Origin of the sequence: Acidithiobacillus sp. (genome assembly GCF_049965315.1) — a bacterium.
In the GTDB taxonomy this organism is placed as follows: Bacteria; Pseudomonadota; Gammaproteobacteria; order Acidithiobacillales; family Acidithiobacillaceae; genus Acidithiobacillus_B.
This window is the reverse complement of sequence record NZ_JBMFWL010000002.1, coordinates 56,671-111,366: the sequence shown is the minus strand read 5'-3', so window position 1 is coordinate 111,366 and position 54,696 is coordinate 56,671. Positions and strand designations below refer to the sequence as shown.

Genomic DNA, 54,696 nt, shown 5'->3' with positions numbered 1-54,696 from the left:
GGCACAGGCGCTGCGTGGGGCGGACAACCCCGTGATCCTGGTGGGCAGCGGCGTCCTGCGTCACCCCCGGGCAGCCGAACTTTTGTACTGGATCGGGCAAGTCGCAGCCCTTGCCGGCGGACGGCTCAGTTGGCTGGGAGAAGGCGCCAACAGTGCCGGAGCCTGGATTGCCGGATGCGTTCCCCATCGTCTTCCGGGCGGCGCTGCGAGTCCCCAGCAGGGGCTGCCGGCGGGGTCCATGTGGACACCGGGGCTGAAGGGCTACGTCCTCATGGACTGCGAGCCCACCCTGGATTGCTGGGATGGCGCCGCAGCGGAACACGCCTTGGGCGCAGCGGAGCTGGTGATCAGCATCGGCTGTTTTTCCCGGGAGGCGCAGCGCTACGCCCATGTCATTCTGCCGGCGGTCGCCTTTGGCGAAGGGGCGGGGCGTTACATCAACAATGAGGGGCGTGAACAGCCTTTTCGCGCGGCGGTGCGGGCAGCGGGCGAGGCGCGCCCGGGCTGGAAGATCCTGCGGGTGCTGGGGCATAGCCTGGGGGTGGAGGGTTTCGCCTTCACGGAGTTGGAGGAGGTGACCCGGGCATGGCAACGGGCGGTGGGCGAATTCCCCCTCGATGTAACGCCCCTCGCCCCTTTCCCCCATTGTGAGGCCGGGGCGCACAGCGCGGCGCCGCTGTTGCGCATGGGAGAATGGCCCTTGTATCGGAGCGATCCGCTGGTCCGGCGCTCGGCACCCTTGGCCCAGCAGGCCGTCGCGCGCCTGCACCCGGAGCAGGCGGCGGCCCTGCGCCTGCATCCCGGGGTCGTGGAAATCACCACGACTGCCGGCAAGGCCCTGCTGCCGCTGGTCCTGGACCGCAAGATCCCCATGGGCGCCGTATGGGTGCCCATGGGCTTCCCGGAGACCCGGGACCTTGGTCCGGCCGTGGGTCCTTGTGCCATCGCCTCGGCCCCGGCGGTTGCGGCCGCCGCTGCCTTGGCGACGGGTTAGGGGGCGCCGTGAATATCCCAACCCTACAAGACCATTTCTGGTGGCCGGTGCTCTGGTCGGTACTCAAGATTCTGGTGGTCGTGGTGCCTCTCCTGCTGGCCGTCGCCTACCTGACCCTCGCCGAACGCAAGGTCATCGGCTATATCCAGGTGCGCCTCGGCCCTAACCGGGTGGGCATCAAGGGTTCCTTGCAACCCATTGCCGATGCCATCAAGCTCCTTTTCAAGGAAATCATCATTCCCAGCAGCGCCAACCGCTTTCTGTTCCTGGCGGCCCCGGTGCTGGCCTTTGTCCCCGCCATGCTGGTGTGGGCGGCCATTCCTTTTGGACCGGGCATGGCCATCTCCAATATGAATGCCGGCTTGCTCTATGTGTTGGCCATTGCCGGCCTGGGGGTGTATGGGATCATCGTCGCGGGGTGGGCATCCAATTCCAAATATGCCTTCCTCGGGGCCATGCGTGCTGCTGCCCAGTTGGTCGCTTACGAAATCGCCATGGGTTTTGCCCTGGTTGGGGTGTTGATGGCGGCGCAGACCCTGGACCTCAGCAAGATTGTGGAGGCCCAGGCCGGGGGGGGATTCTGGTCCTGGTACTGGCTGCCGCTATTTCCCTTTTTTCTGGTGTACTTCATCTCGGGCGTGGCGGAAACCAATCGCGCTCCTTTCGATGTGGCCGAAGGCGAGTCGGAAATCGTGGCGGGATTCCATGTGGAATATTCGGGCATGGCCTTTGCGCTTTTTTTCCTGGCCGAATATGCGAACATGATCTTCGTTTCCATACTGACGGCCATCCTGTTCCTGGGCGGGTGGTATCCCCCCGTCAATCTGCCGCCCTTCACTTGGGTCCCAGGCACGGTGTGGCTGATCGCCAAAACGGCTTTTCTCCTCTTTGTCTTCTTATGGATCCGCGCCACGTTCCCGCGTTACCGTTATGATCAGATCATGCGGTTGGGATGGAAGGTATTCATTCCCGTGACCATTGCCTGGATCGTGGTCATTGGAATCGCCCTAGAGACGCCCTTGCGCGCAGTCTTGCGCTGAAGAGAGGAAAGCGAATGCAATTCAAGCCAAGGCAGTGGTTCCAGACCTTTTTTCTCACCGAAATGCTGCGCGGCATGGGGCTCACGGGGCGCTATCTTTTCGCCCGCAAGATCACCGTGCAGTACCCGGAGGAGCGTACGCCGCAGTCACCCCGTTTTCGCGGGCTACACGCCCTGCGCCGCTATCCCAATGGCGAGGAACGGTGCATCGCCTGCAAGCTTTGCGAGGCCGTTTGTCCGGCCCTCGCCATCACCATTGAAAGTGAACAGCGTGCGGACGGGACGCGGCGGACGACGCGCTATGACATTGACTTGAGCAAGTGCATTTTTTGCGGGCTGTGTGAAGAGTCCTGTCCCGTGGACTCCATCGTCGAAAGCCGGGTTTTTGATTATCATGGGGAAATCCGGGCCGACCTGATTTATACCAAAGACATGCTCCTGGCCAACGGTGATCGGCTGGAGGCGGAACTCGCCAGCGACCGTGAGTCCGATAGCCGTTATCGATGATAGGGGGAAAGACGGGAACATGCTGAATATAACCTCCATACTGTTTTACGCCTTTTCCATCGTCCTCCTGGGGGCGGCGACCATGGTGGTCATCGCGCGCAATCCGGTATATGCCACCCTCTATCTGGTGCTGACATTCTTTAGTGCCGCAGCGATTTTTCTCCTGCTCGGGGCGGAATTCCTCGGCCTGATCCTGATCCTGGTGTATGTCGGGGCGGTCATGGTGCTCTTTCTTTTCGTCGTGATGATGCTGGACATCAATCTGGCCAGACTCAAGGAGGGCTTTCTCAGTTACCTGCCCCTCGGATTGGCCATCGCCGCCCTCGGCGTCCTCGAACTGGCCATGGTGTATTGGACGGCACCCCTGGGTCACATCCCGGCGCCAGTGCCCTTCCCGGGGAATTACGACAATACCCGGGCGCTGGGCTACCTCTTGTACACCCAATATCTCTATCCCTTCGAAATAGCCGCGGCCATACTCCTGGTGGCCATCATCGCGGCCATTGCCCTGACCCTGCGGCGGCGCAGCGGGACCAAAAGCCAGCGCACGGAGGAGCAACTGCGGGTCCGGGCCAAAGACCGGGTACACCTCGTTGATTTGCGCGCCAACAAACATTGAGGTGATCCATGCCAACCTTATCGTCCTACCTCATCCTTGCAGCGCTCCTTTTTTCCATCGGGGTGATCGGCATTTTCCTCAACCGGAAAAACGTGATCATCCTGCTGATGGCCATCGAATTGATGCTGTTGGCCGTCAATATCAACCTGGTCGCCTTTTCCTATTATCTCGGCAATCTTGCCGGACAGGTCTTCGTTTTTTTCATTCTCACGGTGGCGGCAGCCGAGGCGGCTATCGGATTGGCGATCCTGGTGGTGTATTTCCGCAATCGGCACAGCATCAATGTGGACGATATTGACGAGCTGAGGGGGTGAGATGTTCGTTTTTGACTGGCTGAGGCTGTTCCCGGCCCTCCCGATCTACCTGGCCATTCCCCTGGCACCCCTGCTCGGGTCGCTGATCGCCGGTCTGGGGAGCCGCCAACTGAAGGAAAAGGCCCACTGGGCACCCATTGTCGGTGTGGCCATTGCTTTTTATCTGGCGCTGTTCGTGCTCTGGCAAGTCACCCAGGGTGTGACATTCTATGGGAATGTCTACACCTGGGGCGTCATGGGCAATCTCCCCCTGCACATCGGCTTTGATATCGATGCGTTGACGGCAGTGATGCTGGTGGTGGTGACTTTCGTGTCTCTGTGCGTGCATGTGTATACCGTTGGCTATATGCATGGAGATCCGGGGTATGCGCGATTCTTCAGTTACATCGCGCTGTTCACCTTTGCCATGATCATGCTGGTGATGAGCAATAATTTTCTGCAACTGTTTTTCGGCTGGGAAGCCGTAGGCCTGGTGTCCTATCTGTTGATCGGTTTCTGGTTCCAGCGGGAGAGCGCCAATGCGGCGGCCATCAAGGCGTTTATCGTCAACCGGGTGGGGGACTTTGGCTTCCTGCTCGGCATTGCCGCCATTTACAGTTATTGTGGAAGCCTGGATTACCGCACGGTTTTCGCGCAATTGCCCAATCTGGTTGGCCAGACCGTCGCAATCATTCCGGGACATCCCTGGAGCGTGATCACCTGGATCGCCATCCTGCTCTTCATCGGGGCCATGGGAAAGTCGGCCCAGGTGCCCTTGCACGTCTGGCTGCCGGAGTCCATGGAAGGCCCGACCCCCATCTCGGCGCTGATTCACGCTGCCACCATGGTGACGGCGGGCATCTTCATGGTCGCCCGGATGTCGCCCATCTATGAGCTGTCGGCGACGGCGCTGGCGGTGGTCCTCATGGTCGGTGCCATCACGGCGCTGTTCATGGGTCTGATTGGCCTCGTGCAAAATGATATCAAGCGCATCATTGCCTATTCCACCTTGTCCCAGCTCGGGTACATGACGGCAGCCCTGGGGGCATCGGCCTTTTCGGCGGCCATCTTCCACCTCATGACCCATGCCTTCTTCAAGGCCCTGCTCTTTCTCGCGGCGGGTTCGGTAATTCACGCCATGAACAATGAGCAGGATATTCGCAAGATGGGCGGGTTGCGGCGGTACATGCCCGTTACCTATGTGACGTTTCTCATCGGCAGCCTGGCCCTTGCGGGCATCCCGCCCTTTGCCGGATTTTTCAGCAAGGATCTGATCATCGAAGCCGTGGGTCTGGCGCAGGTACCCGGAGCGGGGCTGGCGGAGTTTTTCCTGGTTGCGGGCGTGCTGGTCACGGCATTGTATACATTTCGCCTGTTCTTTCTGGTCTTTCATGGCCAGCCGCGGATGGATGCCCATACCCGCGCTCACCTCCACGAGTCGCCCCGGGTAATCACCGTTCCTTTGCTGGCCCTGAGTATTCCGTCCATTTATGCCGGTTGGGCCTATATCCAACCCATCGGCCTGGGTTCGTTTTTCCAGGGCGCCATATCCGTGGCGCCGCAATGGAATACCATTGGCGAGATCGCTGCCCACTGGCACGGCTCTCTCGCTTTCATGATGCATGGGCTGATCAGCCTGCCCTTTTGGCTCGCCGTCACCGGCATCATGACGGCGGCCTATCTTTATCTCATCCTTCCGGGGCTGCCCGTGGTGCTGGCTCGGGCGCTGCGGCCATTCACCTGGATTCTGGAGCACAAGTATGGCTTTGACGCCCTGAACCGCGTGCTTCTGGTCAATGGCGTATTGTTCTTCGGGCGCCTCTTTTGGCGGGTAGGCGATGTCCGCATCATCGATGGGATCATGGTGAATGGCACGGCGCGGGAAGTGGGGAAGGCCGCCCTTTCCTGGCGGCGGGTTCAGAGCGGCTATATCTATCACTATGCCTTTGCGATGATTATAGGATTGATCATGCTAATGACGTATTTTGTCGTGATGAGGGGCTAAGTCCATGGCGTATTTTCCGCTCCTCAGTCTGGCCATCTGGACACCGGTGATCGGTGGGATCCTCACCCTGGCCGTCGGCGACCGGCGGCCCCGGGCCGCGCGCTGGGCCGCGCTGCTTTTTTCCATTGTGGCCTTTGCGCTGACGATTCCTCTCTATACGGGTTTCAACGATCACACGGCGGCGATGCAGTTCAATGAGTATGCGGCCTGGATACCATCCCTGAACATTCATTATCACCTTGGCGTGGACGGCATTTCCCTGTGGTTCATATTGCTGACCAGTTTTTTGACGATACTGGTTGTGATCAGTTCATGGACCAATATCCAACAGCGTGTGGCGCAATACATGGGCGCCTTTCTCATCATGGAAGGATTGATGATCGGCGTGTTTTGCGCGCTGGATGCCATCCTTTTCTATGTCTTTTGGGAGGCCATGCTGATACCCATGTTTCTGATCATCGGCATTTGGGGCGGCCCCAATCGCGTCTATGCGACGATCAAGTTTTTCCTGTATACCTTTCTCGGTTCGGTATTGATGCTGGTGGCATTGCTTTACCTCTATTTTCACGCGGACCACAGCTTCAACCTGCTGACCTTTCAACAGATCCCCATCGGATCTACGGCACAGATCCTGATTTTTATTGCCTTCTTCCTAGCCTTTGCCGTGAAGATTCCCATGTGGCCCGTACATACCTGGTTGCCGGATGCGCATGTCGAAGCGCCGACGGGGGGATCGGTCATCCTTGCGGCGGTGATGCTGAAGATGGGCGCCTACGGCTTCCTTCGCCTCAGCCTGCCCATCGTGCCCGATGCCAGCCGGGAGCTGGCGTGGATCATGATCGGATTGTCGCTGATCGCCATCATTTATGTCGCTTTGGTCGCCGTCGTCCAGGAAGACATGAAGAAGCTCATCGCCTATTCCTCCATTGCGCACATGGGTTTTGTCACCCTGGGGTTTTTCGTCTTCACCGCCGTAGCCATGGAGGGCAGCATTATCCAGATGCTCTCCCACGGCTTCGTCAGTGCCGCCATGTTCCTGTGCGTGGGGGTGCTGTATGATCGCATGCATACCCGCCAGATCAAGGCTTATGGCGGCGTGGTGAATACCATGCCCATATTCGCCTCCCTGATGATGCTTTTTGCCATGGCCAACGTGGGGTTGCCGGGCACCTCCGGTTTCGTCGGCGAATTCATGGTCGTCCTGGGCACCTATCAGGTGTATCCATGGCCCGCGATTCTTGCCGCAACCAGCCTGGTCACGGGTGCAGCCTATACCTTGTGGCTCTTCAAACGGGTGATTTTCGGTGCCGTAACGCAGCCGGCGGTGGCGGCGTTGAAGGATGCCAACGGGCGGGAAGTATTGGTCCTGGGCGCGCTGGCTTTTTTCACCCTGTTGCTGGGCGTCTGGCCGGCCCCCTTTCTCGATATTCTCCATAGTTCCGTTCACCACCTGGTTGAACAGGTGGCCATTAACAAGATTCCGGCGTAAAGGACTTCCCCATGACCGACATCACCGCGCACTGGACGTTGGCTCTCCCCGAAATCTGGGTATTGAGCATGGCCTGCGTGACTCTCCTGGCGGATCTCTTTTTCGCGGAGAAACTGCGCGACATCGCCGCCGTGCTGACCGGGCTGACCCTGCTGGGTGCCGCCGCCCTGACTTTCATGCTCATGGACCAGCGGGGCACGGCATTCGCCGGGATGTTCATTGCGGATCCTTTTGCCAACGTAATCAACCTGTTTAGTTATCTGGCAGTATTTTTGGTCGTGATCTATTCCGGTCGCTATCTTCGTGAGCGGGGGCTGTATCGAGGGGAGGTCTTCGTGCTCCTCCTCTTCGCGCTGCTGGGAGTCATGATCATGGCATCCGGCGGGAACCTCCTGACCATTTATCTGGGGCTGGAATTGCTGGCCCTCAGTCAATATGCGCTGGTGGCCATGTACCGGGATAGCCTGATGGCGACGGAAGCGGGCCTCAAATACTTTGTCCTCGGCGCGCTGGCTTCCGGCCTGCTTCTGTATGGCATGTCCCTGCTTTATGGGTTGACCGGAAGCCTCGACGTGCGGGATATCGCCGCTGGTCTGGTCAACGTGACCGGTGCCAATCTGGTCCTGGTTTTTGCCATGGTATTCATCACGGCCGGCATTGCCTTCAAGCTGGGGGCGGCTCCTTTTCATATGTGGCTGCCGGATGTTTATCAGGGCGCGCCGACGGCGGTTACCCTGTTTCTGGCGTCGGCCCCCAAACTGGGCGCATTCGCCCTGATTATCCGTCTGCTGGTGGATGGGAGTTATGGAGTGATGGCGGTCTGGCAGCAGATCTTCATCGTCCTCGCCATCGCTTCGCTGGTGGTGGGCAATGTGATTGCCATCGCCCAAGGCAATATCAAGCGGATGCTGGCGTATTCCACCGTGGGGCATGTGGGATTCCTGTCCCTGGGGGTTCTGGCCGGGACCTTGAACGGCCTTGCCAGCGCGCTATTTTATACGGTGGTGTACGTGCTGATGTCCCTCGCAGGTTTTGGCATGATCCTGCTTTTGACCAGGGCGGGTTTCGAGGCCGAGCGGATTGACGACTTCAAAGGGCTGGCGCAACGGAAACCCTGGTATGCGGCGATGATGCTCATTATCATGTTTTCCATGGCCGGCGTTCCGCCCACGGTCGGTTTCTATGCGAAACTTGCGGTATTCCAGGCCGTCATCGCGGCGGGATATGTCTGGATTGCGGTTATTGGTGTGCTGCTGGCGGTCATTGGCGCATTTTATTATCTCCGGGTGATCAAGGTGATGTATTTTGATGCGCCCGAGGATGCCGCTCCGGAGATCGCGCGCGATGATGTGGCGGCGGCCTTTATGAGCGTTAACAGCGTGGCCTTGCTGATCCTCGGTATCCTGCCGGGGCCGTTGATGGCCTTTTGCATTTATGCCCTGCAGGGAGCGATATGATGAACGTACATCAGCTTGTTATCGGCTATATTGCCCTGGCCTTTGTCGCCGCCAATTTGCCCTGGTTGAGTGGTCGGATATTCTTGTGGTTCTCCACCGGGCAGGGTAAGGCGTTTTTCTGGTATCTGGCCGAATGGCTGGTTTTATACCTGGTGGTGGGTAGCATCGGCTTTGGCCTGGAGCGGGTCGCGGATGGCCAGGTGCAAGGGCAGGGATGGGAGTTTTATGTGATTGCCTTGTGCATGTTCGCGGTGTTTGCCATACCGGGATTTATCTGGCGATTTAACGTCTTGCCATTGCTGCGCGGCTCTTGACGCGCCATCTTGGACTTGGTACTTTTGCACCTCGCAGGCGCGTAGCTCAGGGGGAGAGCGCTACCTTGACACGGTAGAGGTCGGCGGTTCGAAACCGCCCGTGCCTACCATAACCCGCACCGGGGGGCCATGCTCGCTGGTGCTTTTTCTTTGGGGGGTTCATGCCGGACCTACAGTTGCCGGATGGCAGTCTTCGTCACTTTGATGCGCCCGTTAGCGGCCTGCAGCTCGCTCAATCCATTGGGGCGGGCCTGGCCAAGGCGGCGCTGGCGGTCAAGGTGGATGGCGTGCTGCAGGACCTTTCCGTGCCCATTGCCCATGATGCCGCAGTAGCGATCATCACCCGGGATGCTCCGGAGGGGCTGGAGGTTCTGCGCCACTCCACGGCCCATTTGCTGGCGCAGGCGGTCAAATCCCTCTATCCCGAAGCGCAGGTCACCATCGGCCCCAGCATCGATAACGGATTCTATTACGATTTTGCCTTTCCGCGCGGATTCACTCCGGAAGACCTGGCGGCCATCGAAGGGCGCATGCAGGATCTGGTGCGGGCCAACCTTCCGGTACGGCGGGAGGAGCTGGACCGGGATGCGGCCATCGCCCTGTTCGAGGGGATGGGGGAGCATTACAAGGTCGAAATTATCCGCGCCATCCCGGCCGGCGAAACCCTGAGCCTGTATCGGCAGGGCGATTTTGTGGATCTCTGCCGTGGACCGCATGTTCCGGCGACGGGCTTGCTGGGGGCTTTCAAATTGACGCGGGTGGCGGGGGCCTACTGGCGGGGAGATGCCCGCAATCCCATGCTGCAGCGGATTTACGGGACGGCGTGGCCGGATCAGAAGGCACTTGATGCCTATTTGCGGCAGTTGGCCGAGGCGGAAAGGCGCGATCACCGGCGCATCGGCACGGAGCTGGAGCTGTTCTCCATCCAGGAGGACGCCGGTGGCGGACTGGTGTTCTGGCACCCCATGGGGGCGCGGGTGCGGCGGGTGGTGGAGGACTTCTGGCGGGCGGCCCATGTCGATGCCGGCTATGAACTCCTCTATACGCCCCACATCGCCCACGAGCAGCTTTGGTTTACTTCGGGGCATAAGGACTTTTATAGCGATTCCATGTTCCAGGCCATGGAGGACGAGGGGCAGCCCTACCAGCTCAAGCCCATGAACTGCCCATTCCATATTCTGATTTACAAGGACCGGATGCACTCCTACCGGGATCTGCCCATACGTTGGGCGGAGCTGGGTACGGTGTACCGCCATGAAATGTCCGGCGCCTTGCATGGCCTGATGCGCGTGCGTGGCTTTACGCAGGATGATGCCCATGTTTTTTGCCGGCCCGATCAGATCGAGGCGGAGATCGTGGGAGTCCTGGAGCTGATTCAGGAGATCCTCGGGGCTTTCGGCTTTGATCGCTATGAAATCAATCTCTCCACCCGCCCCGAGCACTCGGTGGGGAGCGATGACATCTGGGAGGCGGCCACCGGCGCCCTGCGCAACGCCCTCGACAAGAAGGGCATGGCCTATGGGGTGGATGCGGGCGGCGGCGCTTTTTACGGGCCCAAAATCGATCTGAAGATCGAGGATGCCATCGGGCGGAAGTGGCAGTGCAGCACGGTGCAACTGGACTTCAACCTCCCGGACCGCTTTGCCATGGAATATGTGGCCGAAGATGGTTCGCGGCAGGCGCCGATCATGATTCATCGGGCGATCTTTGGCTCGCTGGAGCGCTTTTTTGGTGTCCTGATCGAGCATTATGAGGGGAAGTTTCCCTTGTGGCTGGCTCCGGTGCAGGCCGTGGTTCTGCCCATCAGCGAGCATCAGGCCGATTATGCGGAGAAGGTGCACAGGCATTTTCTCGACGCGGGACTGCGTTGCGATCTGGACTTGAGAAACGAGAAGATCGGCTATAAAATACGCGCCCACACTTTACGCCGCATTCCCTACCTCCTGGTGGTCGGGGAGCGCGAGAAAGAGGCGGGCACCGTCGCCGTGCGTACCCGCGACGGCCTGGATTTGGGTAGCGTGGCCGTGGCTTCGGCAGTTGAGGCATTGCGGTTGATGAATCAGCGGCGTGTCAACGTCCTGGAGTGGCAAGGCGAGCGAGGGGGATAAAGCGATCGCGACGGAAAAAGAGATTAATATCAATCGGGAAATCACGGCGCCGCGGGTGCGGCTGATCGACGCGGAAGGGCAGCAGATGGGCGTCGTTTCCTTGGCGGAGGCCCTGGCGGCTGCCGAGGCGGCAGAGTTGGATCTGGTAGAGATAGCCCCTCAGGCGGAGCCGCCGGTTTGCCGGGTCATGGATTTTGGCAAATTCAAATTCCAGGAAAGCAAGCGTCTCCACGATGCCCGGCGCAAGCAGAAGCAGACGCAGGTCAAGGAAATCAAGTTCCGGCCGCGTACGGATGATGCAGACTATCAAATCAAATTGCGTAACATCCTCCGTTTTTTGGAGGATGGGGACCGGGCCAAGATTACCCTGCGGTTTCGGGGGCGGGAGATGTCCCATCCGGAATTGGGGATGGAGTTGCTCAGCCGGGTGGAAAATGATCTGACGGAAGTGGGTGTGGTGGAGCAGCGACCACGATTGGAAGGGCGACAAATGGTGATGATCATCGCGCCGCGTAAAAAATAGGAGGCTATCATGCCAAAAATGAAGACCAACCGCGGGGCGGCCAAGCGTTTCAAGCGCACCGGCTCCGGCAAGTTCAAGCATCGTCAGGCGTTTTTGAATCATATCCTGACGAAGAAATCGACCAAGCGGAAGCGTCATTTGCGCCATGCCATCGTTACCGCCGGTAGCGACCAGGCCAATTTGCGACGTTTGCTGCCGTACGGCTAAGGTGAAAGGAGTAGGACAATGGCGAGAGTAAAGCGCGGCGTTACAGCCCACGCCCGGCACAAGAAGGTTCTCGAACGGGCCAAAGGGTTTCGGGGACAGCGCAAGAGCAATTATCGCATCGCCCACCAGGCGGTGATGAAGGCGCTGATGTATGAGTATCGCGATCGGCGGACCAAAAAGCGGGATTTCCGCAGTTTGTGGATCGTGCGTATCAATGCCGCGGCGCGGGTTGAAGGTTTGACCTATAGCCGTTTTGTCAGCGGTTTGTACCATGCCGGCATTCAGTTGGATCGCAAGGTCCTGGCGGATCTCGCGGTTCACGACAAGGCCGCGTTCAGCCGCCTCGTGGAGGTAGTGAAGGGTCAGTTGGCCGCCTGAGTGGCTGCGGGGAACGAGATGGATGCAGGAAGGTTGCTTCCTCTGGAGGAGGCGGCACGGGCTATACGTGCCGCCTTTGATTTGTCCGCCCTGGAGCAGTTGCGGGTGCAGTACCTGGGGAAAAAAGGCACGCTGACGACCGCCTTGCAGAATCTATCCCAACTGCAAGGCGAGGAACGGCGGGCGGCCGGATTGGCCCTCAATCAGGTGAAGTCTGAAATCCAGGCGCTCTTGCAATCGCGCAAGGAGGAACTTCAGGCGCTCGCTCTGGAGGAACGGCTGCGCGCGGAAAGGCTGGATGTGACCCTGCCGGGCCGGGGGCTGGCAGGGGGGACCACGCATCCCATCGTGCAGACCCTGGAGTGGATCAAGACCTACTTCCTGGGCTTGGGTTTTCTGCCCAGTGACGGGCCGGAGATCGAGGACGATTATCACAACTTCGAGGCCCTCAACATCCCCGCCGATCACCCGGCGCGGGCCATGCACGATACCTTTTACCTGGATGCGAACCGGGTTCTGCGCACCCATACCTCGCCGGTTCAGATCCGCTTTCTCGAAAACCACGAACCGCCCGTGCGGATGATTGCCACCGGGCGGGTGTACCGCCGCGATTCGGACTTGACCCATACGCCCATGTTTCATCAGGTGGAGGGCCTGCTCTTGGATGAGCAGGCCAGCTTTGCCGATCTGCGCGGGCTGCTGCAGGATTTTTTGCAGGCCTTTTTCGATCGTGCGGATCTGCCGGTCCGTTTTCGTCCATCCTACTTTCCCTTCACCGAACCCTCCGCCGAGGTGGACGTGGGCTGCGTGATCTGCGCCGGTCAGGGATGCCGGGTCTGCAAACAAAGCGGCTGGCTGGAGGTGCTGGGTTGCGGAATGGTGCATCCGGCCGTCCTGGAGAAGGCGGGAGTGGACGGCGAGCGCTTTACCGGCTTCGCCTTCGGCTTGGGGGTGGAGCGCTTGAGCATGCTGCGTTATGGTGTGAATGATCTGCGCCTCTTTTTTGAGAATGACCTGCGTTTTTTGAAACAGTTTTCCTGAGGACCCGGCATGCGCGTCAGCATCCAGTGGTTACGAGAGATGCTCGATACTCCATGGGAGTTCGAGGAAATCGCCCGCCGCCTGACCATGGGCGGCATCGAGGTGGAGGGCAGCGAAGAAGCGGCGCCGCCCTTCGAGCAGGTGGTGGTGGGGCGGGTGCTCGCCGTGGAGGCGCATCCCCAGGCGGATAAATTGCAGGTGGCCGCCGTGGATGCGGGCGGCGGGCAGATACGGCAGGTGGTGTGCGGTGCGGCGAATCTCGTCCCGGAACTGCGCGTGCCCCTGGCGCTGCCGGGAGCGGTCCTGCCGGGTGACCGGGCCATCGCGGCCAACGCCCTGCGCGGGGTGATGTCCGAGGGGATGCTGTGCTCGGCCGGGGAATTAGGCCTGGAAGATGGCAGCAGCGGCCTGCTGGTCCTGGACCAGGACGCCCCTGTCGGCATGGATTTGCGGCGCTATCTGGGGCTCGACGACCGGATTCTGACCCTGGGTATCACCCCCAACCGCGGCGACGCCTTGTCCATGCTGGGGGTGGCGCGGGACCTGGCAGCCCTGGGGGCGGGTACCCTGCGGCCCTTGCCCGACCATGACGACGGGGAGTGGCCGCAGGTCTTGGGTGGCCGAACCGCCTTTACGGCGGCGCAGACGGGGCTGGATTTCGCCATAGAGGTCCTCGATCCGGCCGCCTGTCCACGCTATTGCGCCCTCGTCCTGGAGGGCTTCGGAGCCGGGCAGCGGGTGCCCGATTGGCTGCGGGAGCGTTTGCGGCGGGCGGGGCAACGGAGCGTGCATCCCATCGTGGATGTGATGAATTATGTGATGTTGGAGTTGGGGCAACCCTTGCATAGCTTTGATGCCGGGCAGGTGCAGGAAGGGATTGCGGTGCGCCCGGCCGCCGCCGGCGAACGGCTGGACGCCCTGGATGGCCAGTCCTTGGCCCTGGAGCCGGACATGCTGGTCGTCGCCGACGCCGCCGGGCCGGTGGCCTTGGCCGGCATCATGGGCGGGCAGCGCACGGCCGTTGGCCAACAAACCCGGCGCATACTGCTGGAGTCGGCGTTCTTCGCCCCCCAGGCGGTGCAGGGGCGGGCGCGGCGTCTGGGCCTGCAGACCGAGGCGGCGCTGCGCTATGAGCGGGGGGTGGATTTTGCCCTGCCCATGCTGGCCGCCGGGCGGGCGTCGCGCCTGCTGCGCGCCCTTCTCGGGGCGCAATTGCGGGATGGCCGCTGCCTGGTGGAACCCGCGGCCTTGCCGCAGCGTGCGCCCATCCTGCTGCGGCGGGCGCGACTGTCGCGGATCCTCGGTCTGCCCATTGCCGATGCGGAGGTAGAATCGGGGCTTGTGCATCTGGGCATGGCGCCGGAAGAGACCGAGGCGGGCTGGCAGGCCGTGCCCCCGGCCCATCGCTTCGATGTGCGGATCGAGGCGGACCTTATCGAGGAAGTGGGGCGGATCTATGGCTATGAGCGCCTGCCCACCCATCGCCCGCGCGGTATCCTGGCGCCCTTGCCCATGCCCCATGCGCCGCTGGAGGGCACCTTGCGCCAAGGCATGTTGGGGCGGGACTACCATGAGGTCATTACTTATAGTTTCATCAGTGCGCAATGGCAGGAGCGCTGCAGCCCGGGGGCGGCGGCGCTGGGATTGCGCAATCCCCTTTCCATGGATATGGCGGTCATGCGCAGCAGCCTCTGGCCTGGCCTCTTGCAGGTTTTGCAATTTAATCTAAAAAGGCAACAGGAGCGGGTGCGCATCTTTGAGTTTGGCCGCGTATTCGAGGGGGATACGCAACGTCAGGTGCTGGCCGCATGCGCAATGGGTCCGGTGACCCGGCAGGGTTGGGCGGATCCCAGGCGGATGCTCGATTTTTATGATCTCAAGGGCGATGTGGAATCATTGCTGGGCCAATGGCATGGCGTTGATTTTACCTTTGCACAGGCGGATCATCCTGCCCTCCATCCGGGCCAGAGCGCCCAAGTCCTGGCCAACGGGAAGGCGCTGGGTTTCCTCGGGGCATTGCACCCGCGGCTGGTGGCGGAGCTGGATCTGGATGGCGCCCCTTTTCTTTTTCACCTGGAATGGGCGCAACTGGCGGGGCTGGCCCGGGAACCGCGCTTTCAGGCGATTTCGCCGTTTCCGGCATTGCGTCGGGATCTCGCGCTGCTTGTCCCCGTTAGCCTGACGGCGGGCAGCGTGGCCCAAGCCCTGCGTGGGGCGGCCTCGCCCATCGTCCGGGAGATCACGCTCTTTGATCGCTACCAGGGGGAAGGGGTTGCCCCCGGCAGCTATAGTCTGGCCTTTGCGGTGGTGTTGCAGCATGCGGAACGCACGCTCACCGAAACGGACGTGCAGGCGGAACTGGACCGCTTGATAACGGCTGTCCAACGCCTGGGTCCCATACAGTTACGTGCTTGAGGGAGGAAAGATGGCGATAACCAAGGCAGAGATTGTGGACATGCTTTTTGAGAAAATGGGCTTGAACAAGCGCGAAGCGAAAAGTGTTGTCGAGGCGTTTTTCGATGAGATTCGCAGCAACCTGGCCAAGGGTGAAGAAGTCAAGCTGTCCGGTTTTGGTAATTTTACCCTCCGCCAGAAAAATCCGCGGCCCGGGCGCAACCCGAAGACGGGTGTGGAAATCACCATTACGGCGCGCCGGGTTGTGACTTTTCATGCGAGCCAGAAATTGAAGGCGCATGTGAATGGCAGTGACGCGCCCACCTAAAGGCAGGCTTTCGGCCTTGCCGGAAATCCCGGACAAGCGCTATTTTTCCATTAGCGAGGCGGCTGTTTTGTGTGGGGTCAAGGCGCATGTCCTGCGTTATTGGGAGCAGGAGTTCCCCCAGCTTGACCCCCTGAAGCGGCGCGGCAATCGGCGTTATTACCAGCAACACGACATTCTTCTGGCGCGGCGTATTCGCGCGTTGCTCTACGCCGACGGGTATACCATTCAGGGTGCCCGTGAGCAGCTGCATCGGGGTGTTGCGGAAACGGAAGGGGGGGGCGAGCCGGCCCAGGCACCGTCGGGTACGGCCAGCAGCGACAGGCGCTTGCGCTATTTGCGTCAGGAATTGGAGGCCATGCTGGATTTGTGCCGTCAAGGCCATTGACCGCAGCGGCGGTTTAGCGTTTAATGGGCGCTGTTTCGCGGGGCGTAGCGCAGCCTGGTAGCGCACCTGAATGGGGTTCAGGTGGTCGGAGGTTCAAATCCTCTCGCCCCGACCAATCAAATCAGCAAGTAGACCTTTCGATCCGCCATCCCCAGAACGGATCATCCGTCATTCCGGATGACGCTTTGCGTCGCATATTTTATGTAATCCTAATTGTTTTTCAATGGCTTGCGGCCGCGTAACGGCATGGATACCTGGGGCATGCACGAGATAGCCAGCATGATCCATCAACTGGACGCGCTTCCCAACCTGCCAGCGGGGTTATTCGCCCGCTGTGGCGTCCATGGGCATGGCATTGCCGCGCTGCGGCCCTCCGGGGAAGGATACGCAGCGATTACGGCGGCGCGACTGGAGGAGGACGTCCGGTTGCGGGCGCGCGGCCTGTTGCGGCTGGGAGTGAAGCCCGGCCAGCGGGTTCTCCTGATGGCGCCGAATTCCGTCGACTGGGCCATCATGGATTTTGCCATCCTCGCCGTCGGCGCGGTTACGGTTCCCGTGTATCCGAGCTATGGCCCGGCGGATATCCGCCATGTCCTCCGCGATAGCGGCAGCGACTTCTGCCTGCTGGAAAGCCCCGCGGAACTGGCGCGCCTGGGCTCCCGGGAAGGGTGGGGGGTGGCGGCCGAGCATGTTTTCCTCCGCGAGGCAGGCGCCGATCTGCGCCCCTGGTCGGCATTGGCCGAATTCGGCCGGGGTGTGGCCGATGCCGACCTGGACCGGCGCGTGGCGCAGATCCGGCGGCAGGACATGGCCACTCTCGTGTATACCTCGGGCACCACCGGGGAACCCAAGGGGGTGGTGCTCAGCCACGGCAACATCCTCAGCGATATCGCCGGCTTCCTTCCCTGCGTACCTTCCCTGGAATCCGGGCAGCGCGTCCTCTCGTTTCTCCCCCTTTCCCATGTCTTCGAGCGCGTGGTCGACCATTTCGGGCCCTATCTTCTGGGTTTGGAGGTCGCTTATGGGGAGCGGCCGGACACGGTTCTGCGCGACCTTCGCCGGGCTCGGCCGCACCTCCTCATCGCCGTTCCGCGGGTCTTCCAACTCCTCTATCATCGGCTCCAACGGGAGATCGAAAGCCGCCCTGGTCTGCTCGCCACACTCCTGCGCCGCGAACTCGATTTTCGCGCCGGCGATCCGCCCACCTGGCGCAATCGCCTCGCATCCCGCCTCGTCGCTAGCCGCCTCCGTCGGCAACTGGGTGGGCGTCTGCAATTTTTCGTATCCGGCGGGGCGCCGCTGCCCCAAGAGATTTCCCGTTTCTTCCTGGGACTGGGGCTGCCCATCCTGGAAGGATACGGCATGACCGAGGCTACCGCGGTGATTGCCGCCAATCCCCTGACCGCCATTCGCCCGGGCAGCGTGGGGAAAATCCTGCCCAAGCTCCAGTGCCGCATCGCCCCCGATGGCGAGATCCTCGTCCAGGGACCCGCCGTCATGGAGCGCTACTGGAACAACGAAAGGGCCAGCCGGGAGGTGCTTGCCGATGGCTGGCTGCACACCGGCGATAGCGGCTTCCTGGATGCCGACGGTTACCTGACCATTGTCGATCGCAAGAAGGATCTCATCGTCAACGCGGCCGGCGAGAACATCTCACCCCAAAAGATCGAGACGCGGCTGACCATGCACCCGCTGATTGGGCAGGCGGTGGTTTTCGGCGACCGTCTTCCCTATCTGGTCGCGCTGATTTATGCCAATCCGGAGTATGCGCAGAAGCTGCTGGGGGGCAGTTATGGCCGGGATGCCTTGGTCAAGGCTACCCATACGGCCATTCAGGAGGCCCTGGACGGGCTGCCTTCCTATGAACAGGTGCGCCGTTTTTCCCTCCTGGAGCAGCCCCTTGGGCAGGAAAGCGGCGAACTGACGCCTACCTTCAAGGTGAAACGCAGGGTGGTGCGGGAACGTTATGCCAAGATCCTGGAGGGCCTCAGCCAGTGAGGCGTTTTGTCCTCCCTTGGAGGACGCGCAGGCCATTGATCTTCTCCGGCCGGGGCATGGCTGGCAAGCCATCGCCGGCAAGCGCGGGGAAGATCCGGGCTGGATATGCACATTGGATGCTGTCGGCGGTCTTTTTCCGGGGGGAGGAATCATGATGGATAACGTATTGCCCGCAGGTCTTTTTCATTGGCGCTCGCCTTATGGCGTAGCCGAAACGGCGCGACGACTGGAAGATGCCCTCAAGGCCCAGGGTTTTACCATCTTCGCCCACTTCGATCATGGCCACGCGGCGCAGGAGGCCGGGCGCCAGATGCCGCCGACGGAAGTCCTGGTTTTCGGCAACCCCAAAGGCGGCACGCCGCTGATGCTCGCCGCCCCCACGCTGGCCATCGACCTTCCCAGCAAGATCCTCGTCCGCCAGGATGAGGACGGTGCCGCTGAGGTCTTTTTCAACACCATGGCCTATCTCAAGGAACGGCACCGCTTGATGGATATGGATAAAGAGGTGATTGCCTTCGATCGGAAGGTAACGGATATCATCAGGTCATCCCTGACATGACCTCAGGCGGATCCGGCCCTTGGCCAGAGGGCAATCCGGGCGGATCAGCCGGATTTCCCCTGTCCGCAGGTATTGATGCCAAGCACCGCCCATAATGGGCAAAAGCGGACGATTCCGGTAATCAGCGCGATTGCCGCGAGGATCAGCACCACTACCTGCCAGATGAACCCCAAGGGCGCCAGGAATCCCACCAGCAGCAAGACAACGCCGATGATAATGCGAATCGCCTGGTCTATACGGCCAACATTGCATTGCATAGCTGCACCTCCAAGAAGGGTTTCAGTCAAATCATTCCCATTGCATGGGCTTTTTGCTGCGACACCATTATGAACATAGTTGAATGACGGGAAGATGCAAGGGCCGCTGTGGCAAACGCCGGCAGCCTTCGCAGCGGTGGCTGGCGGGCCGTGTATTTCCGAAGTCCATGGCAATGGGCCGCCCGGGGAATGTCCGGGCGGGAAATCCCGGCGGCAAGTGATCCTGGGGATCCAGGAATCGCGCCTAGGCCAGGAAGGCTGACGGATTTAAGAAAACTTCCATGGCCGGACCCGGGTCCCTTCCCAGCGCGGACCCAGGGTGCTCCTGGAGCAAGCGGAGATAGGCGGGTGATATTTTCTGATCCGGGAAAAAGGCGGCGGGCAGCAGGTTGATAGGGGGTGGGGCAAAAAGGAAATCCTGCTTCTGCGCCACCATGTGGCACTGGATGCAGGATCTCGCTTTGCCAAAAGCCAAGAGTTTGCCCTGGTCTGAGTAGGCGGCCATGACCCAGTTACGGTCGGCTCCATCATAATGGGGGAGCTTGAGCATGGCCGTCACTCCCGCCAGCTTTTTCCGGGCATTGAAATTTTCCTTGATCAGGAGGCTCCCGGCCGGGTAGCGCGTCACCCGAACTACTCCGCCTGCGGCGGTTACGGCGCCATGGGCGGTTTCGTTCACTTTGTCGGCGGGGTAATAATCCACCATTCTGATCCCGGCTGGTATGCAGTGCTGCCCCCGGCAGGAGATGCCCTTCATCCACGATGGCGCGGATGCTGCGCCACAGTTGGACAGGGCTTGGGATAGTCTCGGGGAGATTCCCCGCCCACGCCGGGCTGATGTTGGTCACGGCCACGGCCACGGCCACGGCCAGGCGTAATTGCTGGTGGATCTGCTTGGTAAGCATGTCATTCATCGGCAAATGGCGTAACATGAAAACAAGAGCGATAAAAACCCATCATCCCGGATCGGCGGCCGGCACGGCGTTTTCAGGGCATGATGGTCTAATAGTCATTGGATGCCATGGCCTGGGGAGGCTGTTATGGTGAAGCGGAAAATTGGCACCATCGCCCTTGCGGCGCTGCTTCTGGTTGGGGGGACCGGTTGCGTTTCTTATCCCTATGCGACGGAAGGCTATTATAGCAACGGCCCCATGGCCGGCGTTTATCCCGGCTATTCCTGGTATCCTTCTGCCGCTTACCTCAACTACTACACGCCTGATCTGTATCTGCAGACGGAACTGTGGGATTACTACCCGCAGGTCTATTACCAGTATTTTTCCGCTCCGCCCCCGCCGCCTCCGCCGGGAGCGCCACCCCCGCCCCCGCCGCCGCAGGGGATGCCACCGCCCCCGCCGGCGGTGATCTACGGTGCGGTGCCGCCTTCACCTCCGCGGCCGGGCATGGTCCCAGGCCCAGGCCCCGGCGCGCCGCTGCCACCGGCAGGGCCCGGCGTCATGGCGCCTCCTCCTCCGGGGCCTGCCCGTCCGCCCCAGAGGGCTTTCTTTGCCCCACCTTCTGCCCCGCCGCCCGGGTCGCCCGGGGGAGTTTCTCCTCGCCCTGGCTTCGTTGTACCGCCATCGCCTTCCGCGCCGCTGCCGCCACCTGGTGCTGCGCCGCTCCCCGGGCCGGCTCTTCGTCCCCCTTCCGGACCGCCGAGCCCGGAGCCCGTGGCGCCGGCACCGTATCACCGCCGCCGCCGGCAGGGACCTCCTCCAGGGCCGGCTTTCGCGCCGTCCCCCGAGCGCCCGCCCAATCCCGGCTTCGCCGCGCCGCCGCCGCCCCCACCCTCGGGCGGACCCCATCAGGGACCGGGAACTCCGCCGCCGCCTCCTTTCTGAGGGCATGCGCAGGGGGCGATCAGGAACTCTTGGCGGCCCTCCGATAAAAGCGGTGGGAGGGGCCGTTTGTTCGGGGTTGGGGATGTTGGCGAAGACCGGGCATCCGGACTATGCTGTGAAAATAGGCTTTGCCCAAGATTTTTGGTGGAGATGGAAACCCGGCAAGTCCCGACAAGGGGGCTTCAGCTTGGTGGCGGCTTCGCTAGGGCAAAGGATATTCACGTTGGTTTTCCAGCAAAGGAGTCTGCTCATGCATTTGCACAAGCGCAAGGCCTTGGGGGGCGCGGTGGCCCTGACCTTGGCACTCGGATCCCCCCTGGCGTCAGCGGAAACGATGGCCCACCCTTGTGCTCCCAGCCAAAAGACGGCTACCGGTGTCCAGCCCACGCCCTTGGCCAAGGCACAGCCCGGCTCCACCGCTGCAACGGCCAGTCGGCATCCTTGTCAAAGCGCGAGCTGTGGGGCAGCCAAGACCAAGAAATGACGGGGCGGGAGTCGAATCCTGGCCCATCCGGGTAGCGGCACCGGACCTGAGCCGCCTTGGCCCTTGCCAGCAGCGGCGCATGCGCAAGGCGGGCATGCAGGTGGAGCGAATCATGGCCGATTTGGCGGGTTGTGGGCTCAATGTGGTCGCCGACCTCCTGCGCGGACAGGAACCCTTCACCGAGGGCCTCCACTACCCTCCCGATGATGCGACGGACGCCAGGACCGGTGCCCGTTTTTATTACCATGCCCACGCCGGTCCCCTGGACGAACATGGCCACTTTCACCTCTTCGCACCGGTTTCTCCCCAGCGGCGGGAGGTGGGAGAGCGTGGCAAAGACCTGGTGCATCTGGTCGCCATCTCCATGGATGTTTGGGGCATGCCGCAGGCTTTGTTCAGCATCAATCACTGGGTCAGTGGCGGGCGCTGGCGGGATGCCGGAAAAACCCTGGATCTGCTGGGACGTTATCGCGTCGAACATGCCTATCCGTCCTGGCTGGTGAACCGCTGGATCACGGCCATGCTCCGCCTGTTCCATCCTCATATCACCGCGTTGTTGGCGGCGCGGGATAAGGCCATCGGCGAGGTGGCAACGGGCATATCGGTCGCAGCCGTCCGGGCCGATCGGCGGCGGCCGGTGGTCGCCATCATGCCCATCGACGTGGGGGAATTGCTGGCCGGGCTCCAGCAGCTTGAATTGCGGGCCGGGGGAGGCCAAGAGGTGGAGTCTTCGCCATTGGAACGTCTGGGCAAAGGGGCGGTGCAGGGCCGGGATGGCCTGTCGCCGGCAGGAAAGTAGGAATACACCCCCTGCCGGAAAAGGTGAGGGGGCGTTGCCACTGACTATTTAGCGAGGATGATCACGCCCCTTTGGCGGCGTAGAGCATGCACCAGCCGTCGGGGCTGACGTTTCCGGAAATCACCGCGCAGGTGCCCATCGCGGTGGGCGATGCGCCCGCCGTGAAAAAGGTGCAATTGGAGCAGTGCGCCTTCCCGTTGGGATGATCTTGATACTTGGCGGACGCTTTGGACATGCCCCCGGCCAAGGCCGTGCCAGGCGTGATTGCCGCTCCGAGCGCTGCTGCACCCATGAACACCACCACCCCTTTGAGCATCTCCCGGCGCGAGAGCTTGCCATCCTTTGCAATTGCTTTTTCGGTATTCATTGTTACCTCCTGGTTGTTGCGGATATAAGCGAATGATTGAATGGATCGTGGTGCTTCAAGGCATGGGCTATTTCACTGGTCCGTGTTCACCCCCTTTTCAGTACGTCATTCATCTTTCTCTATCTGGACAAGGGTGGATGATCCGCCTCCGTCCGGCGGCCATCTCGCGCTTGCGTCACGAGACCCAAGCTCCGGTGGGGATGGATTGCCGAAAGATAATAGACCACATCTAATATAAGATCAAGGCCAATATAAGGGCCAAGGCAAAGCGCTTGCTCATCCGTTCACGCCCCGGTGCGGGTCTGTCCAATCCGGTTTTCCGGTCATTCCGTCATGGTCTGCCTTGCTTGCGGCCATGGGACGCGCTGCTGGATGGGCTTGGGTTTGACAGGGGGGATAGGGAATGTCTAATATCCGCATCATCAAATATAGGCCGGATATGGGGAGCGCAAGCAATGGTCATGGAGCCGGTCACCGGTTTTTTCCAACTCCTGTCAGACAAGACCCGACTGAGTGTATTGCAGTTGCTCTGGGCGAAGGGGGAGCTCTGTGTCTGTGAGATCACCGGCGCGCTGGAGGAATCCCAGCCGAAGATCTCCCGGCATCTCGCGCTGTTGCGCGAGGGACGCCTCATTCTCGACCAGCGCCGCGGGACCTGGGTGCATTATCGCCTCCATCCGGATATGCCGCAGTGGCAGCGCCTGACCCTGGCGGAATGCTTTGCGCAGCCGTTGATGGGGGCGGTGCTGGAGGCGCATCTGGCGCGCTTGGGCGGGCCGGCCGATGGCGTTCGCCATTGCGCGGCCTGATCTTGCCGCGCCACGGCATTTTCCGGTGCGGGTCAGGCGGACCTTTTCTCCGATACGGAACGGCAGCGAAGGGCGATCGCGCATCTTCCATCCAGCCTGCCGGCTTTCCTTCGGGACGGATGGCGGTTTCCCTTTTTTTGCCCTTAATAATATGGAAAACCATATATTATAACCTTGGGGATTTTCGGCCATTCCGTGGTGCCCTTCAGATCGCTCCGTATTGGGTGTCGAGCCACTGCTGGTAGCTGCCGTCCATGACCCCTTGCCACCAGGCGGGATGGTCGAGGTACCAGCGGATGGTGCGCGCGATGCCCGCGGCGAAATCGGTCCGGGGGGTGAAGCCGAGGGTGCGCGCGATCTTGTCGGCGTTGATGGCGTAGCGGCGGTCATGGCCGGGACGATCCTGGACATGGTGGATGAGGGAGGCGGAGGGCTGGCCCCGGGCGGGAGTGGCGGCGGGGAAGCGTTGGGCCAGCCCGGGATCTTGGGCAAAGGCTGCGTCCATGTGGGTGCAAATGAGCTGAACGATGTCGATATTGGCCCATTCGTTGCGCCCGCCAATATTATAGCTTTCGCCTTCTCGCCCGTGCCGGAGTATCGAATCAATGCCGCGGCAGTGGTCCTCGACATAGAGCCAGTCGCGGATCTGCCGGCCATCACCGTAAATGGGCAAGGGCCGGCCATGGAGGATATTGACGATCACCAGCGGGATGAGTTTTTCGGGAAAATGGAAGGGACCGTAGTTGTTGGAACAGTTGCTGGTGCTCGTGCGCAGGCCGTAGGTGTGCTGATAGCTGCGCACCAGGTGGTCCGCGGCGGCCTTGCTGGCGGCATAGGGTGAATTGGGGGCGTAGGGGGTGTCCTCGGTGAAGGGCGGATCGGCAGGGCCCAGGGTCCCATACACCTCATCGGTGGAGATGTGATGGAAACGGTGGGGAACGGGGCCTTGGGGGCCCTCCAGCCAGACGGCCCGGGCGGCGCGCAGGAGGCTGTGGGTGCCGAGGATGTTGGCGCGGATGAAGGCGTCGGGATCGTGGATGGAACGATCCACATGGCTCTCGGCGGCGAAATGGACCAGGGTATCGATGGCGTGTTCGCGCAGGAGCGCCATGACCAGATCCGTATCGTTGATGTCCCCCTGCACAAAGCGGAAGCCGGCTAGCGCATCAAGGTCAGCGAGGCTGTGGCGGTTGCCGGCATAGCTGAGGGCGTCGAGGACGACGAGGGGTTGTTGGGGATGCTGCTGCAGCCAGTAGTGGCAGAAGTTGGCGCCGATGAAGCCGGCACCACCGGTGACCAGGAGTCGCTGGGGGCTATGGCGGCTTGCGGGATCTGTAGGCTTAAGGGGCATGGTGCGGGCTCGCTGCGGGGAGGAGTTCTTGCAGCATGGCCCGTAGGGCCACGCGCCAGTGGGGGGCGGTGCCGAGTTGCGCGTAGCTGCCGCTCTTGTCGAGGACCGCGCAAGCGGGGCGCCGGGCCGGGGTAGGGTAGTCCATGCTGCGAATGGGGAGGATGGGGATGGTGCGGGAAAGCAGTCCGCAGGCCAAGGCTTCCTCCTGTATGGCGACGGCAAAATCATACCAGGAGGCGATGCCGGCATCGGTCCAGTGTTGGGTTCCGCGAAAATCTTTCGTCTCGATGGCCCGCCAGATGGCCTGGGCGAGCCCTGCCGCCCAGGTGGGGCTGCCGATCTGATCCGCCACGATGCGCAGTTCTGCGCGTTCGGCCATCAGTTTCAACATGGTTTTGACGAAATTGTGACCGTGACTGCTGTAGACCCAGGCGGTGCGGAGGATCAGGGCGTCATCGCCGAGGATCCGCCGCACCGCCTCTTCGCCGGCGGCCTTGCTGGCGCCGTACACCCCGAGGGGATGGACGCTGGCGTCGGGGGCGTAGGGGCTGGGACTTTGCCCGTCAAAAACGAAATCCGTAGAGATGTGCAGAACCTGGCAATGGATTTCCAGCGCCGCCTGGGCGACGTGGGCGGCGCCGTCGCCGTTGATGGCGTAGGCGTCGGCGGCTTCGCTCTCGGCGCGGTCCACGGCGGTATAGGCGGCGGCATTGATGATCCAGTGGGGCTGCCAGTGCTGCACGGCGGCGCGGACGGCGTCAATTTGGGTGATATCGGCATCTTGCCGGGCCAGGGCCCGGACGCTCATCCCGGCGGGCGAGCTGCGTTGCAGTTCCCAGCCTGCCTGCCCCGCGGCACCAAAGATCAGGACGCGCATCATTCCACCTTGGGGGGAGGGGGTGGATAGAGGGCTTCGTAAATGTTGTCCATGGCATAACCCTGGGTATCGTAGGCGCGGACCAGGAGATGGTTGCCCTGGACGCCGACGCTGACCAGGCAGGCGTGTTGGGCCGGAAGGTCCTGGGCCAGCACGTAGGCTGGCCCGGGACCGCAGGGATTGTGCGGATGGATCCGGTTCCAGTGGGCGACCAGGAGCCGGGCGCTGCGTTGGGCGGCAGCGGCATCGGCCGTGGCGTCAGGGGGGAGCTGGCGGAGGGTTTCCAGTGCCAGCCACAAATGCCTGCGCACCGGTGCCTGTTGGACGATGGTATGGATGCTCAGGAAAATGGCCCAGAGACCATAGATGGCGATGGCGGTAAAGAGAAAAGCGGCAAAACGCCGGGTGGCCCGGGCGGTCGGTGCAGTCATCAGGATGAGCGTCGTTTGTCGGGGGAGGTGGGAGCCGCGTTGTGCGCAGGCCGGGAGGTCATGCTGCCTGCTTCCTGGCGTATCTGGAGCTTGTTTTCCTGGGCAAAGCGCATGATCTCGGCGAAGGCTTCGGGATGGGCGGCCTCCAGCGCCTCGTCCATGATGATGGCCGCGTTGCCGTTGATGGTGGCGGGCTCGATGAAAGGCAGATAATGGATTTTGTGATCGGCTCCGAAATGGGCGAGGCCTACTCCTTCGATGAGCATTTCGGCCCATGCCGATGGGCGGAATTTGCCTCCACTTTCGGTTACACCATCAATGATGATCATGCTGCGGAATACTCCTCTCGAAGCGTGGCGACTTGTCTATCCCGGCTCAGGGGGGAGCCATTCAGGGATAACATGGGGCCTCTGCCAATGGGCTGCCCGCCGCATCCTTGGGCGCCAGCAACGGCTCGCCCTGGAGGGGCCAGTCGATGGCGATGTCCGGGTCGTTCCAGATGATGGTGCGTTCATGGGCGGCCGCGTAGAAATCCGTGGCCTTGTAGAGAAAGTCCGCAACCTCGCTCATGACGTAGAAGCCGTGGGCGAAACCGGGCGGCACCCACAGAAGGCGATGGTTCTCTGCCGACAGGGTGGCACCCACCCACTGTCCGAAAGTGGGTGAGGAGCGCCGCAAATCGACGGCTACGTCGAATACCTCGCCGCTGACCACCCGCACCAGCTTCCCCTGGGGCTGCCGGATCTGATAGTGCAGACCGCGCAAGACGCCGCGGCGGGAACGACTGTGATTATCCTGAACGAAATCCAGATTCAGGCCGTGCTCGGCGAAGCTGCGCCGATTCCAGCTTTCCAGGAAAAAACCGCGCGCATCCCCGAAAACGCGGGGTTCCACGAGAATCACTTCGGGAATGGCCAGCGGCGTAAAGTTCATGGCAGCGTCCGTTCCGCCAGGATGCGGCGCAGATAAATGCCGTAGCCGCTTTTATCCAGGGGCGCGGCGAGACGGGCGAGCTGCTCGGCATCAATATATCCCATGCGGAAGGCGATCTCCTCGGGGCAGGCCACCTTGAGCCCCTGACGCTCTTCGATGGTGCGGATGAACTGGGCGGCGCTCAGGAGGTCACCGTGGGTACCGGTATCGAGCCAGGCGGTGCCGCGTCCCAGGACCTCCACCTGGAGCTGGCCCGCTTGCAGATAGAGGTTGTTGAGGTCCGTGATCTCCAGCTCGCCGCGGCCCGAGGGACGGATTTCCCGCGCCAGGGCGCTGCCCTGGCCATCGTAAAAATACAGGCCGGTGACGGCATAGGAAGATCGCGGTTCCTGCGGCTTTTCCTCGAGGTGTACGGCGCGGCCATCGGCGGCGAATTCCACCACCCCATAGGCCGTGGGGTTGGCGACATGGTAGGCGAAAATGGTGGCGCCGTCGCTGCGTACGTTGGCTGTTTGCAAGGTGGTGCTGAGTTCATGGCCGTAGAAGACGTTGTCGCCCAGTACCAGGGCGGAGGGTGCGCCATCCAGGAAGGCTTCCGCGATGAGCAGCGCCTGGGCCAGCCCTTCGGGCCGGGCCTGTTCGGCGTAGGCAAAGCGCATCCCCCACTGTTGGCCGTCCTCCAGCAATTGCTGGAAGCGGGGCAGGTCGTCGGGGGTGGAAATGACGAGCATTTCCCGGATGCCCGCCAGCATGAGGGTGGCCAGGGGATAGTAGATGAGGGGCTTGTCATAGACGGGCATGAGCTGCTTGCTCACGGCCCTGGTGAGGGGATAGAGGCGGGTTCCCGAGCCTCCGGCCAGGATGATGCCTTTACGCGCCTTGGACATCTTCCCCCCGGGGGTCGGCGGATGCGCCTTGCCGCTCTGCGCACAGGGCATTCAGGTATCGGGTGAATTCCGCTCCCACTTCCGGGTGGCGCAGGCCAAAGGCGATGGTCGCCTGCAGGTAGCCGAGCTTGTCGCCGCAGTCGAAGCGCTGGCCCGCAAAGCGATAGGCGAGGACCTGGCGTTCGCCGAGGAGGCCGGCGATGCCATCGGTGAGCTGGATCTCGCCGCCGGCGCCCTGGGCGGTATTTTCCAGAAAATCGAAGATGCGGGCGGGCAGGATGTAGCGGCCCACGACGCCGAGATTGGAGGGCGCATCCTCGGGACGTGGTTTTTCCACGATGCGGCTCACCTGGTAGACCTGGTCATCCCAGGGGCGTGCCGCGACGACGCCATAGCGGCTGGAGTCTTCGCGGCGGATCTCCTCCACCCCGAGGATGCCGGCCTGAAAGCGCCGATACTGCTCCATCATCTGCGCCAGCACCGGCTTTTCGGCGAGCATGAGATCGTCGGCGAGGAGGACGGCGAAGGGCTCATCGTTGACCACCGGGCGCGCCATGAGCACGGCATGGCCGAGGCCCAGAGGGTAAGGCTGGCGCAGGAAGATGGTGCTGACGCCGGGGGGCAGGATGCCCTGCACCTGTTCCAGAAGGGCCTGTTTGCCCCGCTGTTCGAGCTCCTTTTCCAGTTCGTAGGAGACGTCGAAATGATCCTCGATGGCGCGCTTGCCGCGGCCGCTGATGAAGATGAGCTGCGTGCAGCCGGCCGCGATGGCCTCCTCCACGGCGTACTGGATGAGGGGCTTGTCCACCACCGGCATCATTTCCTTGGCGCTGGCCTTGGTGGCGGGCAGGAAGCGGGTGCCCAGCCCCGCCACTGGAAAAACCGCTTTGCGAATCTCTGGCATCAGTATCCCCGTTTGCAGTGCGCGCAGTATAATAAGACCTGGAAGGGAGCGCAAAATTTCATTACGTTCCGGGTCATTGCTTCCTGGGCGTCGCGGCCGTGTCCGGGTGCCCCGTCACCCGGTTTTTCGCCCCGCCAACACCGCCCGCCATGGCGAAACGCAGGGCCTGCTGCGGACTGAGATCCGGCAGGGGGATCACGCGGTCCCGTGGCACGATGCAGGTGAAGCCGCCGATGCCATAACTCATGGGGATGAAGACGGCGATGCAGTCTTCGGGGAGATGGGGCAGTTCGGAGAGGTCGTCGCGGGTGACCAGGCCGATGATATATCCCATATCGCCACCCTGGCGCAGCAGCACGGCGCTGCGAAAGCCTCGGTCATTGCCCCCAAAGAGGAGGCCAACCGTTTCCTGGATGGTGCTGTAGAGGCTGTGCAGCACGGGAATCCTGGCGAGCAAGGCGTTGAGGCGATCAAAGATCCACGCCGTCAGGACGTGGGAAGCGAGAATGCCGACGCCGAGGATGGTCAGGAGGGTCAGCAGGATGCCCAGGCCGGGAATGTTGACATGGAAAATGGCATGGATGGGGCCGTCAAAGAAGCTGTCGATCCAGGAACCGATCCACAGCACGACATAGATGGTCAGCCCGATGGGCAGCGAGATGAGCAGGCCCTGGGCGAACCAGCGGCGCAGATGCAAGCGCTGGAAAATGGATTTGTTGTTGGCTGGGGAAGGTAGATTCATGGGCATTTTTGACGGCGTCTAAAATGCTATGAGGATAACAGGGTCGTTGCAGAGTGCAAGGACTTCATTCCGGATCCGGCAACGGGCGAACACGTTTTGCGCGGCTTCGATTCCGGCCGTCGTGGTCCTTGGCGGATGCCGTTTTTCGAACTGTCTACCGGGCGATGCTTCATGTGCTTTCTCCGTCCTGGGGGTAATCCGTTTCCACTGCGGGGGTTGATGGGTCCGGGATGGCTTGGCCGAGCATGATGACCTCGATTTCATTGGTAATCTCCTCCTGGCGCAACTGGTTGCGCTGTCGCCGCAGTTCTTCCATCCGTTGCTCCAGGCGGTGCGTGGCGTTGTCCATGTGCTGCAGGCGGCGCCGATTCTCCACCATCAGGGAGCGGTACAGCACGGCATAGAGGGCGGCGAGGAGATAATGATCAGCAAACTCCACAAGGAAATCCGCCGGGGCGAGGTTCAGGAGGGGCGGGTTGGCAAAGACCGGCGCTTCCCGCTCCGGATGCCGAAAGGGCGCAAAAATGGATAGGCGCACGCCATCGCCGCCATCCTCTGCATGGTGCAATACGCCGAGGCGCAGAAAACCCTGGGCGGGGCGTTGGCGGTCGAGCCACTCCGCCAGGCGGCTGAGGACGGGCTCGACCTCCTCCGTGGCGTTGGGGCCGGGGAAACGCGCAGCCAGGGGCAGCACCCCCTCCAGGCGTTCGGCGAGCTTGCGGCCTACGGCGATGACGGCGGGTTGCTGCCCGGTCCCGGTGAGTTGCGGGCGGAGGGCGGCGAAGGCATCCCGGAGTTGTTCATTGAAGTCGCCGCAGAAACCCCGCTCGGAGCCGATCAGCAGGTATACCGTGCGTGCCTCCCCCATCCTTTGGGGCGCCTGGGGGTAGAAACGCAGAAAGTCGGCCAGCAGGTCTTCCATGCCGGCGAAGAGCCGCTGCTGGTCCTCCAGGTATTGGGCGAGTTTGCGGGTCTCGGCGAAGGCGAGATTTTTCATGGCGCTCATCACGCCGTGAATGTCGTCCAGGGCCCGCAGGTGATAGGCCAGGTCGTGGCCCTTGCTCAACTCCCGGCCTCCCGGATCCAGGCGGTGGCGGCCTGTATCCAGCGCTCCCGCTCCATATCCAGCGTCAGCCCTGCGGCGGCGGCCCGTGCCGGCAGGGCCGCCAGCAACGCCGGGATGGCTGCCGGGGCCACGCCGTCCAGCAATCCGTCATTGAAGGCCACCATCCACAGGAGTTGGGCCTCAATGGTCCAGGGTGTCAGGCGATCCTGTTTGAGGATGTCGCGCAGCATGCGGCCGCGCCGGATCTTTGCCTCCATGGATGCCTCCAGGCGCGCCCCGAAGCGGGTGAAGACCTCCAGTTCGAGAAACTGGAGATAGTCGAGCTTGAGCCGCCCGGCCTCTCGTTTCACGGCGGGATCCTGGGCGTTGCCGCCGATGCGCGAGACGGATTTGGTGACGTCGATGGCGGGCAGGAAGCCGGCGGCGAAGAGCCGCTGCTCGAAGTAGATCTGTCCGTCGGTGATGGAGATGAGGTTGGTGGGGATATAGGTGGCGATCTCTCCCAGTTCGGTTTCGACGATGGGCAGGGCCGTCATGCTCCCGCCGCCCTGGGCGGCGTTCAGGTGTGTCGAACGCTCCAGGAGGCGGGAATGGAGATAAAAGATGTCGCCGGGGTAGGCCTCGCGTCCCGGCGGCCGGCGGAGCAGCAGCGAAAGCTCCCGGTAGGTCCGCGCATGGGTGCTGAGGTCATCGTAGACCACGAGGGTATCCCGCCCCTGGCGCATCCACGCCTCGGCCACCGCGCAACCGGCGAAGGGGGCCAGATACTTGAGGCCGGGCAATGCGCTTGCTTCGGCGACCAGGACGGTGGTGTGGGCCAGGGCCCCGGCGCTGCGCAGGGTCTCGATGACGCTGACGACGCTGGAGCGCTTCTGGCCCACGATGACGTAGACGCAGTAGACCCCTTTGCCCTTTTGGTTGATGACCGTGTCCAGGGCGAAGGCGGTTTTCCCCAGGCCGTTGTCGCCGATGAGGAGCTGGCGTTGCCCCTTGCCGATGGGGACCATGCTGTCCACGATCTTGCTGCCCGTGTACAGGGCCTCGTTGACGAAGTCGCGGGCGACAATGGGCGGGGAGGGAGCGTCGATGGCGCCGCGCGCCGTGGCCTGGGGCGGCGCCAGGCCATCCAGGGGGGCGCCCAGGGGGTCGATGACCCTGCCCAGCAGCCCATCGCCCACCGCAATGCTCAGGCGCAGGCCGGAGACCTGGGCCACGGTTCCCGCGCTGAGGGCGGGCGACTCTTTGAGCAATATGGCGCCAAGGAGGTCCCGCCCCAGATGAAACACCAGGGCGGTGCTGCCCTCGCTGAGGGCGAGCAGGTCATCCATGGCCGCCGAAGGCAAACCGCGGACCCAGATGATGCCGTCGCCGACGGCAACCACGGTCCCTTGCTCGGCCACCCGCAGGCCCAGGCGGTAAGCCTCCAGCCAGCGTGCCTGGCGGGCCAGGGGTGCGTTGTCCGGCAGGGGATCAGTCGCTGCCATGGGGGGCCACTTCCGTAAAAAAGCGCAGTTCGTCGCGCAGATCGGCGGAGAGCACCCAGGGGCCGAGGCTGGCGTGTACCCCGGCCAGCAGGCCGTCATCCACGGCGAATGCGCAGGGGAGTTCCCGCCCGGCCAGTTCCGCCAGGGCCCTGCGGATGGCTCCTTGCCGTTCTTCGGCCAAGGGAAAGGCGCTCAGCACCCGGATTGCCGGCGTCGAGTCTTCCGTCAGGGCGGTGCGCAAGGCTTGCCGCCGGGCCTCCGGCAGTCGTTGGAGATCCTCGATGAACAGATCGGCAAGACGCGCCTCCATCTCGGGACCCGCCAGGCGTGCCAGGAGGCGGGCAACGAAGCGGCCGCCCTGGGCGACGGCCTGTTCCTCGGCGGCGCGCCGGCGCTCTTCGTCCAGATGCTCCGTCAAGGCCTGGCGTCGCGCGCGCTCTGCTTCGATTTCCGCATCCAGGGCATGGAGGCGGCGCCCATGCTCGGCCTCCAGCTCCGCCCGCAACGCCGCGCCGGCTTTTTGTTTCTCCGTCTCCCAGTTGGCCAGGCGATTTTCGTACTGGGTTTTCAATGCCCGGGCTTCCTGCTCCCGGGTTTGCGCCTCCGCAATGCTTTGTTCCACGGCCGCCTGACGGCGGGCGATGACGCCCATCACCGGGCGGTACAGGAAGTGCTTGAGAAGCCATACCAGTACCAGGAAATTGATGATTTCCAGGACAAAGGTGGTCCAGTCGTATTGCATGGGCAGGCCCCGCTACTTGAGCAGATAGGGCATGAGGGGGTTGCGGAACAGGATGATGAGGACAATGACCAGGACGTAGATGGCCAGGGATTCGATCATGGCCAGGCCGATGAAGAGGGTGCGGGTGATGGCCTGTTCCGCCTCGGGCTGGCGCGCCAGGGCGTCGAGGGCTTGGCTGATGGAACGGCCCATGGCCAGGGCCGGCAGCATGACTCCCAGCGCCATGGCGAGGGCGGCGATGAGGGTGGAGGCGAGGACAAACCAGGTCATGTTCGCCATATTTGGCTCCTTTCAGGTGTCTTTGGTGGTTTCTCGGGATTGGATGGCTCCGGCGATGTAGATGAGGGCGAGCATGCCGAAGATGTAGGCCTGGACCAGGGCCTCGATGACGTGGAGCATGAGGATGGGCACGGGCACCAGGAAGCCCGCCACCAGCAGGATCAGCAATGCCGCCATGTCGAGGCTCATCATGTTGCCGAAGAGGCGCACGGCGAGGGCGACGGAGCGGGTGATCTCGCTGATGATCTGAAACGGGAAGAGGAAGACGCTGGGCTGCAGGTAATGACGCAGGTACGCCCTGAGGCCGCTGCTGCGGATGCCGAACCAGTGCACCGAGAGAAAGACCAGGACTGCAAGGGCCGTGGTGGTGGACAGGTCCGCCGTGGGCGAGGCCAGACCGGGGATCAGACCCGCCAGGTTGGCGGCGGTGATGAAAATCCACAGGGTGGCGATGAAGGGCAGCACCTGCGATGCCTGTTCCGGGAGGACGGAGCGCACCGCCTCATCCATGGCCGTGACCGCCCCTTCCACGGCCACCTGCAAGGGGCCGGGGGTGACGCGCAGGCGGCGGGTGGCCAGCCAGGAAAAGATCACCAGGGCCAGCATGAGCAGCCAGGTGACCACTACCGTCTGGGTGATGGCCAGAGGGCCGATGCGGAAGGCGATGGGGATGAAGAGGCCCTGGCCGGTCATGCTTCAGTCCTTGATCAAAAGATATACGTTTACGGCCCCGATCACGACGCCGAGGACGATCAGACTGAGGGTCCAGCGCATGGAATAACCTCCCGCCAGGCTGTCGAGCCACAGCCCGAGATAGGCGCCGGCAACCACCGGCAGCACCATGACCAGGCCCAGGGTGCCGAGATAGACGGTTTGCGCAAAGAGGCTGCGGCGCGGCTTGTCCAGGCGCCGGACTTGGCGATCGATGCTTTGCTTCAGCCTCTTGGAGATGTCCATGGTCCCCCTTTTTCTCCTTCCTGCAAGCGCCAGAGCCGGTGAAGCATCTCCTCCTCCATGTGGTGCAGGGCGGTCTTGACCTCCTGGAGCGCCTTTTCTTCCGCTGCGATCCGTTCTTCCAGGGCTTGCCGGATGCGATGATGGTCGGAATCGCGCAAATAGCGCCGCGTATAGATATATAGCCCATTGTCGAAGAAATAGAGCAGCGCTCCGGGCATTGCCAGATATTGCCAGGGTGCATCGGCCTGGCGAAAGCGGGCCAGCCCGAAGCTGAGGGCGGTCATGAAGCGAGCATGGCGGGCAAGGATGCCGAAGCTGCCCGAGGCATCCTCACCGAGGAAACTGGTCACGCCTGCCAGCTCCTCGTGCCCGGTGGCGCTTTGCAAGTGCAGGGTAAAAGTGCTCACGGCCCCTCCTGCATGCTGCCGCGCAGGTAACAGCGGTCTTCGGGCGTGTCATCATAATCGCCGCGCAGGAAGGCCTCGCAGTCGGTCAGGGTGGCGGCGAGGGGCACCGACACGCCGGGGATGGCGGTCTGTTCGGCGATCACGTGAAAGGGCTGGGTGAGGTAACGCTGCAGTTTGCGCGCCCGCAGCACGATGCGACGGTCTTGCTCCGAAAGTTCCTCGATGCCCAGCATGGTGATGATGTCCTCCAGTTCCTGATAGCGGGCCAGATGTTCGCGCACCGCCTCGGCGACGGCGTAATGGCGGTCGCCGAGGAAATGGCGGTCCATCAACTGGCTGGTGGACTGTACCGGATCCACGGCGGGGTAAATGCCTTTGCCGGCCTGGGCGCGGGAAAGAATGACGGTGGTATCGAGGTGGGCGATGATCGCGGTAACCGCCGGGTCGCTCATGTCATCGGCCGGGACGTAGATCGCCTCCACCGCCATCACCGCGCCGGCGCGGGTGGAGAGGATGCGCTCCTGTAAGGCCGCCACCTCGGTCATGAGGGTCGGCTGGTAGCCGACGGTGGCGGGCATGCGCCCGAGGAGCCCGGAGATTTCGCTGCCCGCCTGCACGAAACGGAAGGCATTGTCCATCAGGAACAGCACCTCCTTGTGCAACTGGTCGCGGAGGAATTCGGCATAGGTGAGGGCGGTGTGGCCCACGCGAAAGCGCACGCCGGGGGACTCGTCCATCTGGCCGAAGATCATCAGGGTATGGGGCATGACCCCGGCCGCCTCCATCATGTGCCAGAGCTCGTGCCCTTCACGGATGCGCTCGCCCACCCCGGCAAACACCGACACCCCTTGATGCAGGGTGACCATGGCGTGCATGAATTCCATGATGAGCACGGTCTTGCCCAGACCCGCCCCCCCGAACAGGCCGGTTTTGCCGCCGCGGACGAAAGGGCAGAGCAGATCGATCACCTTGATGCCGGTTTCGAGCACATCGCTGGGCGCCATGGTGTCGGGCAGGGAGGGCGGCGCCGCCAGGATATTCCGATACTCGCCGGCGGGAAGCGGTGCGCCGCCGTCGAGGGGGGCACCGAAGACATCCAGCAAGCGCCCGAGGCATTCCGGCGAGACCGGCACCTGCAGGGGCGCGCCGGTGTCGTAGACCGTCATGCCCCGGCGCAGGCCCGAGGTGCTGTGCAAGGTGATGGCCCGCACATGGGCGCTGTCCAGATGCTGATGGACCTCAAAGAGGAAGGTTTGCTGATTGTTGCGGGCGCAGAGAGCTTCGTGGAGCGGCGGCAGGCGGAGGCAGGCGATATCCACCACCGGCCCGCGCACCTCGACGATGGTGCCGATGGCGGCATCGGCACCGGGCGGCTGACGGGCATCCTGGCTTTCAGTCGCTTTCACTGTCGTTGCCCTTGAACAGTTGCGGGGCTAGGCCGTGTTTGCGCATGAGCTTGTAGAGGTCGGTGCGGTGGCGGCCGGCGATGCGGGCGGCGCGGGAAATATTGCCGTCGGTGGCGCGCAGGAGGTTTTCCAGGTAAGCGCGCTCGAAGGCCGTCTTGGCATCCTGGAGGGGGGGCAGGGCGCTTTGTCCCCCCTGACGACCCGCGTCGGGGATGGCCTCGGCGGCTACCCAGCCCCTTTCGGTGACGGCGGCGGCGTAGGTGATGGCGTTTTCCAGTTCGCGGACATTGCCGGGCCAGGGGCGCTGGACGAGCTTGTCGAGGGCCTCGGGACTGAAGCCCTGGATCTCGCGGCCCAATCGGCCGCTTTCGCGGTCGAGGAAATGCTGCGCCAGCAGGGGAATGTCTTCGGGGCGTTCGCACAGGCTGGGGACGCGCAGGGGAATGACATGCAGCCGGTAGTAGAGGTCTTCGCGGAACTCGCCGCTGGCGGTGAGGGCGTGGATGTCCTGGTGGGTGGCGCTGATGACGCGCACATCGACGCTGATCTCGCGGCTGGCGCCGACGGGACGCAGGGTGCCTTCCTGGAGGACGCGCAGGAGCTTGACCTGCAGGGCCAGGGGTAGGTCGGCAATTTCATCGAGAAAGAGGGTGCCGCCGTCGGCGCTGCGGATCAGGCCGGGGGCGTCGTGGGCGGCGCCGGTGAAGGAGCCTTTGACGTGGCCGAAAAGCTCGCTTTCGGCAAGTTCGGCGGGAATGGCGCCGCAATTGACGGCGACAAAAGGGCGTTCCGCACGGGGGCTGGCGGCGTGGATGGCGCGGGCGATGCGTTCCTTGCCCGCGCCGCTTTCGCCGGAGAGGAAAACGCTGGCCGAGGAGCCGGCAATGCGTGCCAGTTCATCCACCAGGGCGGCCATGGCGGGGCTGCGGTGGAGTACCAGTTGGCCCGCCTGCGCCCGCAGGGTGGCTCGCAGGGTGCGGGTTTCCTGGCTGGCCTGGCGCTGGGAGAGGGCGGACTTGACCAGATCCTGCAGTTCTTCGCTGCTGAAGGGCTTGCTGAGATAGCCGAAGGCGTTGCCGCGCATGGCCTCGACGGCGTTGGGAATGCTGCCGTGGGCGGTGAGGAGGATGACGGGGAGGTCGGGATCGAGGCGCTGGGCCTCTTCGAGGATGCCCATGCCGTCAATGACCGGCATACGCAGGTCCGAGATGATCAGGTCGGGAATCCGGCTGCGCAGGCGCGCCACCCCGGTTACGGGGTCCGAACTGGCGAAGACGTCATGGCCTTCGCTCTCCAGCCAGAGGCCGAGGAGGCGAAGGAAGTCGGGATCATCGTCGAGGATGAGAATGGAGCGGGAGGGAAGCGTCATGGCTGCCGCGGCTGCAATTGTTGGAGGGTGTCCTGGGCCTTGTGGCGGAGGAGGCTCTCCAGACCGGCGAGGCGCGCATCGGCGGCGTTGAGCCGGGCTTGGGTGTCGCGGAGCTGCGTCCTGGCGGCGTCGAGCTGCGCTTCGGCTTCGCGCCCCTTGCGCAGGGCGTCGCGCCAACCCTGCACACTGCGGTAGAGCGGCGCCGTCTCCCGGGCGACCTGGGGATTTTGCGCGGCCAGGGCCAGTTCACTGGCGGCGCTGTCGAGGCCGGTTGGGGTGATGGGGTCGGCGCGCAGGTAACCCTCCGCCAAGGCAAGATGCACTTTCGCGCAGCTTGCGCCGGTGGCGGATCCGCAGCTTTGCAGGCCGCCGAGGAGGGCGCTACGGCTGCCGGCGGGCGTGGATCGCGATGGGGAGACGAAAGGGGCGCAGGCGGAGAGCAGGAAGGCGCCCAAGCCCAGGGCCAGCCAGCGGTGCGGATTCATGCGCTGCCTGCGGCAGTGGGGGAAGGGAGCCAGATCTCCGCGCAGAGCCCCCCTGCAGGGCGATTGCCGAGCTTGATCCAGCCCCCCTGGGCAGTCACCAGCTCGCGGGTGATGGCCAGTCCCAGGCCGGTGCCGCGGGGGAGGCCGGAGCCTACGGGTACCTGGAAGAAGCGGTCGAAAACGCGCTCCAGCAGCGCCGGGGGGATGCCGGGTCCATCGTCTTCGACGCGAAACTCGACGCCTCCCTCCCGCCCTTCGGCGGTAACGCGGATCTTGCCGCCGGCGGGGCTGTATTTATGGGCATTGCTGACGAGATTGCTGAGGATCTGGCGGAGCCTTTGGGGATCGGCGAAGACGCTGAGGCCCTCGGCGCTTTGGCACTGGAGGTACTGGCCCTTCTTCTGGGTCAGGGGGAGGAGCCGCTGGCAGAGTTCGGCCAAGGCGGCGGGTACGGGCACCTCCTGGGGGGCGAAGTCGAGGGTGCGTGCTTGCAGGGCGTGCATGTCGAGCATTTCCTGGATGGCGGCGTAGAGTTCCTGCACCTGACGGGCGATGATCTCCAGTACCTCGCGCTGGCGGGGCTGGAGGGGACCAAGGCGTTCGCTGAGCAGCAATTCGCTCCCGGAGCGGGCCGAGGCCAGGGGTGTCTTGAGCTCGTGGGAGACCTGGCTGAGGAATTCGTGGCGCAGCCGTTCCTCCTCCTGCAGGCGGGCCTGCATGTTTTCGATGCCGCGGGCCAGTTCGCGCAGCTCGGCAGGACCTTCGTCCGCGACGGTGGTCAGGCGCCCGGCGCCGATTTCTTCCAGGGCCCGGCGAAAGGCCTTGAGGGGGCGGGTGAGGGCGGCGGCGACGCGCCAGGGGATGAAAATGCCCAGGCAGGCGGTGGCAAAGATGAGCCCGTACAGGAGGTCGATGGCCTGGTCGCGTGCCCGGGCGGCCTGTTGGCCTTGGCGCGCCAGGAGGGCGCTGATGGCCGTCTTGACGGCCTGGAAGCTGGCCTGCAGGGACTCCTTGCGCTGACTCCGGAGGACGGGGTCCATGGTGGCGGCGTTGGCGTAGGCGGCGAGGTTTTGCTGGAGGACGGCCAGGGCCGCGCCCAGTTCGGGGTGATGGGCCGCGCGCTGCTGGAGGCTGATCACCTCCGCCTGTTCCTGGTTCACCATGGCCTGAAAGGCCCTTTCATAGCCCGCATGGGGGAGGACGCTGGCAATGCCGAGGAAAAATTCCGCCTGGCGCTGGGTATCTTCCATGCGCAGGAGTTGTTCCTGGAGGGGTAAACCCACGCGCAGCAGGGTTTGCGTGCTCTCGCCCAGGGTATGTACGGCGCGTACGGCATAAAACACGACCCCTCCGACCAAGAGGAGAATCAGCCCGGATACCAGCAGCACGCGCCGGGGGATGGACACCGCGCGGGATGATGGCCCATGGGCGCGATCGGTCGCCGGGTTTTCTTCCATGCTGAGGACTTCCACCGCCATGATCCGCTCCTTTTTTATAGTGTATGCGCTAGCCGGGCCGGGGCATAGTGTAGGGATTTGGCCACAGTAGGTGTGCCCACCGTACCATGGATTGCCAGGGCACAAGGGGGAAGGGCTGCGGGAAATCGGCTACAGGAAATGCCTCGGCACCGGCTGGATAAAGGAGTTGAGCGCCCCGCCGATAAAAATGAAAGTGGATGATAGTTAAAGCGATAAATCGGTTTAATGGCCATTGGCATGGTCATTGCATTAGAAAATTGGTAAATACTGATGTTACCAAGGAGTGCCTGCCATGCATATTGAACAACGGTCTTCCCCGGAGGTGACGCGCTGTCGGTATATTCTCTGGGATCCCGAAAGCCACGACTGCGCTTTGGTGGATACCTTTCCGGAAGATGTGGAAGCGGATCTGGACTGGGTGCTGGCACGGGATCCGGCGGCGCAGATCCGCCATATCCTGCATACCCGCCATCATGTCGCCTTGGCCACGGCGGCCGAGCGCCTATGCCTCTTGGCCCCGGAAGCGGGCGTCGTTGCACCATTTGCGGGCGTCACGGACCCGAGCGCCAGGACCTCGATTCCGGTGGGGCGGCAGAAACTCCAGGCGGTGCAGACCCATGCTGCGCCGCCCCGCATGGGTTTTTACTGGCCTGGTCATTTTCTTGCCGGCTTCGCTCTGGGTTTCGACGGACGTGGGCGGGCGCAGTGGCGGGGAGATGCGGGGGCTTGGGGCACCCTGGCGCAACTCCCGGCCCAGACCCGGATTTTTGCCGGGGAGCGGGGCGGGGAGGATCTTTCCCTGCGGGACTGGCAGGCGCAGATCGGTGCCCAGGTGGTTTCCCTGGCGGCCTGGCGGGGCGCGCGTTGGGGAGTTCAGGCGACCGCGCGGCCAAGACTGCGCCTGGGCACCTAGGGCATGGCTTCGGCGCGGGCGAGCATTTCCGCGGCGGCGTTCCTGACCTGGTCAGTGATGGTCACTCCGCCCAGCATCCGGGCGATTTCCGTCAGGCGCTCGGTCGCGCTGAGGGGGCGCACGCGGCTGTAGGTGGCGTCGCCGCGCACTTCCTTTTCCACCTGCAGGTGCTGGTGTCCCTGGGCGGCGACCTGGGGGAGATGGGTAACGCAGAGAACCTGCTGGCGGCCGCCGAGCTGGCGGAGCAGGCGGCCCACGGTCTCGGCGACGGCGCCGCCGATGCCCACGTCCACTTCGTCGAAGATCAGGGTGTCGATGCGTTCGGGGCTGGAGAGGATGACCTGCAGGGCGAGGCCGATGCGCGAGAGCTCGCCCCCGGAGGCTACCCTGGCCAGCGGCTGGGGAGGATGCCCGGGATTGGCGGCGATCCAGATCTCGGCGCTGTCCCAGCCCGTTTCCCGCCAGTGCCCTCCCTCCGCCGGGGTGCTCTCCAGGCGCAGTTCCACCTGGGCGTGGGCCATGCCGAGCTGTCGGACCTGGGCGGCGATGGCCTCGGCCAGAGCAGTGCTGTGGGCTTGCCGGGCCGCGCTCAGGGCCTCGGCCTGCCGGCGATAGGCGGCTGCGCGGGACTGGACGGCGGCGGCGGCGGCGTCCAGTTCGGTGCCGGCCGCGCTGAGGAGGGCGAGTTCGGCGCGCAGGGTGTCGCGGCGCTCCAGGAGGGCATCGGCGTCGCAATGGTGTTTGCGTTGCAGCCCTTGGAGGAGCACGAGGCGGTTGGCGACGGCTTCAAGGCGCAGGGGGTCGGCCTGGAGGCCGTCGACATAGTGACGCAGGGCGGCGGCGGCTTCTTCCACCTGGATCAAGGCGCTGCCGACCAGTTCTTCGGCAGGCGCCAGGCGCTGATCCCGTTGGCTGGCATTGGCCAGTTCCCGCTGGGCGCCGGCGAGTTGGGCGACCGCGGCGCCGTCGGCGTCATAAAGGGCTTCCAGGGCGGTGTTGACGTGCTGCTGCAGTTGCTCGACGGCACCCAGGAGGGCCTGTTCCCGGCGCAGGGATTCCCATTCCCCCCGCTGCAGATCGGCGTCTTCCAGTTCGTTGAATTGAAAGCGCAGCCAGTCTTCCTCTTCGCCCCGGCGGGTCTTGGCCGCCTGCAACGCATCCCAATGTTGCACGCTGCTCCGCCACTCCTGGTAGGCCTGGGCGATTTCCTGGCGGGGGCGGGCAAGCTGGGCAAAACGGTCGAGGAGGAAGAGCTGGCGTTCGGGGCGCAGCAGGCTCTGATGGGCGTGCTGGCCGAGGATATCCACGAGGAGTTCGCCCAGTTCGCGGAGGAGGCCGGTGGTAACGACCTGGCCGTTGATGAAGGCGCGGCTGCGGCCGTTGCGCTGGAGGATGCGGCGCAACAGGCAGGCATCATCCGCATCCAGTTCATGTTCCGCCAACCACGCGCGGGCCGGGTGGTCTTCGGAGAGGAGCAGCTCGGCGCTGAGGTCGGCCTGTTCGGCCCCGTGGCGAATCAGGTCGGTACTGCCCTTGTCGCCCAGCAGGAGGGCGATGGCGTCGACGAGAATGGATTTCCCGGCTCCGGTTTCACCGGTCAATACGGTGAGACCATGGCCAAACTCGACACTGAGCTGATCGATGAGGGTGAAATCGCGGATGTGCAGGGAAAGCAGCATTCAATCCTCGCCGGGGAGCGCGGCCCAGTGGAGTTTGCGCCGCAGGATTTGATAAAAATCCTCGTCTTCGGGGTGAATGAAGACCGCATCGCAGGTGCTGCGGCGGATCCGGATCGTGTCGCCCAGTTGCAGGGAAAAGGTGTCATGGCTGTCGAGGCTCAGGGCGGCGGGCTGCCGGCCGGCGATGAGCTCGATCTGCACGCTTACCTGGTCGGCGATGGTCAGGGGCCGGGCGTTGAGGGTGTGGGGGCAGATGGGCACCAGGACCATGGCCGGGAGCCGGGGGCTGACGATGGGCCCGCCGGCGGACAGGGCATAGGCGGTGGAGCCGGTGGGGGTGGCCACAATGAGCCCGTCGGCGCGTTGGGTATAGATGAACTGGCCGTCAATGTGGACCTGCAGTTCGATCATGGTCTCGCAGCAGCCCTTGTGCACCAGGACTTCGTTGATGGCGATACCGTTCTGGAGACACTGCCCCCCACGCCAGAGCTGGGCCTGGAGGACGCTGCGCGCATCATTTTGGTAATGGCCGGCGAGGATGGGCGGCAAGGTCTTTTCGATGTCGTGGATGGAGATGTCGGCAAGAAAGCCCAGCCGCCCCTGATTGACCCCGAGGATGGGCACGCCGCTGCCCGCAGCCTGGCGGGCGGTGCCGAGAATGGTGCCGTCACCACCCAGGGCGATGATGAGGTCACCGTCGGGCGAGAGGGCGTCGAAGGCCCCCTGGGGCAACTCCATGTCGCTTTCGAGCTGGGCCGCGCTCTGACACTCGATGATGGTGGCGACGCCCAGGCTGGCGAGGAGGGCGCGCAAGCGCCGCAACCCCGGCAGGACGGAAGGGTCGCGATATTTGCCCACAAGGACGACGCGCTGAAAGGCTTTTTCCATCGCCATAGCGTACATGGGGCGCGCAAGGGCGCCAAGGGGGAATAATGCTTTTTGCCAGGGGGCGGAGGCATGCTCCCATGGGTCTATAATCATTATAAAGATAGCTATGATCCACTTTATCGGGTTATGATCCAGCGAAGTTGATGAGGGTCGCGTAAGGTGATGCAACGGATTGTGCCGCTGATGTTGCGCTGTCTATTGGTCCTGCTGGTTTTCCTGCAGGCGGTGGCGCCTTTCGTGCATGCCCATACGGGGTTTACCCCGGCGGGCAGCGGTCTGCATCTGCATTTCTATGAAAACGCTTCCGATGAGCTCCCCATGGCTGACGGCAATGCCGTGGGGGATGCCGATCCCGCCCCTGTCCTTCCGCCGGCTACGGACATGCAGGCCTGGTTCGGGGATGGCGGTTTCCATGGGGTCGATACCCTCGCCATTGGCAGCTTTGTCAAGGAGCGCGCCGCTCCTTCGGCGCTGCTGGCCGGCGTGTTCCTCTTTCTGCTGATCCTGAAGCTCCTGGCCAGGGATCGGCCAGCGCCTATCCTTCCCTCCAGCGTCCCCCTCCCGGATTTTTGGCGTAACGGTCCTATCCTTACGCGCGCCCCGCCAGCCTTCCCCTAACCTTCCTTTTGCCGGTGGATGTAATGGCATTGCCCCAGGGCGGTGCCGGGAATGTTTGGTTATGGAGAGAGCGCCATGGCGGCAAGGCTTTTGCGGGTTTTGGGCGGTGTTTTATGGGGATGCGCGAGCTTTTGGCTCGGTGCAGCTCAGGCCGGGGTGCAGGCCAAAGGGCAGGAAATCGCACTGCAAGCCGGGCAGGTGCAGGCCCTCGGGGTGCGGTTGATGGCCTTGCAGGAGGGGGCGCAGGCCTTGGCGGTGAGCTATCCTGCCCAGGTGCTGGTACCGCCCCAGCAGGAACTGGTGTTGACGGCACCGGTAACGGGTCTGGTGACGCAGGTCCTGGTGCAGAGCGGACAGCGGGTGCGGGCCGGTGCGCCGTTGTTGCGGCTGCAGAGCCCGGACTTGGGGCAGATGCAGATGCAATACCTGCAGGCGGCCAGCCGCGCCCGACTGGCCGACGAAACAGCGCGGCGGGAAGTGGCGCTCTTCGGCGAAGGGATCATCCCGGCGCGGCGGGTGGCGGAGGCGCGTGCCGCCCGGGAGGAGGCCGCTGCGGCCCTGGTCCAGACCGCATCGGCCTTGCGCCTGGCAGGGATCGGCAGGGCTGAACTGCGGGAAGTGGAGCGCACTGGGCGATTGCAGGATGGCGTCACCCTGCGCGCTACCCGGACGGGGGTAGTGCTGGCGCTGGAGGCCCGGATCGGTCAGCGGGTGGCCCCCGCCGATCCCCTGCTGCGTCTGGCGGATCTCCGTCGTCTGTGGCTGGGCATCGAGGTTCCCCTGGAGGTTTCCGCCCACTGGCAGCCGGGGGCGGAGGTAACGGTGCAGGGCCAGGCCCTCAAGGCGCGCATCCTGCGGATGGCGCCCCAGGGGAACATGGCCAGCCAGTCGGTGCTGGTGACGGCGGAGCTGCCCGCGGATGCGCCCCTGCGTCCGGGCGCCTTTGTCCAGGTAGCCTTGCCCGGGGCGGAGCAGAAGGGCTGGAACCTGCCCCTGGCCGCGGTGATACGGGAGGGCAGCGCGGCCTATGTCTTTGTCCGCAACGCCCAGGGTTTTGCCGTGCGGCCGGTACACATTATCGCCGCTTCCGCTCAGGAGGTGCGCGTGCAAGGGGATCTGCGCGCCGGCGATCAGGTGGCGGTGGCCGGCGTGGTGGCGCTGAAGGGCGCCTGGCAAGAAAGTCGCGGGGGTAAATGATGCTCTCCCGTCTGATTCAATTCGCCCTCGCCCAGCGTTTGCTGATCCTCCTGGCCTTGCTGGTCCTGGTGGCGACGGGCTGGCGGGCCTTCCAAAACCTGCCCATTGACGCCTATCCCGATGTCTCCACCACCCAGGTCAAGTTGATCCTGAAGGCGCCGGGGCTGACGCCGGAGGAGGTGGAGAACCGCATTACCCAGCCCATCGAGACGGAGATGCTGGGCCTGCCGCGGCAAAGCATGCTGCGCTCCGTAAGCAAATACGGGCTGGCGGACATCACCGTGGACTTTGCCGAGGGCACGGACATCTACTGGGCGCGGCAGCAGGTGGCCGAGCGCCTCTCGGGCATTCTCGGCAGCCTGCCGGCGGGGACGACGGGTGGGCTGGCGCCCATCACCACCCCCCTGGGGGAGATGTTCATGTTCACCGTGGAGGGGGGTGGGCTTTCCCTCATGGAGCGGCGCAGCCTCCTCGACTGGGTGATTCGCCCGGCCCTGCGCACGGTGCCGGGGGTGGCGGACGTGAATGTCCTCGGCGGTGAACTGAAAAGTTTTGAGGTGGTGCCCGATCTGACCCGCATGGCGGCGACGGGGATTTCCATGGACGCGCTGATGACGGCCCTGGCCATCAACAACCGCAACGATGGCGCCGGCCGCCTGGAGGAAGGCGGCGAGGTCCTGCTGGTGCGGGCGGAGGGGCGCGTCCGCGACCTCGCCGATCTGGCCGCGATCGTGGTGGCCAATCGCGAGGGTGTGCCGGTGCGGGTGGGGGACATTGCCAAACTACGCATCGGCGCCATCACGCGCCTGGGGGCGGTCACGGAGAACGGCCGCGGCGAGACGGTGGAGGGTCTGGTGCTGGGTCTGCGCGGGGCCAACGCCCGCCAGGTGGTGGAGGGCGTGGAGGCCCGTCTGGCGGAACTGCGGCCGACCCTGCCCAAGGGCGTGCGGATCCGGGCCTTCTACAATCGGGCGGATCTGGTCAACAAGGCTGTGCATACGGTGAGCAAGGCCCTGAGCGAAGCGGTGGTGCTGGTACTCCTCCTGTTGCTCGTTTTCCTGGGGAACCTGCGGGCGGCCCTGAGCGCCGCTCTGATCCTGCCGCTGGCCGCCTTGATGACCTTTTTGCTCATGCAGTATTTCGGGCTCTCGGCCAATCTCATGAGCCTGGGCGGGCTGGCCATTGCCATCGGCATGCTCGTGGATGCCGCAGTGGTGGTGGTGGAGAATATCGTCCAGCATCTGGCCCACGATCCCTATGCGGGCAGGCTGCCGCGTCTGCACCTCATCTATCGGGCGGTGCGCGAGGTGGCGACCCCCATCAGCGTCGGCGTGCTCATCATCATTACCGTCTTTTTGCCCTTGCTGACCCTGCAGGGCCTGGAGGGCAAGCTCTTCATCCCGGTGGCGCTGACCATCATCTTTGCCCTGGCGGCCTCCCTGCTGCTGTCGCTCACGGCCATTCCCGTGCTCAGCGCGTATCTGCTGAAAAAAGTGAAACATGAAGATCCCTGGTTGTTGCGTCATGTGGATGCCCTGTATCAGCGTCTGCTGAATGCTGCCCTGGGCCGACCCGCATGGGTGGTGTTTCCGGCGATGTTGCTCCTGCTGGCGGCGGTCTTTGCGTATGCCCAGGTGGGCAAGAGCTTCATGCCGCAGATGGACGAGGGGACGGTGGTCATTGGCCTGGAGACCCTGCCTTCCATCAGCCTGGCCGCCAATGAAACGCTCAATCTGCGCATCCAGCGGGCGATCCTGGCGCAGGTGCCGGAGGTGGAGCGCATCGTGGCGCGCACCGGCGCCGACGAGATCGGCCTGGATCCCATGGGCCTCAACGAGACGGATACCTTTCTGGTCTTGCGGCCCCGGGAGCGCTGGCGGATGCGCGACAAGGCGGCGCTCATGGACGCCCTGCGCAAGGTCCTGGGGGAGTTCCCCGGCGTGCAGTTCAGCTTTACCCAACCCATCGAGATGCGTGTCGCGGAGATGCTTTCGGGGGTGCGGGGGGATGTGGCGGTAAAAATCTTCGGGCCGGACCTGACCACCCTGGAGCGGCTTTCCGGACAGGTGGAAACGGTGTTGAAAGGCATTTCCGGGGCCAAGGATGTCTATACGGCCCGCAATGAGGGGGTGCAATACGAGGAGGTGGTCATTGACCGCCTGGCGGCGGGTCGCTTCGGCCTGTCCGGCGACGCCATCGAGGACGCCCTGCGCGCTTACGTGCAGGGCCGCGTGGCGGGGGTGGTGATGGAGGGGGTGCGGCGCACGCCCTTGCAGGTCCGGGGGCCCGAGGACTTGCGCGCCTCCCCGGCGGATTTTTCCCGTCTGCGCCTGGTCCTGCCCGACGGACAGGCCATCGCCCTGGCCGCGGTCGCCCATTTGCGGCGGGCCGACGGACCGGTGAAGGTGGAGCGGGAGATGGGCAGCCGCTACCGGGTGGTCATGACCCAGGTGAAAGGCCGGGATCTGGTGGGCTTTGTGGACGAGGCCAAACAGCGGATCGCGCAGCAGGTGCCTTTGCCCACCGGCTATCGCCTGACCTTCGGCGGGCAGTTCGAAAACCAGCAGCGCGCGGCAAAACGCCTCGCGGTGGTGGTGCCGGTGGCGCTGGGGATCATTTTCTTTCTCCTCTACCTCACCTTCCGCTCGCTGCGCCAGGCGCTGCTCATCATGAGCAATATTCCCTTTGCGCTGGTGGGCGGGATTTTTGCGCTGTGGCTGACGGGCGAATATCTCTCGGTGCCCGCCTCGGTGGGCTTCATCGCCCTGTTGGGCATAGCGGTCCTCAATGGAGTGGTTATGGTCAGTTATTTCAATCAGTTGCATGCACAGGGACTAGCCCTTGCCGAAGTGGTCCGGCAGGGTGCGCGACGGCGTCTGCGGCCGGTGCTGATGACCGCTTCCATTACCGCCTTTGGCCTCATTCCGCTGCTCTTTGCCGCAGGCCCCGGGGCGGAGATCCAGCGGCCCCTGGCCATTGTCGTCATCGGCGGTCTGCTCACGGCGACCAGCCTCACCTTGCTCATTCTGCCCATCCTGTATCAGCGCTTTGCCTTTGGCAAAGGGGAGAGTCTCCATGTCTGAGGAACCTTGTTTGTTGACGCTCCTGCTTCCGGAGTCCCTGGGAGAGGAAGTATTGGACATTTTACTGCTGACGGAGGGCGTGCAGCGCTTTACCAGCACCGCCTTGTTTGCCCATGGCGTGGGGCTGGATCGCCTGGACGATCGGGAACAGGTGCTGGGGCGGGCGCGGCGGGTGCAGGTGCAGGCCCTCCTCAGTGCAGCGGTGGGCCAGGAGATTCTGGGCCGGCTGCGCGCGCGCTTTGCGGGGGCGGGTTTGCACTACTGGATACAGGCATTGCCTGCAGCGGGGGAAATATGAGAAAGCGCATGCTTGCCGTGCTGTTGCTGCTGCTGGCTGCCCCGCCAGAGGCCCCGGCGGTGGCCTTTTCCCCTCCGGACCTGCCGGCGGCGGAACAGGTGCAGCAGGCCTTGACGCAGAGCCCCCTATGGGCGGCGGCGCGGGACCAGCAGGGGGTGGCACGCTACGAGGCGGAGGAATTGGCCAGCGGCCCTTACGAGTTTTCCGTGCAGGTCCAGGGGCAATCCCGCTGGGTCCGCGGCATGGGCGATTACGGCGAATGGTGGACGACCCTGCAACGCCCTGTGCGCCTGCCGGGCAAGGCGGCGCTGGATCGGCAGATCGGTGCCGCGGGGGAGGGCGTGGCCCGCGCCGGTCTTGCCGAGGCGCGCCTAAGTCTGGCCCACGAGTTGCTGGGAAGCTGGCTGGACTGGCTGGGTAGCGTGGAGCGGGAGCGCCTGCTGGTGGAGCAGCAGCGTCTGGCCGGGGAGAACCTGGCGGCGGTGCAGAAACGGCTCCAGGCGGGGGATGCGGCGCCCATGGATGTGCAGGCGGCCGAGGCCGACATGGAGGAGGTCATGCGCAGCGTTGCGGAAGCGCGGACCCGTAAAGACATGGCCTTGGCGGTCCTGAATGGACGCTTTCCCGCCGTGGGGACGCAATCGCCGCCGCCCCTCGGTGATCCCCAGCCTCCCACAGGCGCGCTAGGGGACTTGCGTCGGGCGGTGTTGACGGACAACCCGCGCCTGCAGGTGCTGGAAAGGGCGGTGGCCAGGGCGCGGGCGACGGCGGCGCGGGCGCGGGCGGAACGCTGGCCGGATCCAACCCTGGCCGTCTTTGTGGCCTCCGAACGCGGTGGTGACGAAAGGATTTGGGGTGGCATGATCACCATGCCCATCCCCGGCCCCCGGCGTGGCCAGGAGCAGGCGCGCACCCAGGCGCTGCTGCGGGTGGCGGAAGATCGCCTGGCCGCAGGGCGGCAGATGCTGAGGGCCCAGGTGGCCGGTCAGATAGCTGCGCTGGAGGGAAACCACGCCGCTTTTTTGGCCGCGCAGCGGGCTGCGGCCGCCATGGCCGGCCAAGCGCAGATGATGCAGCGCGCCTATGCCCTGGGAGAGGCGGACTTGCAGCGGCTCCTGCTGGCGCGCCGCCAGGCGGGGGTGGCGGCGGTGGCGGCCTTGGAGGCACGGTTGGCGGCCCTGCAGGCCACTTATGGCTTCTTGCTCGACGCCCGTGTTTTGTGGAATGAAGAGGTGGCGCCGGCGAGTTAGTGGATGCCAACGGTCGTTTTCATGGGAAACAATGATCCTGCCGTCTCCGCCAGATCCTGCGCTTCATGGCGCCTAAGTATGCCGTAGCGCATGATCGTCAGATTCAAAAGAATTCGATGTGCAGACGCAGGATGCCCACCGTGGCATTGGGTTCAATGCCGCCGGGATGGGTGATGTACTGGATATCCGGCTGCAGGGTGAGATGGGGGCCGAGTTTGGCGGCATAGGTGATCTCATAGGCGGTTTCGGCGGCATGTACCGCGCCCGCTGCCACCCCCAAGCCCGCGGCCACGGCGCTGCTGCGCAGCCAGGCCCGGGCCATGCCCACGGAGAGGCTGTCGTCGGGGCGGCCCGGGAAGGGATGGCCCAGGCGCAGGCCCAGGCCCAGGTACCAGGGGACGGGGTTGAAGTCCTGGGGAGCGCCGCCCATCTGCACGAAGGCGCCCAGGTCGCGGCCCCCGGAGAGTTCCCAATTGCCCTCCGCCACGGCATAGACGCCCGCGGTGGAGGGGGAGAGGCCGGGGAGGTCCGGGTGCGGCTGTTCGTAGCGCCAGACCCCGACTTTCAAGACATATTTGCCGTAATCATCGGCATCGTTATCGAGATCGTCGTCACCCTTCTCGCCCCAGTGTATGCCGCCCTCCCAGAGGGCCATGTAGCCTCGCTCAAAGGCGGATCCGCGATGTTGCGGGTCGCCTTGGAAAACCCCCGCCTTGCCGCTCCATACGGCGCCGTGAGCGCCGATCATGGCCCCCAGGCCGGAGTAGGGGAAGGTGGCGGTGCCCGGGACATTGGCGGTCAGGGTGGGATTGATCCCGAAGGAGGAATTGACCAGTTGCAGGGCATTGCCGGTGACATCGAAGTAATAATTGATGTCGGTGATGCCGATGCGGGCGTTGAGCCAATGGGTGAATCTTTGCCGGTAGGCGGCGTCGTAGATGCGCAGCGCCGACGGCGCCCAGATGTTGCTGGCCGTCTGGAGGTCGCCGCTGTAGTCGGGCTGCACCCCGCCGCTGTAGATGCCCATGACCGAGAAGGTGAGTTTCCCGCCTCGCCAAAGCCCTGCCTTCCGGGTGTCGTATTCTAAACCGAACTGGCCGACGAGGTTGGGTTCGCTGCCGCGCCGAACGCCCCCCGAATAATTGGAAAAGATTTCCGAATCGACGTGGCCCGCCCAGGACAGGCCATCGACGATGCGGCTGTAGGCCGGTAAATACTGCGCGGAAAGGGCGTTGATGTTGGGGATGGGCCCATTGCCGTCGGCGGCGGGATCCGCCTCGGCCATGACGGGGTGGGCAAGGCTCAGATCGCTGCAGGCGAAGAGGATGGCCGTAGCGAGGGGGCGAAGGTAGGAGCGCATGGGCAATTTCATCTATCAGATAATAATAATTGCTATTATCATATTTGTGCATTCACTGATCAAGGCACGGCAGTTCCCTGGACGGGATGCTTTCCCGCAATGCATCAAGGCATTACCGCCGTATGCCTGGCCTAGGAAATATATGCAACAAAGTTGCGTTAATCAATAGGCAATTTTTACCGGCGCCCCGCCCCTGTCGACCCGCCCTTGCCGTCTTTTGGGACGGGGGCGTAAACTCGGCCTTTTCCATGGGGGTGGCAGTACATGGGCGAGATACGCAGGGTGCTCATCAGCGTCTCCGACAAGCACGGAATCGTGGATTTTGCGCGCCGTTTGGCAGACTTCGGGATAGAGATCCTGTCCACGGGAGGCACGGCGGCGGCGTTGCGGGCGGCGGGTCTGAAGGTGCAGGAAGTGGGGGATTACACGGGCTTTCCGGAGCTGCTGGAAGGCCGTCTCAAGACCCTGCATCCCAAGATCCACGGCGGTCTGCTGGGCAAGCGGGGAGAGCCCGGGCATCTGCGGCAGATGGCCGAACACGATATCCCGCCCATCGACCTCCTCTGCGTCAATCTCTATCCCTTTGCGCAGACCGTAGCGCGGCCCGGATGCAGCCTGGCTGAGGCCATGGAGAACATCGACATCGGCGGCCCGACCATGTTGCGGGCGGCGGCCAAGAACTGGGAAGGGGTGACTGTCCTGGTGGACCCGGACGACTACGCCCTCGTGCTGCGAGAGATGGAGCAGAGCGGCGGCGGGGTCGGGGCGGCTACCCGCTTTGCCCTGGCGCGCAAGGTCTTTGCCCATACGGCGCAATATGACGGCGCCATCGCCAACTATCTCTCCAGCTTGCGGCCCGATGGGACGCGAGAGACATTTCCCGATACCCTGAACCTGCATTTCAGCAAGGTACAGGATCTGCGTTATGGCGAGAATCCACATCAGCAGGCGGCCTTTTACGGCGATGGCAGCGATACCGGCATTGCCATGGCCCGGCAGTTGCAGGGCAAGGAGCTGTCCTACAACAACATTGCCGACAGCGATGCGGCCGTGAATCTGGTGCGGGAGTTTGCCGAGCCCGCCTGTGCCATCGTCAAACACGGCAATCCCTGTGGGGTGGCCGTGGCGATGGATCTGCTCGGGGCCTATCAGCGGGCGCTGGCCGGCGATCCGGTCTCGGCCTTTGGCGGGATCATCGCCTGCAACCGGCCCCTGGATGGGCAGACGGCGCAACTGGTGGCGGAGCAGTTTGCCGAGGTGGTGCTGGCGCCGGAGATCCTGCCCGAGGCGCAGGCCATCCTGGCCCGCAAGAAAAATCTGCGGGTGCTGGCCTTTGGGGCGGACAACGACTGGCGCGGCGCGGGCTGGGATTTCAAGCGCGTGCGCGGCGGGTTGCTGGTCCAGGATTTTGATCAGGGCGATCTCGATGAGAGCGCCTGGCGGGTGGTCAGCGAACGGGCCCCGACGGCCCTGGAACATCGCGATCTGGCCTTTGCCTGGCGGGTGGCCAAGCATGTGCGTTCCAACGCCATCGTCTATGTGCGCGAGGGACAGAGCATGGGCATCGGCGCCGGACAGATGAGCCGGGTGGATGCGGCCAAATGCGGTGCGGCCAAGGCCCTGGAACTGGGCTTCGATCTGCACGGGGCGGCACTGGCCTCCGATGCCTTTTTCCCCTTCCGCGACGGCGTGGATGCGGCGGCGGCGGCAGGGGTGAAGGCCATCATCCAGCCCGGCGGCTCCATCCGCGACGAGGAGGTGATCGCCAGCGCCAACGAGCATGGCATTGCCATGATCTTCACCAGCATGCGCCATTTCCGCCATGGTTGAGGAGGGGCGGATGGGTGCCAGGGTGCTGGTCCTGGGCAGTGGTGGGCGGGAGCACGCCATCGCCTGGAAGCTCGCCCGGTCGCCAATGGTGGAGCGGGTCTATTGCGCGCCCGGCAATCCGGGGACGGCGACCGAAGCTGGGGTGGAGAATCTCGCCCTTGCCGCGACCGATGCCGAGGGCCTGACGGCGGCGGCCTTCGCGCTGGGCGTGGAGCTGGTGGTCATCGGCCCCGAAGCGCCCCTGGTGGCGGGGGTGGGGGATCGCTTGCGCCGGGCTGGTTTGCTGGTCTTCGGCCCCGACGCGGCAGCGGCGCAACTGGAAGGGAGCAAGGTCTTTGCCAAGGCATTCCTGCAGCGCCACCGTATCCCGACGGCCGGCTATCAGCGCTTTACCGAACTGGCGGAGGCCGAGCCGTATATCCGTCGGCACGCCCTGCCGGTGGTGGTCAAGGCCGATGGTCTGGCGGCGGGCAAGGGGGTGGTGGTGGCCATGAGCCATGATCAGGCCCAGGCGGCGGCGGCGCAGTTCCTGGCCTGGGGTCCCATCGTGGTGGAGGAATTCCTTCACGGCGAAGAGGCGAGCTTCATCGCCGTGGTGGTGGACGGCCAGGTCCTGCCGCTGGCCGGTTCCCAGGACCACAAGCGGCTCCTGGACGGCGATCTGGGCCCCAACACCGGCGGCATGGGCGCCTATTCGCCGGCGCCGGTCCTCGATGCCGCCATGGGCGAGCGGGTCCTGCGCGAGGTGATGCGGCCGGCGGCGCGGGGCCTGCTTGCGGATGGCCTGCCCTATCGCGGCTTTCTCTACGCCGGGATCATGGTCACCGCTCAGGGACCCAAGGTGCTGGAGTTCAATTGCCGACTGGGCGACCCCGAGACCCAGCCCCTGCTGATGCGCCTGCGTTCGGACCTCTTTGCCCTGTTGCGCCGGGCGGCGGCGGGCGATGCCCTGCCTCCCGCCCTCGATTGGGATCCGCGCCCGGCGCTCTGCGTGGTGCTGGCGGCGGCGGGCTATCCCGATGCCCCGCGCAACGGCGACGCGATCCTCGGCTTGTCTGCGGCCGACGAGCCCGATGTCAAGATCTTCCAGGCGGGCACGGCGGCTCGGGACGGCGCTGTCGTCACCGCCGGCGGCCGGGTTCTGGGGGTGACCGCCCTGGGCGCGAGCCTGGCCGAAGCGGCGGCGCGGGCCTACGCTAGGGCGGGGACCCTTCGCTGGCCGGGGATGCAGTACCGCCACGACATCGGCCATCGCGCCCTGCAGCGCGGGAGATGAAGCGCAAAACGGCAGCCGGATCCACGATGAAAGGCCCTTCGCAGCGCAGCTTGCGGCGTGCGGTGGCGGCCCTGCGCCGGGGCGCGGTCATCGCCTACCCTACGGAGGGGGTATGGGGCCTGGGCTGCGACCCGCGCAATCGGCGCGCCGTGAAACGGCTCCTGGCCTTGAAGGGACGTCCCCAAAAGAAGGGGCTGCTCCTGGTGGCCGGTCAGTTTTCCCAGGCCGAGGCCTATTGCGCGGCCTGGCGGGGGCCGGAGCTCCAGGAGCGCATGGCCGCCCTCTGGCCGGGAACGACCCTGGTCCTGCCCGCTGCGCGCCGCGCTCCGGCCTGGTTGCGGGGGCGGCATCCGGGGGTGGCCGTGCGGGTGAGCCGGCATCCCGGCGTCGTCGCCCTCTGCCGCGCCTTCCACGGCGCCGTCATCTCCACCAGCGCCAATCCCGCCGGCAAGGCACCGGTTCGCTCCCGGCGGCAACTGCATCGCTATTTCGGGCTGGGGCTGGTGGTGTTGCCCGGGCAACTGGGGGGAGCACCGGGCCCGAGCCGCATCGTGGATGCCCGCAGCGGGCGGGTCCTGCGGCCTTGAATCGGGAGGAGAGAAGCCATGCGGCCTCGGCTTGACGAGATGGAAGGATTCCTGCTTGGGTTGCAGGAGCGGATTTGCGCGGCGCTCGAAGGGGCCGACGGCGGCGTGCGTTTCCGCGAGGATCTCTGGGAACGCCCGGCGGGAGGCGGAGGACGGACGCGGGTGATCGGCGACGGGGCCCTGTTCGAGAAGGGCGGGGTGAATTTTTCGCGGGTGAGCGGCGGGCAGCTACCGCCTTCGGCCACGGCCCAGCGTCCGGAACTGGCGGGTCAGCCCTTTACGGCCCTGGGGGTGTCCCTGGTGTTGCACCCGCGCAATCCCTATGTCCCCATCGTGCATATGAACTACCGCTTCTTCTCGGCGGGCGATCTGTGGTGGTTCGGCGGCGGCGCCGACCTTACGCCGATTTATGGCTTTGAAGAGGACGCGCGGCATTTCCATGCCACCCTGAAAGGGGTCTGCGACCGCTACGATACGGCCTTTTATCCGCGCTTCAAGGCCTGGTGCGATGCGTATTTCTTCATCAAGCACCGCGGCGAGATGCGCGGGGTGGGTGGTATCTTCTTTGACGACCTGAGTGGCGACGGCGGGAAATTGCAGGCCTTTTGGGAGGCGGCGGCGGAAAGCTTCCTGCCTTCCTACCTGCCTATCGTCGAGCGCCGCCGCCATCTGTCCTACGGCGCGCGGGAGCGGCATTTCCAGGGCTTGCGGCGCGGGCGCTATGTGG

At 64.0% G+C, this 54,696-nt stretch carries 56 protein-coding genes and 2 tRNA genes (2 of these 58 cut by a window edge); 33 read left to right on the top strand and 25 right to left on the bottom strand.

Features of this window, described 5'->3' with window-relative positions:
• From nuoG to ACP5MM_RS01235, 21 genes are all read left to right on the top strand, one after another.
• Positions 1-994, top strand: the end of a protein-coding gene (nuoG, locus tag ACP5MM_RS01335; RefSeq protein WP_427933985.1) for an NADH-quinone oxidoreductase subunit NuoG. 1,364 nt of this gene lie to the left of the window's left edge; only the last 994 of its 2,358 coding nucleotides appear in the window; the start codon falls outside the window, past its left edge; the stop codon is at positions 992-994.
• 8 nt (positions 995-1,002) lie between these two features.
• The gene (gene nuoH, locus ACP5MM_RS01330) at positions 1,003-2,034 is read left to right on the top strand and encodes an NADH-quinone oxidoreductase subunit NuoH (RefSeq protein ID WP_427933984.1); all 1,032 of its coding nucleotides are present in this window, start codon (positions 1,003-1,005) and stop codon (positions 2,032-2,034) included.
• A 14-nt stretch (positions 2,035-2,048) separates the two neighbouring features.
• Entirely contained in the window at positions 2,049-2,540 is a 492-nt protein-coding gene (gene nuoI / locus ACP5MM_RS01325) for an NADH-quinone oxidoreductase subunit NuoI (RefSeq protein ID WP_427932152.1), read from the top strand.
• Positions 2,541-2,559: 19 nt separating this feature from the next.
• On the top strand, positions 2,560-3,159 hold the full coding sequence (locus ACP5MM_RS01320; RefSeq protein WP_427932150.1) for an NADH-quinone oxidoreductase subunit J: 600 nt from the start codon (positions 2,560-2,562) through the stop codon (positions 3,157-3,159).
• An 8-nt stretch (positions 3,160-3,167) separates the two neighbouring features.
• Entirely contained in the window at positions 3,168-3,473 is a 306-nt protein-coding gene (gene nuoK, locus ACP5MM_RS01315) for an NADH-quinone oxidoreductase subunit NuoK (RefSeq protein WP_427932148.1), read from the top strand.
• Position 3,474: 1 nt separating this feature from the next.
• Positions 3,475-5,457, top strand: coding sequence for an NADH-quinone oxidoreductase subunit L (nuoL, locus tag ACP5MM_RS01310; protein WP_427932146.1), 1,983 nt, complete (start codon positions 3,475-3,477; stop codon positions 5,455-5,457).
• Positions 5,458-5,461: 4 nt separating this feature from the next.
• On the top strand, positions 5,462-6,946 hold the full coding sequence (locus ACP5MM_RS01305; RefSeq protein ID WP_427932144.1) for an NADH-quinone oxidoreductase subunit M: 1,485 nt from the start codon (positions 5,462-5,464) through the stop codon (positions 6,944-6,946).
• An 11-nt stretch (positions 6,947-6,957) separates the two neighbouring features.
• Entirely contained in the window at positions 6,958-8,403 is a 1,446-nt protein-coding gene (gene nuoN, locus ACP5MM_RS01300; protein WP_427933983.1) for an NADH-quinone oxidoreductase subunit NuoN, read from the top strand.
• Positions 8,400-8,717 (top strand): DUF2818 family protein, encoded by a 318-nt coding sequence (locus tag ACP5MM_RS01295; RefSeq protein ID WP_427933982.1) that lies wholly within the window; start codon positions 8,400-8,402, stop codon positions 8,715-8,717. The genes nuoN and ACP5MM_RS01295 overlap by 4 nt, the downstream gene beginning before the upstream one ends.
• 35 nt (positions 8,718-8,752) lie before the next feature.
• A tRNA-Val gene (locus ACP5MM_RS01290) sits at positions 8,753-8,827 on the top strand.
• 51 nt (positions 8,828-8,878) lie between these two features.
• Entirely contained in the window at positions 8,879-10,825 is a 1,947-nt protein-coding gene (thrS, locus tag ACP5MM_RS01285; protein ID WP_427932137.1) for a threonine--tRNA ligase, read from the top strand.
• On the top strand, positions 10,785-11,348 hold the full coding sequence (gene infC, locus ACP5MM_RS01280; RefSeq protein ID WP_427932135.1) for a translation initiation factor IF-3: 564 nt from the start codon (positions 10,785-10,787) through the stop codon (positions 11,346-11,348). The genes thrS and infC overlap by 41 nt, the downstream gene beginning before the upstream one ends.
• Positions 11,349-11,357: 9 nt before the next feature.
• A complete protein-coding gene (rpmI, locus tag ACP5MM_RS01275; RefSeq protein WP_427932132.1) occupies positions 11,358-11,555 on the top strand; it encodes a 50S ribosomal protein L35 in 198 nt (65 codons plus the stop codon).
• Between the two features lie 18 nt (positions 11,556-11,573).
• On the top strand, positions 11,574-11,933 hold the full coding sequence (rplT, locus tag ACP5MM_RS01270; RefSeq protein ID WP_427933981.1) for a 50S ribosomal protein L20: 360 nt from the start codon (positions 11,574-11,576) through the stop codon (positions 11,931-11,933).
• 18 nt (positions 11,934-11,951) lie between these two features.
• A complete protein-coding gene (gene pheS, locus ACP5MM_RS01265) occupies positions 11,952-12,974 on the top strand; it encodes a phenylalanine--tRNA ligase subunit alpha (RefSeq protein ID WP_427932130.1) in 1,023 nt (340 codons plus the stop codon).
• A 9-nt stretch (positions 12,975-12,983) separates the two neighbouring features.
• Positions 12,984-15,389, top strand: a complete 2,406-nt coding sequence (gene pheT / locus ACP5MM_RS01260) for a phenylalanine--tRNA ligase subunit beta (protein WP_427932128.1) — start codon at positions 12,984-12,986, stop codon at positions 15,387-15,389.
• Positions 15,390-15,399: 10 nt separating this feature from the next.
• Complete coding sequence (locus tag ACP5MM_RS01255) at positions 15,400-15,696, top strand: integration host factor subunit alpha (RefSeq protein WP_427932126.1); 297 nt, start codon at positions 15,400-15,402, stop codon at positions 15,694-15,696.
• Positions 15,674-16,081, top strand: coding sequence for a MerR family transcriptional regulator (locus tag ACP5MM_RS01250; protein ID WP_427932124.1), 408 nt, complete (start codon positions 15,674-15,676; stop codon positions 16,079-16,081). Before ACP5MM_RS01255 ends, ACP5MM_RS01250 begins: the two co-directional genes overlap by 23 nt.
• Positions 16,082-16,119: 38 nt before the next feature.
• Positions 16,120-16,196 (top strand) — tRNA-Pro (locus ACP5MM_RS01245).
• 146 nt (positions 16,197-16,342) lie between these two features.
• Positions 16,343-18,079 (top strand): AMP-dependent synthetase/ligase, encoded by a 1,737-nt coding sequence (locus ACP5MM_RS01240; RefSeq protein ID WP_427933980.1) that lies wholly within the window; start codon positions 16,343-16,345, stop codon positions 18,077-18,079.
• Between the two features lie 151 nt (positions 18,080-18,230).
• Positions 18,231-18,638: a DUF302 domain-containing protein gene (locus ACP5MM_RS01235; protein WP_427933979.1), complete on the top strand. Its 408-nt coding sequence runs from the start codon at positions 18,231-18,233 to the stop codon at positions 18,636-18,638.
• A gap of 44 nt (positions 18,639-18,682) precedes the next feature.
• Here the strand turns inward: ACP5MM_RS01235 and ACP5MM_RS01230 are convergent, their stop codons facing one another.
• Together ACP5MM_RS01230 and ACP5MM_RS01225 are read right to left on the bottom strand one after the other, a co-directional pair.
• Entirely contained in the window at positions 18,683-18,925 is a 243-nt protein-coding gene (locus ACP5MM_RS01230; protein WP_427933978.1) for a YgaP family membrane protein, read from the bottom strand.
• Between the two features lie 214 nt (positions 18,926-19,139).
• Positions 19,140-19,601 (bottom strand): cytochrome P460 family protein, encoded by a 462-nt coding sequence (locus ACP5MM_RS01225; protein WP_427933977.1) that lies wholly within the window; start codon positions 19,599-19,601, stop codon positions 19,140-19,142.
• A 1,695-nt stretch (positions 19,602-21,296) separates the two neighbouring features.
• On the opposite strand from ACP5MM_RS01225, the gene ACP5MM_RS01220 reads away from it, so the two are divergent.
• Positions 21,297-22,016 (top strand): DUF6969 family protein, encoded by a 720-nt coding sequence (locus tag ACP5MM_RS01220; protein ID WP_427933976.1) that lies wholly within the window; start codon positions 21,297-21,299, stop codon positions 22,014-22,016.
• A 61-nt stretch (positions 22,017-22,077) separates the two neighbouring features.
• On the opposite strand, the gene ACP5MM_RS01215 is transcribed toward ACP5MM_RS01220, so the two are convergent.
• On the bottom strand, positions 22,078-22,383 hold the full coding sequence (locus ACP5MM_RS01215) for a high-potential iron-sulfur protein (RefSeq protein ID WP_427933975.1): 306 nt from the start codon (positions 22,381-22,383) through the stop codon (positions 22,078-22,080).
• Between the two features lie 461 nt (positions 22,384-22,844).
• On the opposite strand from ACP5MM_RS01215, the gene ACP5MM_RS01210 reads away from it, so the two are divergent.
• Positions 22,845-23,192, top strand: a complete 348-nt coding sequence (locus ACP5MM_RS01210; RefSeq protein ID WP_427933974.1) for a metalloregulator ArsR/SmtB family transcription factor — start codon at positions 22,845-22,847, stop codon at positions 23,190-23,192.
• Between the two features lie 205 nt (positions 23,193-23,397).
• Here ACP5MM_RS01210 and rfbB read toward each other — a convergent pair whose 3' ends face one another.
• The 19 genes from rfbB to ACP5MM_RS01115 all read right to left on the bottom strand — a co-directional run bounded on the left by rfbB (position 23,398) and on the right by ACP5MM_RS01115 (position 38,990).
• The gene (rfbB, locus tag ACP5MM_RS01205) at positions 23,398-24,543 is read right to left on the bottom strand and encodes a dTDP-glucose 4,6-dehydratase (protein ID WP_427932108.1); all 1,146 of its coding nucleotides are present in this window, start codon (positions 24,541-24,543) and stop codon (positions 23,398-23,400) included.
• Positions 24,533-25,423, bottom strand: a complete 891-nt coding sequence (gene rfbD, locus ACP5MM_RS01200; RefSeq protein WP_427933973.1) for a dTDP-4-dehydrorhamnose reductase — start codon at positions 25,421-25,423, stop codon at positions 24,533-24,535. The genes rfbB and rfbD overlap by 11 nt, the downstream gene beginning before the upstream one ends.
• A complete protein-coding gene (locus ACP5MM_RS01195) occupies positions 25,420-25,851 on the bottom strand; it encodes a hypothetical protein (protein ID WP_427933972.1) in 432 nt (143 codons plus the stop codon). Before ACP5MM_RS01195 ends, rfbD begins: the two co-directional genes overlap by 4 nt.
• Positions 25,851-26,180 (bottom strand): DUF3579 domain-containing protein, encoded by a 330-nt coding sequence (locus ACP5MM_RS01190; protein ID WP_427932102.1) that lies wholly within the window; start codon positions 26,178-26,180, stop codon positions 25,851-25,853. Before ACP5MM_RS01190 ends, ACP5MM_RS01195 begins: the two co-directional genes overlap by 1 nt.
• 61 nt (positions 26,181-26,241) lie before the next feature.
• On the bottom strand, positions 26,242-26,784 hold the full coding sequence (gene rfbC, locus ACP5MM_RS01185; RefSeq protein ID WP_427932100.1) for a dTDP-4-dehydrorhamnose 3,5-epimerase: 543 nt from the start codon (positions 26,782-26,784) through the stop codon (positions 26,242-26,244).
• Positions 26,781-27,671, bottom strand: a complete 891-nt coding sequence (gene rfbA, locus ACP5MM_RS01180) for a glucose-1-phosphate thymidylyltransferase RfbA (RefSeq protein WP_427933971.1) — start codon at positions 27,669-27,671, stop codon at positions 26,781-26,783. The genes rfbC and rfbA overlap by 4 nt, the downstream gene beginning before the upstream one ends.
• On the bottom strand, positions 27,655-28,575 hold the full coding sequence (galU, locus tag ACP5MM_RS01175; protein WP_427933970.1) for a UTP--glucose-1-phosphate uridylyltransferase GalU: 921 nt from the start codon (positions 28,573-28,575) through the stop codon (positions 27,655-27,657). The genes rfbA and galU overlap by 17 nt, the downstream gene beginning before the upstream one ends.
• Before the next feature lie 73 nt (positions 28,576-28,648).
• Entirely contained in the window at positions 28,649-29,317 is a 669-nt protein-coding gene (locus tag ACP5MM_RS01170) for a DUF502 domain-containing protein (protein ID WP_427930676.1), read from the bottom strand.
• Positions 29,318-29,486: 169 nt separating this feature from the next.
• The gene (locus ACP5MM_RS01165; RefSeq protein WP_427930677.1) at positions 29,487-30,383 is read right to left on the bottom strand and encodes a F0F1 ATP synthase subunit gamma; all 897 of its coding nucleotides are present in this window, start codon (positions 30,381-30,383) and stop codon (positions 29,487-29,489) included.
• Positions 30,380-31,867 (bottom strand): F0F1 ATP synthase subunit alpha, encoded by a 1,488-nt coding sequence (locus ACP5MM_RS01160; protein WP_427930678.1) that lies wholly within the window; start codon positions 31,865-31,867, stop codon positions 30,380-30,382. Before ACP5MM_RS01160 ends, ACP5MM_RS01165 begins: the two co-directional genes overlap by 4 nt.
• Positions 31,854-32,609 carry a F0F1 ATP synthase subunit delta gene (locus tag ACP5MM_RS01155; protein ID WP_427930679.1) on the bottom strand — a complete coding sequence of 252 codons (756 nt, stop codon included), beginning with the start codon at positions 32,607-32,609 and terminating at the stop codon, positions 31,854-31,856. The genes ACP5MM_RS01160 and ACP5MM_RS01155 overlap by 14 nt, the downstream gene beginning before the upstream one ends.
• Positions 32,610-32,621: 12 nt before the next feature.
• Positions 32,622-32,888: an ATP F0F1 synthase subunit C gene (locus ACP5MM_RS01150; RefSeq protein WP_123105856.1), complete on the bottom strand. Its 267-nt coding sequence runs from the start codon at positions 32,886-32,888 to the stop codon at positions 32,622-32,624.
• Positions 32,889-32,900: 12 nt separating this feature from the next.
• Positions 32,901-33,581 carry a F0F1 ATP synthase subunit A gene (locus tag ACP5MM_RS01145; protein ID WP_427930680.1) on the bottom strand — a complete coding sequence of 227 codons (681 nt, stop codon included), beginning with the start codon at positions 33,579-33,581 and terminating at the stop codon, positions 32,901-32,903.
• Positions 33,582-33,584: 3 nt separating this feature from the next.
• Entirely contained in the window at positions 33,585-33,845 is a 261-nt protein-coding gene (locus ACP5MM_RS01140) for an AtpZ/AtpI family protein (RefSeq protein ID WP_427930681.1), read from the bottom strand.
• Complete coding sequence (locus tag ACP5MM_RS01135; RefSeq protein WP_427930682.1) at positions 33,824-34,252, bottom strand: F0F1 ATP synthase subunit epsilon; 429 nt, start codon at positions 34,250-34,252, stop codon at positions 33,824-33,826. The genes ACP5MM_RS01140 and ACP5MM_RS01135 overlap by 22 nt, the downstream gene beginning before the upstream one ends.
• A complete protein-coding gene (gene atpD / locus ACP5MM_RS01130) occupies positions 34,249-35,658 on the bottom strand; it encodes a F0F1 ATP synthase subunit beta (protein ID WP_427933969.1) in 1,410 nt (469 codons plus the stop codon). Before atpD ends, ACP5MM_RS01135 begins: the two co-directional genes overlap by 4 nt.
• Positions 35,645-37,027 carry a sigma-54-dependent transcriptional regulator gene (locus ACP5MM_RS01125; RefSeq protein WP_427930684.1) on the bottom strand — a complete coding sequence of 461 codons (1,383 nt, stop codon included), beginning with the start codon at positions 37,025-37,027 and terminating at the stop codon, positions 35,645-35,647. The genes atpD and ACP5MM_RS01125 overlap by 14 nt, the downstream gene beginning before the upstream one ends.
• On the bottom strand, positions 37,024-37,512 hold the full coding sequence (locus tag ACP5MM_RS01120) for a hypothetical protein (protein ID WP_427933968.1): 489 nt from the start codon (positions 37,510-37,512) through the stop codon (positions 37,024-37,026). The genes ACP5MM_RS01125 and ACP5MM_RS01120 overlap by 4 nt, the downstream gene beginning before the upstream one ends.
• Entirely contained in the window at positions 37,509-38,990 is a 1,482-nt protein-coding gene (locus tag ACP5MM_RS01115) for a HAMP domain-containing sensor histidine kinase (protein WP_427930686.1), read from the bottom strand. Before ACP5MM_RS01115 ends, ACP5MM_RS01120 begins: the two co-directional genes overlap by 4 nt.
• Before the next feature lie 292 nt (positions 38,991-39,282).
• Between ACP5MM_RS01115 and ACP5MM_RS01110 the strand changes: the two genes are divergently transcribed.
• Complete coding sequence (locus ACP5MM_RS01110; protein ID WP_427930687.1) at positions 39,283-39,903, top strand: hypothetical protein; 621 nt, start codon at positions 39,283-39,285, stop codon at positions 39,901-39,903.
• Here the strand turns inward: ACP5MM_RS01110 and recN are convergent.
• Both recN and ACP5MM_RS01100 read right to left on the bottom strand, forming a co-directional pair.
• Positions 39,900-41,582 (bottom strand): DNA repair protein RecN, encoded by a 1,683-nt coding sequence (recN, locus tag ACP5MM_RS01105; RefSeq protein ID WP_427930688.1) that lies wholly within the window; start codon positions 41,580-41,582, stop codon positions 39,900-39,902. The two genes, ACP5MM_RS01110 and recN, sit on opposite strands and share 4 nt — an antisense overlap.
• A complete protein-coding gene (locus tag ACP5MM_RS01100; RefSeq protein ID WP_427930689.1) occupies positions 41,583-42,476 on the bottom strand; it encodes an NAD(+)/NADH kinase in 894 nt (297 codons plus the stop codon).
• A gap of 153 nt (positions 42,477-42,629) precedes the next feature.
• Between ACP5MM_RS01100 and ACP5MM_RS01095 the strand changes: the two genes are divergently transcribed.
• The 5 genes from ACP5MM_RS01095 to ACP5MM_RS01075 all read left to right on the top strand — a co-directional run bounded on the left by ACP5MM_RS01095 (position 42,630) and on the right by ACP5MM_RS01075 (position 48,916).
• Entirely contained in the window at positions 42,630-43,088 is a 459-nt protein-coding gene (locus ACP5MM_RS01095; RefSeq protein ID WP_427930690.1) for a hypothetical protein, read from the top strand.
• Between the two features lie 75 nt (positions 43,089-43,163).
• Complete coding sequence (locus ACP5MM_RS01090; protein ID WP_427933967.1) at positions 43,164-44,285, top strand: efflux RND transporter periplasmic adaptor subunit; 1,122 nt, start codon at positions 43,164-43,166, stop codon at positions 44,283-44,285.
• Entirely contained in the window at positions 44,282-47,368 is a 3,087-nt protein-coding gene (locus ACP5MM_RS01085) for an efflux RND transporter permease subunit (protein WP_427930693.1), read from the top strand. The genes ACP5MM_RS01090 and ACP5MM_RS01085 overlap by 4 nt, the downstream gene beginning before the upstream one ends.
• Positions 47,361-47,666 carry a DUF3240 family protein gene (locus tag ACP5MM_RS01080; RefSeq protein WP_427930694.1) on the top strand — a complete coding sequence of 102 codons (306 nt, stop codon included), beginning with the start codon at positions 47,361-47,363 and terminating at the stop codon, positions 47,664-47,666. The genes ACP5MM_RS01085 and ACP5MM_RS01080 overlap by 8 nt, the downstream gene beginning before the upstream one ends.
• The gene (locus ACP5MM_RS01075) at positions 47,663-48,916 is read left to right on the top strand and encodes a TolC family protein (RefSeq protein WP_427930695.1); all 1,254 of its coding nucleotides are present in this window, start codon (positions 47,663-47,665) and stop codon (positions 48,914-48,916) included. The genes ACP5MM_RS01080 and ACP5MM_RS01075 overlap by 4 nt, the downstream gene beginning before the upstream one ends.
• A 103-nt stretch (positions 48,917-49,019) precedes the next feature.
• Here ACP5MM_RS01075 and ACP5MM_RS01070 read toward each other — a convergent pair whose 3' ends face one another.
• Positions 49,020-50,276: a carbohydrate porin gene (locus ACP5MM_RS01070; protein WP_427930696.1), complete on the bottom strand. Its 1,257-nt coding sequence runs from the start codon at positions 50,274-50,276 to the stop codon at positions 49,020-49,022.
• Positions 50,277-50,540: 264 nt separating this feature from the next.
• Here ACP5MM_RS01070 and purH point away from each other — a divergent pair, with 264 nt between their 5' ends.
• The 4 genes in view from purH to hemF are tightly spaced (at most 26 nt apart) and all read left to right on the top strand, a layout consistent with a single transcriptional unit that may run on beyond the window.
• Positions 50,541-52,106: a bifunctional phosphoribosylaminoimidazolecarboxamide formyltransferase/IMP cyclohydrolase gene (gene purH, locus ACP5MM_RS01065; RefSeq protein ID WP_427930697.1), complete on the top strand. Its 1,566-nt coding sequence runs from the start codon at positions 50,541-50,543 to the stop codon at positions 52,104-52,106.
• Positions 52,107-52,116: 10 nt separating this feature from the next.
• Positions 52,117-53,382 carry a phosphoribosylamine--glycine ligase gene (purD, locus tag ACP5MM_RS01060; RefSeq protein WP_427930698.1) on the top strand — a complete coding sequence of 422 codons (1,266 nt, stop codon included), beginning with the start codon at positions 52,117-52,119 and terminating at the stop codon, positions 53,380-53,382.
• Positions 53,383-53,408: 26 nt separating this feature from the next.
• A complete protein-coding gene (locus ACP5MM_RS01055) occupies positions 53,409-53,969 on the top strand; it encodes an L-threonylcarbamoyladenylate synthase (RefSeq protein WP_427930699.1) in 561 nt (186 codons plus the stop codon).
• 18 nt (positions 53,970-53,987) lie between these two features.
• A protein-coding gene (gene hemF / locus ACP5MM_RS01050; RefSeq protein WP_427930700.1) for an oxygen-dependent coproporphyrinogen oxidase crosses the window boundary here: on the top strand, positions 53,988-54,696 show its 5' portion. It continues 179 nt past the right edge of the window; only the first 709 of its 888 coding nucleotides appear in the window; the start codon lies at positions 53,988-53,990; its stop codon lies off the right edge, out of view.

Excerpts from the sequence above, each read along its gene's own strand:
- nuoI (WP_427932152.1), top strand. The coding sequence starts at position 2,049 with ATGCAATTCAAGCCAAGGCAGTGGTTCCAGACCTTTTTTCTCACCGAA.
- ACP5MM_RS01320 (WP_427932150.1), top strand. The coding sequence starts at position 2,560 with ATGCTGAATATAACCTCCATACTGTTTTACGCCTTTTCCATCGTCCTC.
- nuoK (WP_427932148.1), top strand. The coding sequence starts at position 3,168 with ATGCCAACCTTATCGTCCTACCTCATCCTTGCAGCGCTCCTTTTTTCC.
- nuoL (WP_427932146.1), top strand. The coding sequence starts at position 3,475 with ATGTTCGTTTTTGACTGGCTGAGGCTGTTCCCGGCCCTCCCGATCTAC.
- ACP5MM_RS01305 (WP_427932144.1), top strand. The coding sequence starts at position 5,462 with ATGGCGTATTTTCCGCTCCTCAGTCTGGCCATCTGGACACCGGTGATC.
- nuoN (WP_427933983.1), top strand. The coding sequence starts at position 6,958 with ATGACCGACATCACCGCGCACTGGACGTTGGCTCTCCCCGAAATCTGG.
- ACP5MM_RS01295 (WP_427933982.1), top strand. The coding sequence starts at position 8,400 with ATGATGAACGTACATCAGCTTGTTATCGGCTATATTGCCCTGGCCTTT.
- thrS (WP_427932137.1), top strand. The coding sequence starts at position 8,879 with ATGCCGGACCTACAGTTGCCGGATGGCAGTCTTCGTCACTTTGATGCG.
- rpmI (WP_427932132.1), top strand. The coding sequence starts at position 11,358 with ATGCCAAAAATGAAGACCAACCGCGGGGCGGCCAAGCGTTTCAAGCGC.
- rplT (WP_427933981.1), top strand. The coding sequence starts at position 11,574 with ATGGCGAGAGTAAAGCGCGGCGTTACAGCCCACGCCCGGCACAAGAAG.
- pheS (WP_427932130.1), top strand. The coding sequence starts at position 11,952 with ATGGATGCAGGAAGGTTGCTTCCTCTGGAGGAGGCGGCACGGGCTATA.
- pheT (WP_427932128.1), top strand. The coding sequence starts at position 12,984 with ATGCGCGTCAGCATCCAGTGGTTACGAGAGATGCTCGATACTCCATGG.
- ACP5MM_RS01255 (WP_427932126.1), top strand. The coding sequence starts at position 15,400 with ATGGCGATAACCAAGGCAGAGATTGTGGACATGCTTTTTGAGAAAATG.
- ACP5MM_RS01250 (WP_427932124.1), top strand. The coding sequence starts at position 15,674 with ATGGCAGTGACGCGCCCACCTAAAGGCAGGCTTTCGGCCTTGCCGGAA.
- ACP5MM_RS01240 (WP_427933980.1), top strand. The coding sequence starts at position 16,343 with ATGCACGAGATAGCCAGCATGATCCATCAACTGGACGCGCTTCCCAAC.
- ACP5MM_RS01235 (WP_427933979.1), top strand. The coding sequence starts at position 18,231 with ATGATGGATAACGTATTGCCCGCAGGTCTTTTTCATTGGCGCTCGCCT.
- ACP5MM_RS01225 (WP_427933977.1), bottom strand. The coding sequence starts at position 19,601 with ATGGTGGATTATTACCCCGCCGACAAAGTGAACGAAACCGCCCATGGC.
- ACP5MM_RS01220 (WP_427933976.1), top strand. The coding sequence starts at position 21,297 with ATGCGCAAGGCGGGCATGCAGGTGGAGCGAATCATGGCCGATTTGGCG.
- ACP5MM_RS01215 (WP_427933975.1), bottom strand. The coding sequence starts at position 22,383 with ATGAATACCGAAAAAGCAATTGCAAAGGATGGCAAGCTCTCGCGCCGG.
- ACP5MM_RS01210 (WP_427933974.1), top strand. The coding sequence starts at position 22,845 with ATGGAGCCGGTCACCGGTTTTTTCCAACTCCTGTCAGACAAGACCCGA.
- rfbB (WP_427932108.1), bottom strand. The coding sequence starts at position 24,543 with ATGCCCCTTAAGCCTACAGATCCCGCAAGCCGCCATAGCCCCCAGCGA.
- rfbD (WP_427933973.1), bottom strand. The coding sequence starts at position 25,423 with ATGATGCGCGTCCTGATCTTTGGTGCCGCGGGGCAGGCAGGCTGGGAA.
- ACP5MM_RS01195 (WP_427933972.1), bottom strand. The coding sequence starts at position 25,851 with ATGACTGCACCGACCGCCCGGGCCACCCGGCGTTTTGCCGCTTTTCTC.
- ACP5MM_RS01190 (WP_427932102.1), bottom strand. The coding sequence starts at position 26,180 with ATGATCATCATTGATGGTGTAACCGAAAGTGGAGGCAAATTCCGCCCA.
- rfbC (WP_427932100.1), bottom strand. The coding sequence starts at position 26,784 with ATGAACTTTACGCCGCTGGCCATTCCCGAAGTGATTCTCGTGGAACCC.
- rfbA (WP_427933971.1), bottom strand. The coding sequence starts at position 27,671 with ATGTCCAAGGCGCGTAAAGGCATCATCCTGGCCGGAGGCTCGGGAACC.
- galU (WP_427933970.1), bottom strand. The coding sequence starts at position 28,575 with ATGCCAGAGATTCGCAAAGCGGTTTTTCCAGTGGCGGGGCTGGGCACC.
- ACP5MM_RS01170 (WP_427930676.1), bottom strand. The coding sequence starts at position 29,317 with ATGAATCTACCTTCCCCAGCCAACAACAAATCCATTTTCCAGCGCTTG.
- ACP5MM_RS01160 (WP_427930678.1), bottom strand. The coding sequence starts at position 31,867 with ATGGCAGCGACTGATCCCCTGCCGGACAACGCACCCCTGGCCCGCCAG.
- ACP5MM_RS01155 (WP_427930679.1), bottom strand. The coding sequence starts at position 32,609 with ATGCAATACGACTGGACCACCTTTGTCCTGGAAATCATCAATTTCCTG.
- ACP5MM_RS01150 (WP_123105856.1), bottom strand. The coding sequence starts at position 32,888 with ATGGCGAACATGACCTGGTTTGTCCTCGCCTCCACCCTCATCGCCGCC.
- ACP5MM_RS01145 (WP_427930680.1), bottom strand. The coding sequence starts at position 33,581 with ATGACCGGCCAGGGCCTCTTCATCCCCATCGCCTTCCGCATCGGCCCT.
- ACP5MM_RS01140 (WP_427930681.1), bottom strand. The coding sequence starts at position 33,845 with ATGGACATCTCCAAGAGGCTGAAGCAAAGCATCGATCGCCAAGTCCGG.
- ACP5MM_RS01125 (WP_427930684.1), bottom strand. The coding sequence starts at position 37,027 with ATGACGCTTCCCTCCCGCTCCATTCTCATCCTCGACGATGATCCCGAC.
- ACP5MM_RS01120 (WP_427933968.1), bottom strand. The coding sequence starts at position 37,512 with ATGAATCCGCACCGCTGGCTGGCCCTGGGCTTGGGCGCCTTCCTGCTC.
- ACP5MM_RS01115 (WP_427930686.1), bottom strand. The coding sequence starts at position 38,990 with ATGGCGGTGGAAGTCCTCAGCATGGAAGAAAACCCGGCGACCGATCGC.
- ACP5MM_RS01110 (WP_427930687.1), top strand. The coding sequence starts at position 39,283 with ATGCATATTGAACAACGGTCTTCCCCGGAGGTGACGCGCTGTCGGTAT.
- recN (WP_427930688.1), bottom strand. The coding sequence starts at position 41,582 with ATGCTGCTTTCCCTGCACATCCGCGATTTCACCCTCATCGATCAGCTC.
- ACP5MM_RS01100 (WP_427930689.1), bottom strand. The coding sequence starts at position 42,476 with ATGGCGATGGAAAAAGCCTTTCAGCGCGTCGTCCTTGTGGGCAAATAT.
- ACP5MM_RS01090 (WP_427933967.1), top strand. The coding sequence starts at position 43,164 with ATGGCGGCAAGGCTTTTGCGGGTTTTGGGCGGTGTTTTATGGGGATGC.
- ACP5MM_RS01085 (WP_427930693.1), top strand. The coding sequence starts at position 44,282 with ATGATGCTCTCCCGTCTGATTCAATTCGCCCTCGCCCAGCGTTTGCTG.
- ACP5MM_RS01080 (WP_427930694.1), top strand. The coding sequence starts at position 47,361 with ATGTCTGAGGAACCTTGTTTGTTGACGCTCCTGCTTCCGGAGTCCCTG.
- ACP5MM_RS01075 (WP_427930695.1), top strand. The coding sequence starts at position 47,663 with ATGAGAAAGCGCATGCTTGCCGTGCTGTTGCTGCTGCTGGCTGCCCCG.
- ACP5MM_RS01070 (WP_427930696.1), bottom strand. The coding sequence starts at position 50,276 with ATGCGCTCCTACCTTCGCCCCCTCGCTACGGCCATCCTCTTCGCCTGC.
- purH (WP_427930697.1), top strand. The coding sequence starts at position 50,541 with ATGGGCGAGATACGCAGGGTGCTCATCAGCGTCTCCGACAAGCACGGA.
- purD (WP_427930698.1), top strand. The coding sequence starts at position 52,117 with ATGGGTGCCAGGGTGCTGGTCCTGGGCAGTGGTGGGCGGGAGCACGCC.
- ACP5MM_RS01055 (WP_427930699.1), top strand. The coding sequence starts at position 53,409 with ATGAAAGGCCCTTCGCAGCGCAGCTTGCGGCGTGCGGTGGCGGCCCTG.